Origin of the sequence: Streptomyces gottesmaniae, from assembly GCF_031845845.1 — a bacterium.
Lineage (GTDB): Bacteria > Actinomycetota > Actinomycetes > Streptomycetales > Streptomycetaceae > Streptomyces > Streptomyces akebiae.
Genome location: NZ_JAVRFJ010000017.1, coordinates 1 through 57,364 on the forward strand (window position 1 = coordinate 1; position 57,364 = coordinate 57,364).

Annotated in this window: 51 protein-coding genes and 4 pseudogenes (1 of these 55 cut by a window edge); 21 read left to right on the top strand and 34 right to left on the bottom strand. The window is 71.3% G+C overall.

Annotated features, from left to right (window positions below; translation table 11 throughout):
- Positions 1-49: 49 nt before the first annotated feature.
- From aroA to RM704_RS20125, 3 genes are all read left to right on the top strand, one after another.
- The gene (gene aroA, locus RM704_RS20115; protein WP_033531282.1) at positions 50-1,285 is read left to right on the top strand and encodes a 3-phosphoshikimate 1-carboxyvinyltransferase; all 1,236 of its coding nucleotides are present in this window, start codon (positions 50-52) and stop codon (positions 1,283-1,285) included.
- Positions 1,282-2,022 (top strand): Type 1 glutamine amidotransferase-like domain-containing protein, encoded by a 741-nt coding sequence (locus tag RM704_RS20120; protein ID WP_033531283.1) that lies wholly within the window; start codon positions 1,282-1,284, stop codon positions 2,020-2,022. Before aroA ends, RM704_RS20120 begins: the two co-directional genes overlap by 4 nt.
- Positions 2,023-2,098: 76 nt before the next feature.
- Complete coding sequence (locus tag RM704_RS20125; protein WP_033531284.1) at positions 2,099-2,704, top strand: sugar O-acetyltransferase; 606 nt, start codon at positions 2,099-2,101, stop codon at positions 2,702-2,704.
- A 25-nt stretch (positions 2,705-2,729) separates the two neighbouring features.
- Here the strand turns inward: RM704_RS20125 and RM704_RS20130 are convergent, their stop codons facing one another.
- The 7 genes from RM704_RS20130 to RM704_RS20160 form a co-directional block, all read right to left on the bottom strand.
- Positions 2,730-3,719 carry an MHYT domain-containing protein gene (locus RM704_RS20130; RefSeq protein WP_033531285.1) on the bottom strand — a complete coding sequence of 330 codons (990 nt, stop codon included), beginning with the start codon at positions 3,717-3,719 and terminating at the stop codon, positions 2,730-2,732.
- A gap of 232 nt (positions 3,720-3,951) precedes the next feature.
- On the bottom strand, positions 3,952-4,758 hold the full coding sequence (locus RM704_RS20135; RefSeq protein ID WP_033531286.1) for a sugar phosphate isomerase/epimerase family protein: 807 nt from the start codon (positions 4,756-4,758) through the stop codon (positions 3,952-3,954).
- Positions 4,759-4,950: 192 nt separating this feature from the next.
- A complete protein-coding gene (locus tag RM704_RS20140) occupies positions 4,951-6,477 on the bottom strand; it encodes an FAD-dependent oxidoreductase (protein ID WP_033531287.1) in 1,527 nt (508 codons plus the stop codon).
- A gap of 15 nt (positions 6,478-6,492) precedes the next feature.
- Positions 6,493-6,777, bottom strand: a complete 285-nt coding sequence (locus RM704_RS20145) for a CDGSH iron-sulfur domain-containing protein (protein WP_311590952.1) — start codon at positions 6,775-6,777, stop codon at positions 6,493-6,495.
- Positions 6,778-6,884: 107 nt separating this feature from the next.
- Entirely contained in the window at positions 6,885-7,880 is a 996-nt protein-coding gene (locus RM704_RS20150) for an iron-containing redox enzyme family protein (RefSeq protein WP_033531413.1), read from the bottom strand.
- Positions 7,881-8,052: 172 nt separating this feature from the next.
- Positions 8,053-8,265 (bottom strand): CsbD family protein, encoded by a 213-nt coding sequence (locus RM704_RS20155; RefSeq protein ID WP_033531288.1) that lies wholly within the window; start codon positions 8,263-8,265, stop codon positions 8,053-8,055.
- Positions 8,266-8,361: 96 nt separating this feature from the next.
- Positions 8,362-9,054 (bottom strand): hypothetical protein, encoded by a 693-nt coding sequence (locus RM704_RS20160; RefSeq protein WP_033531289.1) that lies wholly within the window; start codon positions 9,052-9,054, stop codon positions 8,362-8,364.
- A 354-nt stretch (positions 9,055-9,408) separates the two neighbouring features.
- On the opposite strand from RM704_RS20160, the gene RM704_RS20165 reads away from it, so the two are divergent.
- Both RM704_RS20165 and RM704_RS20170 read left to right on the top strand, forming a co-directional pair.
- Positions 9,409-10,845 carry a carboxylesterase family protein gene (locus tag RM704_RS20165; protein ID WP_033531290.1) on the top strand — a complete coding sequence of 479 codons (1,437 nt, stop codon included), beginning with the start codon at positions 9,409-9,411 and terminating at the stop codon, positions 10,843-10,845.
- A gap of 57 nt (positions 10,846-10,902) precedes the next feature.
- Complete coding sequence (locus RM704_RS20170; protein ID WP_033531291.1) at positions 10,903-11,928, top strand: alcohol dehydrogenase catalytic domain-containing protein; 1,026 nt, start codon at positions 10,903-10,905, stop codon at positions 11,926-11,928.
- 27 nt (positions 11,929-11,955) lie between these two features.
- On the opposite strand, the gene RM704_RS20175 is transcribed toward RM704_RS20170, so the two are convergent.
- Positions 11,956-12,801, bottom strand: a complete 846-nt coding sequence (locus tag RM704_RS20175; protein ID WP_311590954.1) for a helix-turn-helix domain-containing protein — start codon at positions 12,799-12,801, stop codon at positions 11,956-11,958.
- A 270-nt stretch (positions 12,802-13,071) separates the two neighbouring features.
- Here RM704_RS20175 and RM704_RS20180 point away from each other — a divergent pair, with 270 nt between their 5' ends.
- Together RM704_RS20180 and RM704_RS20185 are read left to right on the top strand one after the other, a co-directional pair.
- Positions 13,072-13,467 carry an MmcQ/YjbR family DNA-binding protein gene (locus RM704_RS20180; RefSeq protein WP_033531293.1) on the top strand — a complete coding sequence of 132 codons (396 nt, stop codon included), beginning with the start codon at positions 13,072-13,074 and terminating at the stop codon, positions 13,465-13,467.
- Complete coding sequence (locus tag RM704_RS20185; RefSeq protein WP_033531294.1) at positions 13,464-13,859, top strand: MmcQ/YjbR family DNA-binding protein; 396 nt, start codon at positions 13,464-13,466, stop codon at positions 13,857-13,859. Before RM704_RS20180 ends, RM704_RS20185 begins: the two co-directional genes overlap by 4 nt.
- A 622-nt stretch (positions 13,860-14,481) precedes the next feature.
- Here the strand turns inward: RM704_RS20185 and RM704_RS20190 are convergent.
- Positions 14,482-15,525 (bottom strand): LacI family DNA-binding transcriptional regulator, encoded by a 1,044-nt coding sequence (locus RM704_RS20190; protein WP_033531295.1) that lies wholly within the window; start codon positions 15,523-15,525, stop codon positions 14,482-14,484.
- Between the two features lie 237 nt (positions 15,526-15,762).
- On the opposite strand from RM704_RS20190, the gene RM704_RS20195 reads away from it, so the two are divergent.
- Genes RM704_RS20195 through RM704_RS20205 form a run of 3 tightly spaced genes read left to right on the top strand, consistent with a single transcriptional unit; the run spans position 15,763 to position 18,907 of the window.
- Positions 15,763-16,920, top strand: coding sequence for a Gfo/Idh/MocA family protein (locus tag RM704_RS20195; protein ID WP_033531296.1), 1,158 nt, complete (start codon positions 15,763-15,765; stop codon positions 16,918-16,920).
- The gene (locus tag RM704_RS20200; protein WP_033531297.1) at positions 16,917-18,071 is read left to right on the top strand and encodes a dihydrodipicolinate synthase family protein; all 1,155 of its coding nucleotides are present in this window, start codon (positions 16,917-16,919) and stop codon (positions 18,069-18,071) included. The genes RM704_RS20195 and RM704_RS20200 overlap by 4 nt, the downstream gene beginning before the upstream one ends.
- 38 nt (positions 18,072-18,109) lie before the next feature.
- Complete coding sequence (locus RM704_RS20205) at positions 18,110-18,907, top strand: sugar phosphate isomerase/epimerase family protein (protein WP_192829823.1); 798 nt, start codon at positions 18,110-18,112, stop codon at positions 18,905-18,907.
- A gap of 55 nt (positions 18,908-18,962) precedes the next feature.
- Here the strand turns inward: RM704_RS20205 and RM704_RS20210 are convergent, their stop codons facing one another.
- The 5 genes from RM704_RS20210 to RM704_RS20230 form a co-directional block, all read right to left on the bottom strand.
- Entirely contained in the window at positions 18,963-19,358 is a 396-nt protein-coding gene (locus tag RM704_RS20210; RefSeq protein WP_033531299.1) for a hypothetical protein, read from the bottom strand.
- Positions 19,355-19,630: a hypothetical protein gene (locus RM704_RS20215; protein ID WP_033531300.1), complete on the bottom strand. Its 276-nt coding sequence runs from the start codon at positions 19,628-19,630 to the stop codon at positions 19,355-19,357. The genes RM704_RS20210 and RM704_RS20215 overlap by 4 nt, the downstream gene beginning before the upstream one ends.
- A gap of 63 nt (positions 19,631-19,693) precedes the next feature.
- Entirely contained in the window at positions 19,694-20,059 is a 366-nt protein-coding gene (locus RM704_RS20220) for a hypothetical protein (protein ID WP_033531301.1), read from the bottom strand.
- A 12-nt stretch (positions 20,060-20,071) separates the two neighbouring features.
- Positions 20,072-20,452 carry a hypothetical protein gene (locus tag RM704_RS20225; protein WP_033531302.1) on the bottom strand — a complete coding sequence of 127 codons (381 nt, stop codon included), beginning with the start codon at positions 20,450-20,452 and terminating at the stop codon, positions 20,072-20,074.
- Between the two features lie 149 nt (positions 20,453-20,601).
- Entirely contained in the window at positions 20,602-21,582 is a 981-nt protein-coding gene (locus RM704_RS20230; RefSeq protein WP_033531303.1) for a helix-turn-helix domain-containing protein, read from the bottom strand.
- Between the two features lie 128 nt (positions 21,583-21,710).
- Here RM704_RS20230 and RM704_RS20235 point away from each other — a divergent pair, with 128 nt between their 5' ends.
- From RM704_RS20235 to RM704_RS20250, 4 genes and pseudogenes are all read left to right on the top strand, one after another.
- Complete coding sequence (locus RM704_RS20235) at positions 21,711-22,430, top strand: DUF6333 family protein (protein ID WP_311590957.1); 720 nt, start codon at positions 21,711-21,713, stop codon at positions 22,428-22,430.
- Between the two features lie 132 nt (positions 22,431-22,562).
- Positions 22,563-23,027, top strand: a pseudogene (locus tag RM704_RS20240) (dienelactone hydrolase family protein); the annotation flags it as partial.
- Between the two features lie 202 nt (positions 23,028-23,229).
- On the top strand, positions 23,230-23,520 hold the full coding sequence (locus RM704_RS20245; RefSeq protein WP_033531306.1) for a hypothetical protein: 291 nt from the start codon (positions 23,230-23,232) through the stop codon (positions 23,518-23,520).
- A gap of 259 nt (positions 23,521-23,779) precedes the next feature.
- Positions 23,780-26,269 (top strand): hypothetical protein, encoded by a 2,490-nt coding sequence (locus RM704_RS20250; protein ID WP_052146450.1) that lies wholly within the window; start codon positions 23,780-23,782, stop codon positions 26,267-26,269.
- Here the strand turns inward: RM704_RS20250 and RM704_RS20255 are convergent.
- Both RM704_RS20255 and RM704_RS20260 read right to left on the bottom strand, forming a co-directional pair.
- Positions 26,244-26,429, bottom strand: coding sequence for a DUF397 domain-containing protein (locus RM704_RS20255; protein ID WP_033531307.1), 186 nt, complete (start codon positions 26,427-26,429; stop codon positions 26,244-26,246). The genes RM704_RS20250 and RM704_RS20255 overlap by 26 nt on opposite strands.
- Positions 26,426-27,277 carry a helix-turn-helix domain-containing protein gene (locus RM704_RS20260; protein ID WP_033531308.1) on the bottom strand — a complete coding sequence of 284 codons (852 nt, stop codon included), beginning with the start codon at positions 27,275-27,277 and terminating at the stop codon, positions 26,426-26,428. Before RM704_RS20260 ends, RM704_RS20255 begins: the two co-directional genes overlap by 4 nt.
- 157 nt (positions 27,278-27,434) lie before the next feature.
- On the opposite strand from RM704_RS20260, the gene RM704_RS20265 reads away from it, so the two are divergent.
- Complete coding sequence (locus tag RM704_RS20265; protein WP_033531309.1) at positions 27,435-27,947, top strand: ATP-binding protein; 513 nt, start codon at positions 27,435-27,437, stop codon at positions 27,945-27,947.
- Here RM704_RS20265 and RM704_RS20270 read toward each other — a convergent pair.
- Both RM704_RS20270 and RM704_RS20275 read right to left on the bottom strand, forming a co-directional pair.
- Positions 27,900-28,478, bottom strand: coding sequence for a hypothetical protein (locus RM704_RS20270; RefSeq protein ID WP_033531310.1), 579 nt, complete (start codon positions 28,476-28,478; stop codon positions 27,900-27,902). The genes RM704_RS20265 and RM704_RS20270 overlap by 48 nt on opposite strands.
- 37 nt (positions 28,479-28,515) lie before the next feature.
- Positions 28,516-29,211 carry a hypothetical protein gene (locus tag RM704_RS20275; protein WP_033531311.1) on the bottom strand — a complete coding sequence of 232 codons (696 nt, stop codon included), beginning with the start codon at positions 29,209-29,211 and terminating at the stop codon, positions 28,516-28,518.
- A 149-nt stretch (positions 29,212-29,360) separates the two neighbouring features.
- Here RM704_RS20275 and RM704_RS20280 point away from each other — a divergent pair, with 149 nt between their 5' ends.
- On the top strand, positions 29,361-31,355 hold the full coding sequence (locus RM704_RS20280; protein WP_033531312.1) for a sensor histidine kinase: 1,995 nt from the start codon (positions 29,361-29,363) through the stop codon (positions 31,353-31,355).
- Positions 31,352-32,038: a response regulator gene (locus tag RM704_RS20285; protein ID WP_033531313.1), complete on the top strand. Its 687-nt coding sequence runs from the start codon at positions 31,352-31,354 to the stop codon at positions 32,036-32,038. The genes RM704_RS20280 and RM704_RS20285 overlap by 4 nt, the downstream gene beginning before the upstream one ends.
- A gap of 20 nt (positions 32,039-32,058) precedes the next feature.
- Here RM704_RS20285 and RM704_RS20290 read toward each other — a convergent pair whose 3' ends face one another.
- The 10 genes from RM704_RS20290 to RM704_RS20335 all read right to left on the bottom strand — a co-directional run bounded on the left by RM704_RS20290 (position 32,059) and on the right by RM704_RS20335 (position 46,259).
- On the bottom strand, positions 32,059-33,186 hold the full coding sequence (locus RM704_RS20290; RefSeq protein WP_033531314.1) for an ABC transporter ATP-binding protein: 1,128 nt from the start codon (positions 33,184-33,186) through the stop codon (positions 32,059-32,061).
- A complete protein-coding gene (locus RM704_RS20295; protein ID WP_033531315.1) occupies positions 33,179-34,951 on the bottom strand; it encodes an ABC transporter permease in 1,773 nt (590 codons plus the stop codon). The genes RM704_RS20290 and RM704_RS20295 overlap by 8 nt, the downstream gene beginning before the upstream one ends.
- A 44-nt stretch (positions 34,952-34,995) precedes the next feature.
- Positions 34,996-36,204 carry an ABC transporter substrate-binding protein gene (locus RM704_RS20300; RefSeq protein WP_033531316.1) on the bottom strand — a complete coding sequence of 403 codons (1,209 nt, stop codon included), beginning with the start codon at positions 36,202-36,204 and terminating at the stop codon, positions 34,996-34,998.
- A 128-nt stretch (positions 36,205-36,332) separates the two neighbouring features.
- Positions 36,333-37,814: a DUF6177 family protein gene (locus RM704_RS20305; protein ID WP_033531317.1), complete on the bottom strand. Its 1,482-nt coding sequence runs from the start codon at positions 37,812-37,814 to the stop codon at positions 36,333-36,335.
- Positions 37,811-41,845, bottom strand: a complete 4,035-nt coding sequence (locus RM704_RS20310; protein ID WP_033531318.1) for a type VII secretion protein EccC — start codon at positions 41,843-41,845, stop codon at positions 37,811-37,813. Before RM704_RS20310 ends, RM704_RS20305 begins: the two co-directional genes overlap by 4 nt.
- Positions 41,846-41,951: 106 nt before the next feature.
- On the bottom strand, positions 41,952-43,328 hold the full coding sequence (locus RM704_RS20315; protein WP_311590964.1) for a CpaE/TadZ family protein: 1,377 nt from the start codon (positions 43,326-43,328) through the stop codon (positions 41,952-41,954).
- A gap of 475 nt (positions 43,329-43,803) precedes the next feature.
- Positions 43,804-45,192: a type VII secretion integral membrane protein EccD gene (gene eccD / locus RM704_RS20320; RefSeq protein WP_052146451.1), complete on the bottom strand. Its 1,389-nt coding sequence runs from the start codon at positions 45,190-45,192 to the stop codon at positions 43,804-43,806.
- 16 nt (positions 45,193-45,208) lie between these two features.
- Positions 45,209-45,550, bottom strand: coding sequence for a hypothetical protein (locus RM704_RS20325; RefSeq protein ID WP_078937426.1), 342 nt, complete (start codon positions 45,548-45,550; stop codon positions 45,209-45,211).
- A gap of 41 nt (positions 45,551-45,591) precedes the next feature.
- Positions 45,592-45,903, bottom strand: a complete 312-nt coding sequence (locus RM704_RS20330; RefSeq protein WP_033531321.1) for a pore-forming ESAT-6 family protein — start codon at positions 45,901-45,903, stop codon at positions 45,592-45,594.
- 23 nt (positions 45,904-45,926) lie between these two features.
- Positions 45,927-46,259, bottom strand: coding sequence for a hypothetical protein (locus RM704_RS20335; RefSeq protein WP_033531322.1), 333 nt, complete (start codon positions 46,257-46,259; stop codon positions 45,927-45,929).
- 329 nt (positions 46,260-46,588) lie between these two features.
- Here RM704_RS20335 and RM704_RS45595 point away from each other — a divergent pair.
- Positions 46,589-46,806, top strand: a pseudogene (locus RM704_RS45595) (TetR-like C-terminal domain-containing protein); the annotation flags it as partial.
- Positions 46,807-46,996: 190 nt separating this feature from the next.
- Here RM704_RS45595 and rbsD read toward each other — a convergent pair.
- From rbsD to RM704_RS20365, 5 genes are read right to left on the bottom strand one after another with little or no spacing between them, the layout of a single operon-like run.
- Complete coding sequence (gene rbsD, locus RM704_RS20345; protein WP_033531323.1) at positions 46,997-47,386, bottom strand: D-ribose pyranase; 390 nt, start codon at positions 47,384-47,386, stop codon at positions 46,997-46,999.
- A complete protein-coding gene (locus tag RM704_RS20350) occupies positions 47,383-48,282 on the bottom strand; it encodes a ribokinase (RefSeq protein WP_033531324.1) in 900 nt (299 codons plus the stop codon). The genes rbsD and RM704_RS20350 overlap by 4 nt, the downstream gene beginning before the upstream one ends.
- A gap of 13 nt (positions 48,283-48,295) precedes the next feature.
- Positions 48,296-50,257, bottom strand: a complete 1,962-nt coding sequence (locus RM704_RS20355; RefSeq protein WP_033531325.1) for an ABC transporter permease/substrate-binding protein — start codon at positions 50,255-50,257, stop codon at positions 48,296-48,298.
- Positions 50,247-51,776, bottom strand: a complete 1,530-nt coding sequence (locus RM704_RS20360) for a sugar ABC transporter ATP-binding protein (RefSeq protein ID WP_033531326.1) — start codon at positions 51,774-51,776, stop codon at positions 50,247-50,249. Before RM704_RS20360 ends, RM704_RS20355 begins: the two co-directional genes overlap by 11 nt.
- Positions 51,773-52,789: a LacI family DNA-binding transcriptional regulator gene (locus RM704_RS20365; RefSeq protein ID WP_033531327.1), complete on the bottom strand. Its 1,017-nt coding sequence runs from the start codon at positions 52,787-52,789 to the stop codon at positions 51,773-51,775. The genes RM704_RS20360 and RM704_RS20365 overlap by 4 nt, the downstream gene beginning before the upstream one ends.
- A 147-nt stretch (positions 52,790-52,936) precedes the next feature.
- Here RM704_RS20365 and RM704_RS20370 point away from each other — a divergent pair.
- Together RM704_RS20370 and RM704_RS20375 are read left to right on the top strand one after the other, a co-directional pair.
- Positions 52,937-53,020 (top strand): annotated as a pseudogene (locus tag RM704_RS20370) (DNA-binding protein); the annotation flags it as partial.
- A 165-nt stretch (positions 53,021-53,185) separates the two neighbouring features.
- Positions 53,186-53,404: pseudogene (locus RM704_RS20375) on the top strand (SDR family oxidoreductase); the annotation flags it as partial.
- Positions 53,405-53,459: 55 nt separating this feature from the next.
- Here the strand turns inward: RM704_RS20375 and RM704_RS20380 are convergent.
- On the bottom strand, positions 53,460-54,524 hold the full coding sequence (locus tag RM704_RS20380) for a phage baseplate protein (RefSeq protein WP_033531329.1): 1,065 nt from the start codon (positions 54,522-54,524) through the stop codon (positions 53,460-53,462).
- A gap of 356 nt (positions 54,525-54,880) precedes the next feature.
- Between RM704_RS20380 and RM704_RS20385 the strand changes: the two genes are divergently transcribed.
- Positions 54,881-57,364, top strand: partial view of a polymorphic toxin-type HINT domain-containing protein gene (locus RM704_RS20385; RefSeq protein ID WP_078937428.1) — the beginning only. Its footprint extends 4,380 nt past the window's final position; only the first 2,484 of its 6,864 coding nucleotides appear in the window; its start codon is at positions 54,881-54,883; the stop codon falls past the right edge of the window.

Consider the following 57,364-nt stretch of genomic DNA (forward strand, 5'->3'; position numbering starts at 1 on the left):
CCCCGGACACATCCACACCCACCCCACCCCACGGTTCACCATGACCCGCATGCCCCCCGTCGACATCCCCGGTTCCAAATCCCTCACCGCCCGCGCCCTCTTCCTCGCGGCGGCCGCCGACGGCGTCACCACCCTCGTACGCCCCTTGAGGTCCGACGACACGGAGGGCTTCGCGGAGGGCCTGGTCCGCCTCGGTTACCGGGTCGGCCGCACCCCGGACACCTGGCAGGTCGACGGCCGCCCGCAGGGCCCCGCGCTCCCGGAGGCGGACGTGTACTGCAGGGACGGCGCCACCACCGCCCGTTTCCTGCCGACCCTCGCCGCCGCCGGCCACGGCACCTACCGGTTCGACGCCTCCGCCCAGATGCGCCGCCGCCCCCTGCTGCCGCTCACCCGCGCCCTGCGCGACCTCGGCGTGGACCTGCGGCACGAGGAGGCGGAGGGCCACCACCCGCTCACGGTCACGGCGAACGGCGTCGACGGCGGCGAGGTGGTGCTGGACGCCGGCCAGTCCTCCCAGTACCTGACCGCGCTGCTCCTGCTCGGCCCGCTTACCCGCACCGGCCTCCGCGTCACCGTCACCAACCTGGTCTCCGTGCCGTACGTGGAGATCACGATCGCGATGATGCGGGCGTTCGGCGTGGAGGTCGGCCGGGAGGAGGACACGTACGTCGTCCCGCCGGGCGGCTATCGGGCGACCACCTACCCGATCGAACCCGACGCCTCCACCGCCAGTTACTTCTTCGCGGCCGCCGCCCTCACCGGCGGCGAGGTGACCGTGCCGGGTCTCGGTGCGGGCGCGCTCCAGGGGGACCTGGGCTTCGTCGAGGTGCTGCGGCGGATGGGCGCGCGGGTGGAGGTGGGCGACGACCGTACGACGGTGACCGGCACCGGGCGACTCGACGGTGTCACCGTCAATATGCGGGACATCTCCGACACCATGCCGACCCTCGCCGCGATCGCCCCCTTCGCCTCGGGGCCGGTGCGGATCGAGGACGTGGCCAACACCCGGGTGAAGGAGTGCGACCGCCTGGAGGCCTGCGCGGAGAACCTCCGCCGCATGGGCGTGCACGTGACGACCGGCGCCGACTGGATCGAGATCCGCCCCGGCACCCCCCGGGGCACGGAGATCAGGACCCACGGCGACCACCGCATCGTCATGTCCTTCGCCGTGACCGGGCTGCGCACCCCGGGCATTACCTTCGACGACCCGGAGTGCGTACGCAAGACGTTCCCGGCCTTCCATGAGGCGTTCGAGGCGCTCCCGCTACGCTCCGGGGCATGACCGCCTCCGAGCCCACCATCGTCGCGACCTCGGGCGGCCACCGCATCGGTGACCGCACCCGGGTGACCTTCCATTCGCTCGTGCACCACGCCGTGGAACTGTCGGGAGTGAACGGGCGGCGGCCGAAGGTCATGTACGTCGGGACGGCGATCGGTGACTCCGAGCACATGACCGCGCGCATGAGTGAGGCCGCGCGGGTCGCGGGCTTCGACCTGACCCCGCTCGCGCTCTTCCCGATGCCCAACATCGAGGACATCGAGTCGGCCGTCCTCGCACAGGACGTCGTCTGGGTCATGGGCGGCTCGGTCGCCAACCTGCTGGCCGTCTGGCGCGTCCACGGCCTCGACCGGATACTCCGCCGGGCCTGGCGGTCCGGCGTCGTCCTGAGCGGTGTCAGCGCGGGCTCCATCTGCTGGTTCCAGGGCGGGACCACGGACTCCTTCGGCCCCCGACTCCGCCCGGTGACGGACGCGTTGGCGTACCTCCCGTACGGCAACGGCGTCCACTACGACAGCGACGCGGGCCGCCGCCCCCTCGTCCACAGCCTCGTCGCCGACGGCACGCTCCCGGAGACCCACTGCACGGACGACGGCGTCGGGCTCGTCTACCGGGGCACGCGCCTGGTGGAGGCGGTCGCCGAACTCCCGGGCAAGGGGGCGTACATGGTCCGGCGCGAGGGCGACACGGCGGTGGAGGAACGAGTGACACCCCGTCTCCTGCCCGAGCCACGTCGGTAACAGCCCTACGCATCACTGGCAGCACTACGCGTCACTTGCAGGACTACCAGGACTACGAGGAAGGGAGACTCCCGCGGTGTCGGGTTCTCGTGAGGAAGACGTTCTGGCGCGGATCGCCGAGGGGCTCGTCTACACCGAGTCCGAAGCGGCCTTTCTGGCGCCCCGGCGGCGTACGGACCAGATCTTCGAGTACAACCGGACTCCACCGGGCGAGGCGGAGAGGCGTCGCGCGCTGCTCGTCGAGATCTTCGCGTCGATCGGTGAACGCACGGTGCTGCTGCCGCCGTTCCACGCGGGCTTCGGCAGCAACGTCCACATCGGTGACGACTTCTTCGGGAACGTGAACCTGACGTTCGTCGACGACGTGGACATCCACATAGGCAACGATGTCATGATCGCTCCCAGCGTGACGCTGACCACGACGGGGCACCCGGTGCACCCCTCGCGCCGCAAGGACTTCGGGCGGTTCTCCGAGCCGATCGTGATCGAGGACAAGGTGTGGATCGGCAGCAACGTGGTGGTCCTGCCCGGCGTGCGGATCGGCTACGGCTCGGTCATCGGCGCCGGCAGCGTCGTCAGCCGCGACATTCCGCCGATGACCGTCGCGCTCGGCACACCGTGCCGGGTGGTCCGCGCCATCACGGACGAGGACCTCACCACCCGCGCCGCTCCCGGGCGTTAGGGCTCTTCCGGTCGGCCGGCCCGCCTCACCACTCCTGGACGCGCCGCCCCGCGCCCTGCGGCTGCTCCCGGGGGCGGCGGGCCTGCGGTTCGAAGAGGGACGCGGGGGAGGAGTCGTCGGGGTGCTGGAGCGGCACGTCGGGGCGGTCGGCCCCCCAGGGCCGGCGGGGTTCCGGCCGTTCCCGGGCCTGATTCCATTCCCGATCCCGATCCCGATCCCGATCCCGTTCCCGGTCCTGCTGTCGGTCCTGCTGTCGGCCGGCCGTGCGGTCCCATTCGCCCTCGCCCAGGACGAGCATCGGGTCGAACATCACGACGACGCCCGCGAGGAGCAGGAAGATGACCGGGCCGATCAGCATGGGCAGGAGGATCGTCGTGGGTGATTCGCCGGTGAACGTGCCGCCGGTCGTGCCGTGGAGGTGGACCCCCACCGCGGCCATCCCGGTGTAGTGCATGCCGGACACGGCGACCCCCATCACCAGGCTGGCCCCGAGACTGGTCAGGAAGCCCCGGATCGACACGGCCGCCCAGAGCGCGGCGGTCGCGGCGACGATGGCGATGCCGACGGAGAGGGCGACGACGAGGATGTCGTACTGGATGTAGCCGTTCAACTGGATGGCGGCCATGCCCAGATAGTGCATGGCGGCCACGCCGAGGCCCGTGACGGATCCCGCCGCGCAGAGGGTGGACGTGCTGACGCCGCGGTAGCCCACGGCGAACACCCCGATGCCGACGACGGTGACGGCGACGGCGAGGCTCAGCACCGTCAGCCCGACGTCGTAGCGGATCGGACTCTCCTTCACCCGGAAGCCGACCATCGCGATGAAGTGCATCGTCCAGATGCCGCAGCCGATGCTCGCGGCCCCCAGGGCCAGCCAACCGGGCTTCCAGGACCGCTCGTTGTAGACCGACCTGACCACGCAGCGCAGGCCGAGCGCGGCGCCCAGGCAGGCCATGACGTAGGCGGCCACCGGCGTGACCGCACCGTAACTGAAACCGTCGACCGTGCCTTGCATATGCCAAATCCCCCCGATACATGGCTAGTTGCGCATGGCTGGTTGAGGGAGGCAAGTCTGCTGCAAGCGCGTACTGCAGCGCTCCGTTTTCCAAGAGTTACTGTCGGTACCTGTTCACGGGGCGATCGGCTTTGGGCGGCTCGATACTGATTCGTGGTCAAAAGCCATGACGCACAAGGCCTGAGCTTGATTTCTCAAGCTCAGGCCATTGTTTTACTGCGAGTGGTCGTTGTTACGCCGCGTCGTTGAGGAGCCGCCCGAGGTGCTCCCGTCCGGCCGCCAGCAGCTCCCCAAGCGGCGTGGCCTTCTCGTACCACCGCTTCTCGTACTCCCAGCACAGCCACCCGTCCCAGTCCTTGCGGGAGAGGAGTTCGACGCACTCGCCGAGCGGGAGGACCCCCGCGCCGAGCGCGAGCGGGGTGGTGTCCTCGGCGGAGGCGATGTCCTTGACCTGGACGTAGCCGAGGAAGGGGGAGAGGGCGGCGTAGGACTCGGCGGGCTGTTCGCCGCCGAGCCAGGTGTGCATCACGTCCCAGAGCGCTCCGACGCTGCCGTGGCCGACCGGACCGAGCACCCGGATCGCGTCGGCGCCCGTGCGGTGCGAGTCGTGCGTCTCCAGCAGGACGCGTACGCCCCGGTCGGCCGCGTCCTCCGCCGCCGTGCCCAGCCGCCGGGCCGCGATCGCGTCGGCCTCCTCGGCGCTCTGGCCGCCGGCCGGGTCGGCGCCGGGGAAGACCCGGACGAAGGGGGCGCCCAGGTCCCGGGCCAGGTCGAGGAGGGCGCGGATCTCGTCCAGCACGGGACCGTCCTCACCCGGCGCGGCGACCCGCGCGTACCCGGCGACCCCCAGGATCTCCACGCCGGCCCCCTTGAACTCGGCCGCGACCTCGGCCCGTTCGTCGGCCCCGATGCCGGGATGCACCGGCTCCTCGGGGTGGGCGCGCAGTTCGACGCCGTGGTAGCCGTGCGTCGCGGCGAGTCGTACGACATCGGCGATGGGGAGACCGGGGACACCGAGGGTGGAGAACGCGAGTTTCATGCCTTCGGACCGTACACGTTGGCCGGGGCGGTGTGGGACCCCGCCTGGGCGGTGTGGGACCCCGCCGGGGCGGGCCGAGCCGTCGACCGCGGGGTCCGCCCCGTCCACGGCCCCGACCGCCGGACCTGGCCGGTCAGGTTCCCAGGTGCCCCGCCGCCCCAGGTGTCCCGCCGCCCCGGAGGCCCCGTCACCTCAGATGTCCCGCCGCTCCAGCGGCTTCGTCGCCGGGCCCTGGACGATGCGGCCCTCGGTGTCGAAGCGGGAGCCGTGGCAGGGGCACTCCCAGGTGCGTTCGGCGCGGTTGAAGCCGACCAGGCAGCCCATGTGGGTGCAGCGGGCGGAGACGGCGTGGAGGGAGCCGGCCTCGTCGCGGTGGACCGCGCACGGATGGCCGCCGAGCCGGACGACCGCGCCGTCCCCGGGGGCGATGGCCTCCACGGAGCCGCCCCCGGCCGCGCCGATCCGGTCGCCGACGAAGTGCCGGGCCACCTGCGCCTGGTGCTTGAGGAAACTCGGTGCCTCCCGCATCGCGCTGAGCACCCGGCGCGGGTCGTACAGGTCGCTCCACGGCGACTTGTGCCCGGTGATCTGCTCGGCCAGCAACCGCCCGGCCATGATGCCGCCGCTCATGCCCCAGCCGCCGAACCCCGTCGCCACCCAGGTGTGCCGGCTGCCCGCGTGGAAGGGCCCGACGAGGGGGACGGAGTCGGTGGAGTCGTTGTCCTGGGTGGCCCAGCGGTGGGTGAAGTCGAGAGGGCCGAAGCGTTCGGTGGCCCAGTCCGCCAGCAGACCGAACCGTTCGTCGACCTCGGCGGTGCCCGGGGAGAAGTGCTCCCCGGTGACGATCAGCAGCCGCCGCCCCTCGTCGTACGGGGCGGTCCGCACCGAACGGGTCCGCTGCTCCTGCGTGATGTACATGCCGTGCGGGTCGGCGTCGGCCGGGATCGGCGCGGCGAGGACGAGTTCGCGGCGCGCGGACAGCCGGGTGAAGAGCAGCGCCCGGTCGAACACGGGGTAGTGCGTGGCGACCACGACGTCCTCGGCGGTCACGGTGGCCCCCGTGTCGGTCGTCAGCCGGCACGGCGCCCCCTCCTTGAGCCGCACCACCCGCGTCCCCTCGTGCACCGCCGCGCCCAGCCGCACCAGATCGTCGACCAGGGCGAGCAGATACCGACGGGGGTGGAACTGTGCCTGCTCCGCCACCCGTACCGCCCCCGCGACCGGGAACGGCAGCCCCGTCTCCGTCACGAACTCGGCGGGCAGCCCGGCCTCGCGCGCCGCCTCCGCCTCGGCCCGCAGCTCCGCCACCCCGCCCTCGTCCTCGGCGTAGGTGAAGGACGCCGCGTCCTCCCAGTCGCAGGCGATCCCCAGCTCCTCCACCACCTCGGCGGCATGCCGGATCGCCTCGGTCTGCGACCGCGCGTACAGCGCGGCGGCCTCGGTGCCCCGGGTCCGGCGCAGCCGGTCGTAGATCAGCGTGTGCAAGGCGGTCACCTTGGCGGTCGTGTGCCCGGTGACGCCGGCGGCGACCCGGTCCGCCTCCAGCAGGGCAACCCGCCGCCCCCGCCGCGCCAGCTCCCACGCCGTACTGATCCCCGCGATCCCCGCCCCCACCACCGCCACGTCGACGACCAGCTCCCCGTCCAGTGCCGGGTACGCGCCCTCCTGCGGCGCGCTCTCGATCCAGTACGACTTCTGCTCCGGCTGCTTCTGCTGCATGACTCACGGGTCCCTTCAGGCGGACGGCGGCTGGGTGCGGCGGGGTTCCTCGGCCGGGGCCGTGGCGGGGGTCTCGGGCCCGGTGGTGGGCCCGCGGTCACCGGCGGTGGCCCGGCGCCGGTGGCTGGTGTCGCACCACGGGGGGATGCGGCTGCGGCGGCAGGTGCACAGGGCCACGCAGAAGCGGTCCGACGACACGGTCGTACCGTCCTCCAAGGTGACCTCGACCGGTCCCTCGACCAGCAGGGGGCCGGGGCGTTGCAGTGTGACGCGGCGGCGTTCGGCAGGATCGTTCGGCACCTGTGATCACCAGCTCTTCCCTCTCGTCGACGGCCTCGCGGACCGGCAGGCCGCCCTTCCTCGGACCCCCTCGGACTCCCCCTCGGACCCCCTCCTCCAACTCCTTCTCAGACCGGCGTACGGAGCGACGACCGGCCCGCTCGCCACGCGCCGAGGAGGCGGTCGGCGAGGGCGTCCTCCAGGTGGTTGGTGGCGTCGACGCCGAAGGCGACGTCGGCGTCCAGCTGTGGTTCCTCCTCCAGCAGCCCGGCGACGACCTCCCGTCGTACGACCTGCTCGTGCACGGCGTCGGCCTCCACGTGCTCGTCGTAGAAGTGCTCGGCGGCCGGGCCGGCGCCGGTCCGCCGCATGGCGCGGGCGAGCCGGCGGGAGCCGGGGGAGGAGGTGATCTCGACCGTCGCGAAGTGCCCGACCAGGGCGCCGCGCAAGGACCGGTGCAGGCCGAAGAGGGACATCAGGTTCACCAGGGCGATCGCCTCGGCACCGGCGGCGTCCACGTACCGGCCGTACGTCGGGTCGAGCCCCAGGTCCGTCATGAGGTCGGCGAAGAGACGCGCGTGCACCCGTTCGGCGCGGCCCCCGCCGAACTCGTCGAACTCGACGGCGGCCATGCCCGCCTTGGCCCGCCCCCACAGACGGGGCAGCACCCAGGCGTGCGGGTCGGCCTCCTTCAGGTGGTAGAGGGAACGCTGCGCCGCGTACTCGCGCACCTGCCACAGCTCGCCCTCGTCCTGGAGGAAGTCGCCGACTCCGCCCCCGTCGCCGTCCGGCGGCTCCACCAGCAGCTCGTCCAAGGCCTCCCGGGCACTCACGTGCCGGGTCGCCCGGTCGCGCAGGCTTTCGAGGAACTGCCACTCCAGGGCCGCCCGGCAGCGCAGCAGCTCGGGATCCCATTCGAGGTCGGCGTCGACGTCGGCGAAGCCCCGGTAGTGCAGTTCGTAGCAGAGGTAGAGGGCGAGCTGGAGGTCGTCGCCGAAGGGGTCGGCCCCGGCGATCTCCCGGCTCCCGGGCGGCGGCCCCGCCCCCCGCAGAAACCGCGTGACGGCATCCGAAACCGTCCCCCTGCTCTCCGGCAACACCGGCCCTGCCACCTGGGTCTCCATGCGCGCCGAGTACCCGTGAACCATGAGCTACTCACCGTCCGACAAGCGAAGGGGGCTCCCCGTCACAGGGGAGCCCCCTTCCACTCCGCTACCGCGAGACGACGGGCGGCGGACCGCCGGGCACCGCCCAGTGGCGGCGGCCCCGGCCGTCAGCCGCGCTCGTGCGTCGGCGTCACATGCCGGGGCGTCGCGCCGACCGCTGCGGCTCCCGGGTGGTGCGCTCCTGCGTGCGGTCCTGCGCCTTGCCCTTCATCTTCTTGGCCTCGCCGCGCGCCTGCTGCATCTTGCCCTCGGCCTGCTGGCTGCGGTCGCCGGTGACCTTCCCGGTCATCTCCTTGGCCTTGCCCTTGATCTTGTCCATGTTGCCCTTGTCCTTGGCAGCCATGGTTTCCTCCTTGGTGGGGGGTGACTTTCACGCCCAACGTACGGCGGACCGGTGACCCTCGCGCGTCGAAGCGTCACGCTCCGTGAAAGCCCGTGCTCAGCCGAACGAGATCCGCTCGACCTCCGTCAGCTGGGCGGCACCGATGCGGCCGTCCTCCAGGGACAGGAGCCAGGGCAGCAGCTCCGGCGTGGCGTGCACCTCGCCGTAGAAGCCGAGGCTGAGCTCGGCGAGCCCGTCCTCGACGAGCCACCGGTCGAGCGCGTCGCCGAGGTGCAGGTCCGCCGCCTCGGTACGGGTCCCGGCCCAGACGGCGAGCCACGGCGCGAGGGTTCCCGTCGAGGCGGAGAGCGTCTCCAGCACGTCCGTGACGTGTCCGACGCTCGGACGGGAGTGCAGGACCGCCCGCCACCAGGTGTGCCAGACCTCCTCCAGCGCCCTCCGCTCCGCCACGGGCCAGTCGCGCCACCGGGCGGCGAGCAGCCGGGAGGCGACCAGGCCGTGGTCGAGTCCGTCGGCGACGAGGAGGCGGACGGTACGGGGCGTCAACCGGCGGTACAGGCCGGGGAAGTCGTCCCAATGGTCGGGCCCCTGGTGGGCGACGGAGTACATCAGCTCGTCCGGCACCTCGCCCACGGGACCGGCCAGGACCTCGAGTTCGGCCTCGGTGTAGCAGTGGGTGCAACCGCCCACGGGGGCCGAGGACTTGGCGAGCGGGGCGAAGGTCGCGTCCAGGGCGTCGAGCGCGTCCTGGAGCCGCCGGTGCGGGAGGTCGGTCGGGAGGTGGGCCAATGACGTACCTGACGGGACTCCGTCCGGCCGCGCCGGAGAAGAGAGCGACGCTACCAGCGCCGGGCGACCACCGAACACCCCGTGCCACCACCGAAGCCCCCGTGCCACCACCGAAGCCCCCGTGCCACCACCGAAGCCCCCGTGCCACCACCGAACACCCCGTGCCACACCACCGAAGCCCATCTGGCCGCGGAGCCGTGCCTGAGAAGTGTCACCTGGTGACCACCGGGTGACCGCTGTCCGCCCGGCGATTCACCGGAGTGCGGGGAATGCTTGGAGAGCGTCACCGCGAGCGATCAGCCGCCGCCGCGCCGCGCGAACCACCCCGAACCGCACCGGAGGGAATCTCACGCCATGACCGCGACAGCGCCCAAGGCTCCGACCGCACCAGGGGTGCGCTCCTGGTGGGGAATCCCGTTCGCCACCGCCGAGCGCTACCGTCGCCCCGTGGTCGCGGACTTCGATCCGGACCGCCCCTACGACCGCAAGGGCGTCGTCTCCGTCCAGCCCGACAGCGGCGACTGGCTCGGAGCGGACAGCGGGATGGGCGAGGACTGCCTGAACCTGAACGTGTGGGCCCCCGAGCAACCGGCCGGAAAGACGCTGCCGGTGGCCGTGTACATCCATGGCGGCGGATTCGAGTACGGCGCGAACACGCAGACCACCTCGAACGCCGCCGGTCTGGCCGCGTCGGGGCGTGTGGTGAGCGTGTCGGTCAACTACCGGCTCGGCGCACTGGGCGCGCTCTCGCTGTCGCAGTACGGCGGGCGGCTCGCCGAGGCGAGCAACCTGGGTCTGCAGGACGTCATCGCCGCCCTCACCTGGATCAAGCGGAACATCGCCTCCTTCGGTGGCGATCCCGACCACGTCACCGTCTTCGGCCACAGCGCCGGCGCCTACCTGACCCTCGGGCTGCTCGGGGCCTCCTCCGCGGACGGTCTGTACCGGCGGCTGGCCGGGTTCTCCGGCGCGCCCTCGCGTCTCGTCCCGGCCTGGTGGGCCGAGGAGCTCGCGGAGCGGTTCGTCACCGAACTCGGTGTCGCGGGCAACCCCGACAAGCTGATCGATCTCGACGCGGCCTCCTTGGTGGCCGCCCTGCACAAGGTCTGTCCGACGGATATCGGAGTCCGCGGCGGGAGGGACAACCAGAGCCTCGGCGTCGTCATGGACTCCGAACAGCCCGGCGCGGTGCTGCACGCCCACCCCCTGGACGTCCTGGCCTCGGGCTCGCACCGGGACACCGACGTCCTCCTGAGCACGGCCAGCGACGAGATGGGCTGGTGGGTGGCGAACGACCTCGACCGGTTCGACCCGCACACCGTCGACCGCGTCACGGACGAATTCGCGGGGTGGCGCATACCCCGCTCCCGCGCCAGGAAGATCGTCGACACCTACGACCAGGGCGGCCGCACCCCCGTCGAGGTCCGCGCCGCGGCCCTGACGGACTACATCTTCACGCTCCCCGCAGCCCGCGGCGCTCTGGCCCACGCCGCCGCGGGCGGCAACGCCCATCTCCTGGCGATCGGGCCCGCCGAGGGTGCGCCCGCCGTGCACGGCACCGAGATGTACGCCCTGGTCGGCCAGGAACAGCCGGGCCGCAGCCCCGAGCAGGCCGGTCGTGACACGCGTGTCCGCGACATCGTGCTCGACTTCGTCACCGGCGAGCAGGGCCGCCTGTGGCCCGCGGTCACCGACCGGCCCACCTCGGGGAGCGTCGGCAACCCTCCCTACGAACCCAGCGCTCACTACCAGGCGGTCCTCGACCTGTTCGAGAACATCGCCCGCCCCTGATCTTCACCGGGCGATCGGGAACAGCGCACCAGGGGCGAGCAGAGTAAGGAACGCGACATGAGCCAACCGACAGCAGCGGGCGGTGACACCGCACCGGGGACGATGCGGGCCGTCGTCGTCACCCGGCCCGGCGGCCTGGACGCACTGGAGATCAGGGATGTGCCGGTGCCGGTACGCAAGCCCGGCTGGGTGCGGATCAGGGTGAAGGCGTTCGGCGTCAACGAGTCAGAGGTCACCACCCGCAAAGGGGAGTCGGACGCGGAGGTCACCTACCCGCGGGTGCCCGGCATCGAGGGCGTCGGCGTGGTCGATGAGGCCGACGAGAACAGCGAGCTGCGGCCGGGACAGCAGGTGGCCACGATGATGGGCGGCATGGGCCGCTCGTACGACGGCGCGTACGCCCAGTACGTGACCGTCCCCGCGGCGCAGGTCATCCCCTTCGAGACGGGCCTGCCGTGGGAGGTCGTCGGTGCGCTGCCCGAGATGTTCCAGACCGCCTACGGATCGCTGACCACCGGCCTGGACCTGAAGGCCGGGCAGACGCTGCTGATCCGCGGCGGCACCTCCACGGTCGGGCTGAGCGCGGCCACGATCGCGAAGGGCATCGGAGCCACCGTGCTGTCCACCACCCGCAGCCCGGAGAGGGCCGGGGATCTGCGGGCGGCGGGCGTCGACCATCCCCTCGTCGACAGCGGCACGATCGCCAATGAGGTGCGCGAGCTGATGCCGGAGGGCGTCGACGCCGTACTGGAGCTGGTGGGCTGCTCGGTCCTCGCCGACACCCTCCGCACCGTCCGCCGGCACGGCACGGTCTGCTTCACCGGAGCCCTGGCGGGCCAGTGGACGATCCCCGATTTCAGCCCGTTCATGATCCCGGGCGGGGTGCGGCTGACGTCCTACGGGGGTCAGGCCGCCGACCTTCCGGCCGACGTCTTCGCCCGCCAGCTCCAGGCCATCGCCGCAGGGCGCCTCAACGTCCCGGTCGCGAAGGTCCACCACGGCCTGGAACAGGTCCGTGACGCCCAGGCCGATGTCGAGTCCGGCACCACGCCGGGCAAGCACGTCGTCGTCCTCGACGACTGAGACCCGGCCGGAAACCACCGAGATTCGTCAACCTGGGAGGGGAGGCGGGACGGTTGCGGCCTCGCCGGCCGCGAAGGCGGCCGGGGTGAGGCCGGTCCGGTCACGGAAGAAGCGGCCGAAGTTCGCGGGATCGGTGAAGCCGAGGTGGGCGGCCACGGCCCGGGCGTCCCATCGGGCACCTCCCAGCAGGCGCCGGGCTTCCAGGAGGCGCCGCTCGTCGATGAGTTCGCGTACTCCCTTGCCGGTGGCGTCCCGGGCGGCGCGGCTGAGGGTGCGGACCGAGCAGCCGAGCAGGTCGGCGTAGTCCGCGGCTTGGTGCAGTTCGCGAAAGTGCAGCTCCAAGGCGTCCAGGAAGCGTCCGTACCTGTCGGCGCGGCCCGTGCCGGCCGTGGCCGTGCCGATGGGGGCGATGTCCGGGGAGTCGGCCAGGCGCAGCAGCAGCGATTCGAGCAGGCTGCGCCGCAGGGCGTGGTGGACGGCGAGGGGGCGGCGCCCCAGTGCGCGGTGTTCGTCCAGGAGCTGGAGTGCCGTCTGCTGGAGCCAGACGGTGTCGTCGGGGTGCGGGCTGAGCACGGCAGGGGCGTCGTGCGCGGTGAGCGGGGCCAGGAGACGGGCGAGGTCGGGCCGCAGCACGTCCGGTTCGAACAGGATGAACGGGCCGCGGGCCGCGCCGGGCGGATGCCAGCACTGCGCGTGCCCGGGACGCACCCACAGCCACTGGCCGGGGGTGACGGTCCGCGTGACGTGGTCGACGTCGTGCCGCAGTTCACCCTCGGTGACCGCGATGAGGTAGTGGAAGGTGGCACGGCCCGGACGGGGCGGGTTCCACGGCCAGTCGTCGTGCTGGGCGAAGAAATCCTCGACGGTACTCACCTCAAGGCCGTAGGGAGTACCGACCGGGGGCTGGAAACCGTAGAGCGGGACCGCGGGTGGTCCGGCCGGGGTTCCGTTCGGGCCGGGGTGTCGCTTGTCGACCATCACGTGTCCGCAGCCTACAGCCCTTCTGGCCGGCTTCGACGGAAGGATGGGACGTACCGCCGCGACCGTGCGCCCACGCGACCGCACGCCCTCCGCGTCCTTCGATGGTCCTTCGATGGCCCTTTGATGCCACAGTCCGTCACCACCTGAGGAAGGCAACGCCCCATGAACGGATCGGCCCTGCACACGACCGCCGCCGACTGCGCGGAGGAACTCCCCGGAGCCCGGCTGGAGCATCCCTTCGGCCCCGCCTGGGAGGTCTACAAGGTGGGCGGCAAGGTGTTCATGCTGATGACCGAGGTCCCGGGACGCCCCGTGGTGATCCTCAAGGCGGACCCCGACGAGGCCCACGCCCTGCGGGAGCAGTACAGCCACATCACCCCCGGCTACCACATGAACAAGAAGCACTGGATCACCCTGGAGAGCGGAGAAGGCGTCGACGAGGAGCTCGTCAGGGAGCTCGTCACCGACTCCTACCGGCTCGTCGTCGCCCATCTGCCCAAGGCCGAGCGGCCTGTCGACCCGCACACCTACGGCACCGGCACGCGGGCACCCCGGTGACCGCGGCCGGTGACCGGCTCCAGGACACCGCCCGCCGGGCGGCCCTGGCTCTGCCCGACGTCAGCCACGGATACCCCTTCAGCTCGGGACTCGACGTGTACAAGGTCGCGGGCAAGGTGTTCCTGATCGTCACCGACGACCCGGACGAACAGATCATCACGGTCAAGTGCGAGCCCGAGCACGCGCGCGCACTGGAGCGCGGCCACGCCTCGATCACCCCGGGCCGCTACCTCGACAAACGCCACTGGATCTCACTGGGACCGGGCCCCGGTGTCACCGAGCGGCTGATCACCGACGCGGTCGAGGATTCCTACGACCTGGTCGCCGAGCGGCCACCGCGACGCGACCGCCCCGCCGTCCGACGATCGCCGCACCCTTCCGCGAACGGCTGAGTCCCACCGTCCTGTGGGACCACCACCCGTCGTCGGGAAGCGGGAGTTGGCTTTCAGAACGGCGAGTTCACCGACTCAACCACCCGCAGCGTCCACCCGCCCACAGCGTCCAGCACATCGAGGAGAACGTAGGCGCCGCCCACCCCGAGGACCACGCGCCCGCCCGGGACCCGAGCCACCCGGGACCCGAGCCACCCGGGACCCGAGCCGCCCTTCCTGAGGACACCGCCGGGGCCCTCACCCCGAGGGCGGTCCAGCACTGCCCGACGCAGGCGCCTCGGCCCGGGCAGAGAGGCCGGGCTCGGGATGGGCGACGAGCGCCAGGCGCCGGGCGATACAAAACCCCTGCCGACAACTCGACTCCCCCCGGAACCCCGAAGCGCACCGAACTCGCGACCGGGCCGCCCCCGGAGCCACCCGCCAGGCCCTCACCGCCAGGCTCTCACCGTCAGGTCCCTACCCGGGTGCCCTCACCCGAGAGCCCCCACCGCCAGCCACCGCCGACAAAAGACAGACCCCCGCCAGCCCTCCGCCCGACCCCGACAGTCAGACCCCCGACAGTCAGACCCCCGACAGCCAGACCCCCGACCTCAGCCCCCATCCCAGAGACCGACCTCAACCCTCACCCCTCCCGCGGCACCCCACTGGACCCCCGCACCATCAACTCCCCCCGCACGGTGGCGATCCCGCCCGGCGGCGGCTCCTCGCGCCCCATGGCGATCCGGCCGGCCCGGGCCCCCGCGTCCGACAGTGGCAACCGCACCGTCGTCAACGCCGGCACCGCGTCGATGCTGAAGGGCAGGTCGTCGAACCCGGCCACGGACACGTCGTCCGGGATGCGCAGCCCGGAGTCCCGGAGGGCCGCGCAAGCCCCCAGCGCCACCGTGTCGTTGGCGGCGACCACGGCCGTCAGGGAGGGATCCCGGCGCAACAGCTCCAGCGTCGCCTCGTACCCGGAGAGCCGGTCGTAGCGGCCGTAGACGGTCCATCTGGGGTCGTCCTCGATGCCGGCCGCCGCCAGCGCCGCGCGATGCCCCTCCAGCCGGTGGCGGGTCGTCGTCCGCTCCTCCGGCCCGGCGATGTACCCGAGGCGCCGGTGGCCCAGCCCGATCAGATGCTCGGTGAGCAGCTGACCGCCGCCCCGGTTGTCGAACGTGATCGCGATGGCCTCCGGCGTGGGCGGTCTCCCGCACAGCACCACACGCGTCCCGGCCTCCGCCAGCTTCCGCAGCTTGTTGCCGACGGCGGCCAGGTGTGCCGGGTCCTCGATGGCCCCACCGGTCAGCACCACGGCGGCGGCCCGCTGCCGCTGCAACAGCGTGAGGTACGTCAGCTCGCGCTCCGGGGAGCCGCCGGTGTTGCACACCACGCCCAGCCGCTCCCCGCCCGCGCGCCCGCCCGGCCCGCCGATCTCGGACTGGATGGCCGCGGCCATGATCCCGAAGAAGGGGTCGGCGATGTCGTTCACCAGGATGCCGACCAGGTCGGAGGTGGCGGCGGCGAGCGCGCTCGCGGGGCCGTTGAGGACGTAGTCCAGCTCGTCGACGGCCTTCAGTACCCGCTCGCGCGTGGACGCCGCCACCGGATAGTTCCCGTTGAGCACCCGGGAGACGGTCGCCGGCGACACCTGCGCACGGGCCGCCACGTCCGCCAGGGTCACAGTCATCGTTTTCTCGTCCTCCGGGTGCGCGTCTCGTTCGGGCTGTCGGGGAACCATACGACCGCGATCGCCGTTCGCCCCCTCGAACAACTCGACCCCCTCGCGGTCTTGTCCAGACCGCTGCTCAGAGGCTAGCTTCTCATTGGATAGAAAGCGCTTGCTGTGACGCTCACCCTTTCGTCGGGCGTACGCGGCGCCCGACGCGTACGCACAAACGAACGCACACCAACGAAAGGACCGGCCGTGACACGCAGAACCGTACGGATCGCCATGAACGGCGTGACGGGACGCATGGGCTACCGCCAGCACCTCGTCCGCTCGATCCTCGCCATCCGCGAGCAGGGCGGTCTCGACCTCGGCGACGGCACCGTGCTGTGGCCGGAGCCGATCCTCGTCGGCCGCCGCGAGCACGCGCTCAAGGCGCTCGCCGAGCAGCACGGTCTGGACCCGGCGAACGTCTCCACCGACGTCGACGCGGTCCTCGCGGACCCGACCGTCGAGATCTACTTCGACGCCCAGGTCACCTCGGCCCGCGAAGAGGCGATCAAGAAGGCGATCGCGGCGGGCAAGCACATCTACACCGAGAAGCCGACCGCCACCGGCCTCGACGGCGCCCTGGAGCTGGCCCGGCTCGCGAACGCCGCCGGCATCAAGCACGGCGTCGTCCAGGACAAGCTGTTCCTCCCGGGCCTGCTGAAGCTGAAGCGCCTCATCGACGGCGGCTTCTTCGGCCGCATCCTCTCCATCCGGGGCGAGTTCGGCTACTGGGTCTTCGAGGGCGACTGGCAGGAGGCCCAGCGCCCCTCCTGGAACTACCGCGCGGAGGACGGCGGCGGCATCGTCGTCGACATGTTCCCGCACTGGGAGTACGTGCTGCACGAGCTGTTCGGCCGTGTGAAGTCCGTCCAGGCGCTCACCGCCACGCACATCCCGCAGCGCTGGGACGAGCAGGACAAGCCCTACGACGCCACCGCCGACGACGCCGCGTACGGCATCTTCGAGCTGGACGGCGGCGCGATCGCCCAGATCAACTCCTCCTGGGCCGTCCGCGTCAACCGCGACGAGCTGGTGGAGTTCCAGGTCGACGGCACGGAGGGTTCGGCGGTCGCGGGCCTGCGCAACTGCCGGGTCCAGCACCGCTCCGCCACCCCCAAGCCGGTGTGGAACCCCGACATCCCCGCCACCTACTCCTTCCGCGACCAGTGGCAGGAGGTGCCCGACAACGCCGAGTTCGACAACGGCTTCAAGGCGCAGTGGGAGCTGTTCTTCAAGCACGTCTACGCCGACGCGCCCTACCACTGGGACCTGCTGGCCGGCGCCCGTGGCGTCCAGCTCGCCGAACTGGGCCTGAAGTCCTCCGCCGAGGGCGTCCGTCTCGACGTACCGGAGATCCAGCTGTGACGATCCAACTCCCGGACGGGAACGGCGGTTTCAAGGCCTACACCCCCCGTACCGAACCCCTGGCGGTGTCCCCGGGCACCCCCCTCACCTCCCGTACGGTCTTCTCGGCGGCGCACGTCGTCGCGGACCCCTTCGCGGACGTGTCCCCGGACTCGCCCGCCGCCGTCGACTGGGACGCCACCCTCGCCTTCCGCCGTCACCTGTGGTCGCACGGCCTGGGTGTCGCGGAGGCGATGGACACCGCGCAGCGCGGCATGGGCCTCGACTGGGCGGGCGCGGCGGAGCTGATCCGCCGCAGCGCCGCCGAGGCGAAGGCGGTCGGCGGCCGGATCGCCTGCGGCGTCGGCACCGACCAGCTCACGGGCCCCGTCTCCCTGCCGGAGATCCGTAAGGCGTACGAGGAGCAGCTGGCGCTCGTCGAGGAGTCGGGCGCCCAGGCGATCCTGATGGCCTCGCGCGCGCTGGCCGCCGCCGCGCAGGCCCCCGAGGACTACCTCGAGGTCTACGGCCACCTGCTCCGGCAGGCCGCCGAGCCGGTCGTCCTGCACTGGCTGGGCCCCATGTTCGACCCGGCGCTGGAGGGCTACTGGGGCTCGTCGGACCTCGACGCGGCCACGGAGACCTTCCTCGCGGTCATCGCGGCGCACCCCGACAAGGTCGACGGCATCAAGGTCTCGCTGCTGGACGCGCAGCGCGAGGTCGACATCCGTCGCCGGCTCCCGCAGGGTGTCCGCTGCTACACGGGCGACGACTTCAACTACCCCGAGCTGATCGCGGGCGACGAGAAGGGCTTCAGCCACGCGCTGCTCGGCATCTTCGACCCGCTGGGCCCGCTGGCGGCCGAGGCGGTGCGTGTCCTGGACACGGGTGACGTGAAGGGCTTCCGGGAGCTCCTGGACCCGACCGTCGAGCTGTCCCGCCACCTCTTCCAGACCCCGACCCGCTTCTACAAGACGGGCGTGGTCTTCCTGGCGTGGCTGGCCGGACACCAGTCCCACTTCACGATGGTCGGCGGCCTCCAGTCGGCCCGCTCCCTCCCGCACTTCGCCCGTGCCTACGAACTCGCCGACGGCCTGGGCCTGTTCCCGGACCCGGCGCTCGCGGAGGCCCGGATGAGGAACCTGCTCTCCCTGTACGGAGTGGACCAGTGAGCACCGGAACCGGACTTGAGCGCTTCAGCATCAACCAGATGACGGTCAAGCAGCTGTCGATGCCCGAACTGGTCGACGGCTGCACCGAGTTGGGCATCCCGGGCGTGGGCCTGTGGCGCGAGCCGGTGGCCGAGTACGGCCTGGAGGCGACGGCCAAGCTGGTCCGCGACGCGGGCCTCGCGGTCACCACCCTCTGCCGGGGCGGCTTCTTCACGGCGATCGACCCGGCCGAGCGGGCGGCGGCCCTGGCCGACAACCGCAAGGCGATCGACGAGGCGGCGACGCTCGGCACGGACACGCTGGTCCTGGTCTCGGGCGGCCTCCCGGCCGGTTCGAAGGACCTGCACGGAGCGCGCGAGCGCATCGCGGACGCGCTGGCGGACCTGGGCCCGTACGCGGCGTCGAACGGCGTCCGTCTCGCGATCGAGCCCCTGCACCCCATGTTCGCCTCGGACCGCTGCGTGGTGTCGACGCTGTCGCAGGCGCTGGACATCGCGGAACGCTTCCCGGCGGAGCAGGTGGGCGTGACCGTGGACACGTACCACATCTGGTGGGACGACACGGCCCCGGCGGCGATCGCCCGCGCGGGTGCCTCCGGCCGCATCCACACCTTCCAACTCGCCGACTGGATCACCCCGTTGCCCCAGGGCGTGCTGACGGGCCGGGGCCAGATCGGTGACGGCGCGATCGACATGCGCGAGTGGAAGTCCTACGTCGAGGCGGCCGGCTACACGGGCCCCATCGAGGTCGAACTCTTCAACGACGACCTGTGGGCGGGCGACGGCCGCGAACTGCTCGCGCAGACGGCTCGGCGCTTCGTGGAGCACGCGGCGTGACCTCCGGGTGTCGGGCTGGGGGGAACGACACCCGGCCCGCCACCCCGGGTCAGAGTCAGACTTCTCTGACCTCGACCAGCTTGCCGCAGAGCGGCTTGAGATCGTCGAGGTCGGAGGTCAGGACGGTCACGGGGGGCTGTGCCGCGCGGGCGGTGGCGGCGACGATCGCGTCCAGGGCGTACTTGTGCCCGCCGCTCCTGCCGCTGTCCTTCATCCGCGCGACGGCCTCTCTGGCGGTCTCCTTGGTGACCGGCTCCACTACGAGCCTGGAGAGAGCCCAGGAGAGGCGGGCGCCGTGTGCGCCTTGTGGGTCGGCCTCGACGATGGTCGCCGCGCTGGTGACCACCCGGACGTCCCGCTTACGGGCGGCGGCGAGCCGAGCGGTCATCGTCCGGTCGGCCCGCAGGTACAGGGAGAGGGCCTCACTGTCGAGAACCCAGGTCCCGCTCACGCCACCGCCCGGTCGCCCCGGCCTTCGCCGAACATCTCGCGCTCGGCCGCGTCGATCTCCTCCTGGGTGAGGGGGCCGTGCATGTCCTCGTTCGCGGCGATGAGTTCGTCGAGCTGGTCCCGCTCGATCTGCCGCTGAATCGCGGCCTCCACGTAGGCGGAGATGCCGCGCTTGCCGACGCGGGAGCGGAGGGCCGCGATGGTGCCCTCGTGGACGGAGACCGAGACGGACTTGGTCGGGCCCTCGCCGGGCCCGTAGGTGTGGTCACTCACACGCCCAATCTAGCAAAACTTTTATTAGAACGTGCTGCCGTCAAAAGGGGAGGTCACGAGGGCTTACCGGAGGGGGATCACGACGGCCATGCTCGCCACGATGCCGAGGAGCATGACCGTGTAGTGCCTGGCCTTCAGCTTCTCGATGGGGCGGCCCAGTCGGACCAGCTCCTCCTGGCGTCTGAACCATCCGGCGAAGCTGACGCGCATGAGGGCGAAGTAGATCGCGACGCCGATGAACAACAGCAGGGCGGTGCGGGGATCCCCGTCCTCGTCCTCGGGCAGCCCCCGCAGGGCCGCGTAGGCGGCCACGGCCAGGACGAGCAGGACCGTCTCCCACTTGCCCCTCCGCGTGCCGGGGAACAGCGACGCGAACACCACCGCCAGGGCGACGCCGGCCACGGCGGCGGCGATCCGCAGCGTCCCCATCGTCCACACCTCCTACAGAAATCCGGCCATGAGCGCCACGACCGCGGTGAAGGCGAGGAAGAAGACGACGGTCTGCCTGGTGGTCAGTCTCTCCCACGGCCGGCCCGAACGCGCCCGCTCCTGCTGCCGCCTGATGTGACCGGCGAAGACGACACGCATGAGCGCCAGGCAGAGCGCGACGGCCGTGAACAGCATCAGGGAGACGGGATCCCCGTCGGCCTCCTCGGCCGGAACCGTCAGTCCCACGAAGACGGCCGCCGCCAGGACGGGCAGGACGGCCTTCCACCAGTCCTTCCTCGCGGGTATCAGCGACGCCAACGCCGTGGCCAACGCGACCCCGGCCACGGCGGCGGCGATCCACCACTCGGTGCGCGAGAAGTGGGAGGTGAGCATGGGCGTCCTTCGGGTCAGGGGGGCGGGTCGATCACGACGTGTGACTCGCTTTCCTGGTCAGGGGTTGCGCGAGAACCGCCCGGTCAGCATGCGTGACCAGCCTTGAGGCTGTCGTTGGCTGCCCGTCCACAGGCGTCTTGCCGTCGCGTCTACCGCACCTCCCGCGCCCGGTACTCCGTCGGCGACACCCCGTACGCCCCCCGGAACGCCCGTGTGAAGTCGGAGGCGCGCACCAGGCCCCAGCGGGTGGCGATGGTGTGGACGGGGGTGGTGGCGAGGCCGGGGTCGGCCAGGTCGCGGCGGGCGCCTTCGAGACGCTGGCTGCGGATCCAGGCCGCCACCGTCTCCCCGGGGACGTCCTCCTGGAACAGCCGGTGCAGATAGCTCAGCGAGATGTGGTGCGCCGCGGCTATCACCGGCGGTGTCAGTTCAGGGTCGTGCAGGTTCTGCCGGATGAACGCCCGTATCCGCGTCGTCAGCGCCCGCTCCCGCGTCTCCGGCGGCAACGCGTCCTCCGCCTCCAGCACCCGCGCGAACCAGGCGGACAGCAGGTCCACCAGGACGGTGCCCAGGCGTGGCGCGTCGGACGGCTGGAGGGAGTCGGCCTGCTGCTCCAGACCGGTGAGGAACCCGGTCAGCAGCGCGCCCACCCCGTCCGTCGCCGCCAGCCGCCGCCCCAGCAACGGCCGGACCCGCGCGGTCGGCAGCGGCAGCAGCGCCTTGGGGAAGTCCAGGCCGACACCCCAGATCACCTGACGCCCCGGACCGGCCGGCGCGTGCACCTCGTACGGCCGCGACGAGTCGCTCAGCCACAGGTCGCTCGGGCCGTACGCCTCTGTCCGCCCCACATGCTCGAACCCCAGCCCGCCGCCGAGCACCAGCGACAGGTGGTACATCTCCGGGTCGGACCTCCGCACCAGCTTCTCGGTACGCCGGAACCCGGTCGCCAGATGCGCCGTCGGCCACACCAGCACCGGGCCCAGCTCCATCAGCCGCTGCCGCGCCCAGAAGTCGTCGGCGAACTCGCAGCGCATCTCGCTGGGCGCGATCGCCCGGTGCATCAACTCCCGCCAGTAGTCGAACCGGTGCTCCGCGGGCAGGTCATCGCTCCGGAACACGGTTCCGATCACGCGGGTCCCCCCTGGGTCAGCTCGCCCGTCCACTCGGTGAGCTTGTCGGTGCTCATTCACCGCATCCTGGCACAGCACCCCCGAAGCACTCCCGAAGCACCCCCACCACACCCTCTACGGTGGCCCGCATGACCGACGACAGCTTCTGGACCCTCCCGCCCGACCGTGTGGTGCGCGGCTCCATGGGCCACTGCAACCTCACCGTCCTCCTCCCGCCGTTCGACGTCGACGCGGGCGCGCTTCCCGCCAACGACCCCGCTCGGGCGGCTGAGTTCGCCGCGTCCTTCGGCACCGTCGACGAGATCCTGGAGGACCTCGGCCCCCGGTCCGTCCTGGACGTGCCCTACCCGTACGTGCGGACCGACCTGGACGTCGTACAGGCCGCCGTGTGGGGCCACGTCCTCGGCTTCAGCGATCCGGCGCTGGCCGACGCCGGCGACGACAACCCGCTGCTGTCCGAGGCGCGTTCGCTGCGTGAGTGGTACCCGGACGCACGCATCGTCGGCCGTGTCGACTTCCATGGCGGGGCTTCCCACACCGAGGACCTCGTCTGGCTGCCCGACGGAACCATGTTCCACGCCGCGGGCTGGGCCGGGGACGAGCCGTTCGAGGTGACCGGCGATCCGGCCGCCGTCGCCTCCGCCCTCGGCATCCCCGCCGAGAAGCTGGCGGACCTCGGCCTCGACGAGGAGGACCCGGCCGACATCCCCTGGGCCGACCTCGCCGCCCTGGCCCTGGCCGAGTCCGACCCCTGGGGGCGCCGACAGCTCCACACCACGGCCTTCCGCGTACGGCACACCGAGTTCGCCACGTCGACGATGGAGGAGCTGTACTTCGTCGAAGGCTGACGGGGCGCCCACACAGTGCGCGACCGCGCTCCCGGTGCGGCCGACCGCGGATGTCAGTGGGGCGTCCTAGGGTGGCGGATCATTCGCCACTCACGGGGCAACACGAGGCAACACGAGGCAAGGGGTCGGGGCATGACAGAGGTCGTACTGTTCCATCACTCCCAGGGGCTGACCTCCGGAGTCGTCGCCTTCGCCGACGAACTCCGCGCGGCGGGCCACACCGTGCACACACCCGACCTCTTCGAGGGGCGCACGTTCGGCTCCGTCGAGGAGGGCATGGGTTACGTGCGGCAGGTCGGGTTCGGCGAGATCACCGAGCGCGGTGTCCGCGCGGCAGAACCGCTGCCGCGGGACGCCGTGTACGCGGGGTTCTCGCTCGGCGTGGTGCCCGCGCAGAAACTGGCGCAGACGCGGGCGGGCGCGCGGGGCGCGCTCCTGTTCGACGCCTGCATCCCCGTCTCGGAGTTCGGCGCCGCGTGGCCCGACGGGGTGCCGGTGCAGGTGCACGCCAAGGAGGCCGACCCGTTCTTCGCCGAGGACATCGACGCCGCCCGCGACCTCGTCTCAGCTCGCGCCGACGCGGAGCTGTTCCTCTACCGTTCCTGGGCAGTGAGCGGGAGTGAGTCCGCGCACTGGCACGCCCCGAACGGTCTTGGGCGCACTGGTCCCCGGCGTACTCAGCCCCGGGGCGGCGACACACATCGCGTGCATGGTCCGGTCCCGGGAGGCCAGTTCCCTGTACGACCTGGCCATGTGGCTACGGCCAGAGGCGACGGGGAGGCCCTGAACCATCTCGCTGGTGGAGCAGGGGCCCCGCACGCTGGCACCGCACCCGGCGTCCCAGATCGCGCTGATGACGCTACCCCGACCGGCCCACACCACCACAAGCCCGCGAGCCGACCATCACACGATCGAGCTAAACCGGCTTTATCCGCGATCCCTGGCGAGCAGTTCCAACCCCGGCGACCAGCACCTGTTCGCGGACGCCTCGCTGCCCTTCCACGACCCTGCCGCCGCCGCGCTCCTGACCCGCCGGGCGATCGAGTTCCTCGGCTCGCTCCAGACGTCCAACGGCCGCCGGGTCGTGTGAGAGTCCTGTGAGGCCCCTGTGGCGCCCGGCGCAGCCGCTCGCCGGGCGGAGGGAACGTCCCTGACGAGGCGCGCTTTGGCCGACGGAGCCAGTGGGCGACATCAACTGCCCACTTCTTGCTCACAATTGATGCTCCGTTGACAACACCACCAACGCCGTTCAACGCCAACAATCCCCTGATTACGCCGACTTACAGCTCTATGGTGAGCCGCGGCGCGTACACGTCACGGGGGCCTCGCGCGCCACCCACACCCCCTCAGTGCCCCCCACAACGAGGGAAGACGTCATCTTTAATCGAGCTCTCCAGATACCCAGACGGTGGCGGCTCACAGCACGCTTCACGGCCGCCGCGGGGCTGGCCGCCGCCGTCACCCTGACCGGCCTGCCCGGCATACCCGTCGACGACACCGCCGCCGCCGGACCGGCCGTCTCCGCCAAACTCAAGCCCGGCTACGACAAGCGCCGCTGCGACGTCCGCAACGGCCTGCCGCCCGCCACCAGGACCCCGGCGAACTCCGGGCTCCCCAACAGCCCGCTCGGCAACTTCCACAAGGCCGACAACCTGCCGACGAACTTCGAGTTCGACCTCCCCGGCCAGGCGTACGACGGGCTCACGACGCCCACGCCGGAGGAGGAGGCGAAGGCCCGTTCCCAGGTCCCGGGCGACACGGAGAAGAACTACAAGGCCTGGCGGAAGATCGCCGACGCCTCCGGCAAGCCCGCCGACCGCGCCATGGAGATCTACGCCCGGTGGCTGAACACCGGCAAGAAGAAGCCGTTCAAGCAGTGGTTCGACAAGATCTACATCCGTAACCAGACCAACCTGCGCAAGGGCGCCGGCTTCGAGGCGAAACTCGTCCGGGACTACAAGCTCATCGGCCCCGACTGGCTCTGCGAGGTCTACGTCGAGCTGTTCGACGCCGAGGGCAACAAGGTCGGCGAACGCCGCTACGACGCCTACAACAGGCGCACCAAGGAGTTCAACGAGTTCAAGTCGGACTCCAAGCCGAGGGCCGACCAGCTCGCCAAGGACCGGGTCGTCGCCCGCTCGCTGAAGGACCACACCTTCCGCTACACCGGCGCGAAGAAGTTCACCGCCGGCCAGCAGGCGTCGATCGACGACTTCAACCGCGAACTCGAACGCGAGCGCGGCAAGCCCAACCAGGTGCGCGGCAACCAGCGCCTCTACAACCCGGTCGCCAGGACCACCCCCATCAAGGGTTACTCCGACCACCAGCGCTGGTTCGCCCCCGGCTGCCAGACAGGCGGCGGCGCACAGACCATGGCCGCCTCCGCCAACAGCTGCGGCACCCGGGGCCCGGCCAACCAGCGCGCCCTCGGCTCCGGCCGCACCCTGGAGGAGGCCAAGCAGATCCAGGCCGAGGCCCGTCGCCTCGACACCCGGGGCACCCTCCCCAGGGGAGGCCCCGGCGGCATCGACTTCACCAGCCTCGAACTGCGCTACGTCGGCGGCCTCGGCAAGGGCAAGGGCATGCAGTACAGCATGCGCGCCGACCAGATGCCCGACCCGGACACCAACCCCGGCTGGGGCGGCGAGGCGAAGATGCAGCTCGCCTCCGACGCGATGTTCACCTGGCTCGCGCTGACGCCGGACAAGTTCTGGGTCAACCTCAACCCGGACGAGCCCGACCGCGTCATGGACTCCAAGTTCGCCTCCACCGACGCCGGTCGCATCCTGCTCGAAGCCGACCTTCAGATGAAGCACGACTTCTACAAGGCCATGGACCCCAAGACCGATCTCGGCAGGCGGTACTGGGCGGCCCTGCCCAAACAGAACGGCAACCCGTGCATGCCGGGCCTGCGGAACTGGATCGAGCCCAAGCCCGCGCAGGTGCGCGAGCAGGACGGCGGCATCTACATCCTCGACGCCCCGCTGGCCCTGAAGTCGACCGCGCAGGAGACCGTCACCGAGGGGCCCGGCGAGCCGATCTGCGACCCGAACGACGCCGAGATCGCGGCCGCCCAGGCGGTCATCGACTCGATGATCGTCCCCGAGGTCGAGAAGCAGATCAACACGGCCCCGCACTACGCCGACCTGCGCCGCGTCTACACCTCGCGGGTCGCCGCCGAGTACATCCGCCAGCAGGACGCGAAGAACCCGACCGACTTCCGGTCGATCATCAACAGCGACGACGTCGAGGCGTGGCCGCTGCGCGCCCCGAACCAGAACTGGGACAAGGACGAGCTGTTCCGCAAGTACCGGAAGATCTACACCGAGGGCGAGTTCACGTACGACGTGGACACCGCGCAGGGCGTCCGGGTCTACATCGTCGGCGGTGTGGACTTCTCCAAGCAGCCCAAGCGGAACATCACCCGCACGCAGTTCAACGTCGAGAACCGGGACCTCGACAACACCACCGTCAACTCCCGGAAGTCCGACGACACGTCCTACCGGGACACCGACACGCTCTATCTCGGCGGCGGCAAGGTGACCGGCTCCGGCGGCGGTGACACACCGAAGCCGCCGCCGACGCAGGACCCCGACCCGACACCGAGCGACGATCCCACCGACGACCCGGGCAAGCCGGACCCGACGCCGTCACAGGACCCGACCCCGGGCGCCCCTGGCGACCAGCCGAAGCCGCCGGGCGGCGACCTCGCGGACACCGGCTCGAACACCCCGGTGGGCCTCTTCGCCGCGCTCGCGGCAGCGCTGGCCGCTGTGGGAGGCGGGCTGGTGTGGTGGATGCGCCGGCGCGGGATCAGCCTCGGGAGGCGTACGGGATGAAGTCGGCCCAGGCGCCGGAGGAGAGGATGAGCTGAGGCCCGTCCGCGTTCTTCGAATCGCGGACGTGGATGGCAGTGGGGGCGGCGGCTACTTCGACACAGTCGCCGTCCCCGCCGCTGCTGTGGCTCGACTTGAACCAGGCAAGGTCGTTGGTGCTCATAGGTCCCCTCGCATCTGCCGCAACAGGCCCAGGGAGTCTTCGGAGGTAAGAGCCTGTGCACGCATCCTGGCATACCGCTTGTGCAGGACGCTGACCTCTTTCGCGTCGGATACGAGCAGGCCGCCTCGCTGCCCTTCGCAGTAGCCGTACCAGCGGTTTTCGGCGGTCTCCAGCAGTTGCATGGGGCCGTCGAGCCCCGCGTGAGTCTCGCGCACTTGCGGCATGACTTGAATCTCGATGTTCCGCAGCTCGGCGATCTCCAAGACGTGATCGATGAGTTGCCGCGTCGTCTCGACGCCTCCCGTTCGCCGGACGAACAACCCCTCCTCCAGGATGAAGCTGAACTCGGTGTTCGGCCGCTCCCGCAACAGCCGCTGTCGCTCCGCGCGAGCCACCCACTGCGCCTCGACCTGTTCGTCGCCCAGGGGTGGCAGTTGGTGGTTGAACAGCGTCCGCGCGTAGGCCTCCGTCTGCAACAGCCCCGGGATCAACCGGCACTCATACGTGTACAGGGTGATCGCCGTCGCCTCCAGCCCCGCCCACTTCCTGAACCAAGCCGCCAACCCCGGCTGTCGCCCCAGATGCTGAGCCGCGCGGATCAGCGCCCCCGTGTTCCCCAGCGCCCGATCCACCCCCTCCACGAACGCCGCGTCCGGCATCCGCCGCCCCAGCTCCACCGAAGCCACCATGTGCTTGGAGTAACCGATGACCTCGGCCAACTCCTCCCGGCTCAACCCCGCGTGCTCGCGCAGCGCCTGGACCATCGCCCCGAACGTCCGCAGACTGTCGGACGATTCCGGCTCGCCGCCCCCGCCGATCCCCACCACGCCGCCGCTGTCGGCCACCACCGGCCACCTCCCGCGCACCCGCCCACCGAACCACACCGTTCAACGCCCATGGTTACGCCACGTCACCAGTACCGTCCAGTGCGTCACCGCGTACGCTCACGCAGCGTACGCGGCGCGGTGCTGGCGAACGGGCCTTTCCGCAGGCCACATTGGCGACATGACCGCACCGCCCGCCGCGCGACACACGCTCACGGCCCCGACGTTCGCACGACGCTTCAGCTCGACCCCGCTGGGCGCCCGCTCGGCGAGACACCTGGCCCTGAAACAGCTGCACGCCTGGGGCATCCGCTACGGCTCGGAGGAGTCGGAGCGGGCGGCGGTGGTCGTGGCGGAGCTGGCGGCCAACGCGGTGACGCACGGCCGCGTCCCGGGCCGGGACTTCGAACTGCGCCTCTCGCTGCCCACCGGCTCCCTCCGCATCGAGATCACCGACACCCGAGCCGAACGCCTGCCGCCACGCCCCGGCACTGTACGGCAGGCCCGCCCGCTCGCGGAGGAGGGGCGCGGCCTGCTGCTCGTCGACGCGCTGGCCGACCGCTGGGAGGTCCAGGACCGCAGACCGCCCGGCAAGACGATCCTGGCCGAGATCGACCTGCCGCGCTGGCTGTCGCTGGTCAGGCGGCTAGGAGTTACAGCTCCCGGGCAGGTAGCTGTAGCCGTCGAGGAATAGGAGAGGTCCCAGGACGGGGTCCTGAACCACTTCCCAGGACGATACGAAAGGTGACTCCCCCGGCACGTGGAAGGTCATGGTCTGGGCGTCGCTGACGACAACACCCGAGAACCCCGCGCTGCCCCTGCTCGCCATGAACTCACCGGTACTGGCGAACTCATACGTCCAGTGCCCTTCGGCGTTGCTGCCGCCGCACCAGACACCGACGACGCTCTCGGGCACCGACGCCTCGACCGGCTCGATGAGCTCCGTGGGTTCCTCAGTGGGCTCTTCGGTCGGCTCTTCGGTCGGTTCCTCCGTACGTTCATCGGTCGGTTCCTCCGTCGGTTCCTCCGTGAACCCCTCTGTCGGATCCTCTGTCGGTTCCTCCGTGGGCTCGTCCGTCGGTTCCTCCGTGTAGTCGTAGGTCGAAGTGTCTCCGGAGTCGTTCGGCGAGGAGTCCGGCCCGCAGGCGCTCGTGGTCAGCAGCGCGGCTATGAGAAGCGCCGCACACACGGCGCCGCGGCGGGCGGCAAGGGAGAGGGGCAGCATGAAGGTCTCCTGAAGTACGAGGTCGTACGGGGTCGTGTCAGCGGACGATCGCGCTGCGCCCCCATGCCAGTCCGAGGAAGGTGACCAGCATCCATACGGGGCCGACGACGCCCTGGAAGCCGGGAAGGCCGGTGATGCCCGCGAACAGGACGACCGCCAGTACGGGCACGACGCTGAACCAGCCGATCCACCGTGAGATCGTGCGTTCGCGCAACGCCATCCAGGCCACCGCACCGGCCGCGACCACGACACCGAGCCAGCCGATGTACCCGCCGAAGTCGTTGAGCATGAAGTAGACGAACAGCCCGTCGTCGCCGAAGGACCGCTCGTTCAGACCGTCCGGCAGATAGATCGCCAGGGCGCCCTTCCATCCGTAGCCGTAGGTCAGTCCCGCGGCCGAGGCCGTCAGGGCGCCGCTGACCACGTACGCGGCGGTGCTGGAAGGCACCCGCGGCTCGACCTGACGCCGCCAGGCCGCCGCCAGTACGAGGAGCAGGGAGACCGTCAGGAACCCGGCGACGAGCCCGAGATGCGCCACGGAGCGGCTCACGTCGTCCAGGACCGAGGCCTCGACGGGGGTCCGTTCGACCGTGCCGGCCCGGACGTCCGCCAGGACCGTGGCGACTCCTCCGAACAGGCCCGCTCCGACCCCGTACAGGGGCCACTTGGCCCTCCCGTTGCCGTCCTCTCGCGCCATGCGCCCCGGGCGGGCATCCGGATCGATGGTGGTCATACGCGTCAACTCCCTGTGTGGGCCGGTCCGTTACCGATCCGACTGTCGCGGGGGACGGGTCCCGCCGCCCAGGGACCCGGGTCCCGTACGACCGGGACGGTTTGCCGGATCACGCCCGGTAAAGGCCCTCATTACGGGAACATGTGGGTGTGAGCCGAAGGGACCGGGTACTGCGTCACACCGCGTACGGCATCGCGGGGCTGGGCACGGCGGGCTGCGTGGCGACAGTGCCTGTGCACGGCTGGCTGGCTGAACGGATCGTCGTCACACCCCTGTACTGGTCCGACCTCGTGCTCGGCACGGTCTGGCCGCTGGTGGGCGCCGTCGTCGCCAGGGGCCGGCCGCGCAATCCCGTCTGCTGGCTGATGCTGCTGCCCGCGATGATCGGGCCGTACCACCTGCTGGCCTACTACGCCGGTTACAGCCGTCTGGTCGCCGCCGATCCCCTTCCCGGCTGGGAGGTGGGGGCCTGGGTCGGCTGCTGGGGCTTCGTCGGCTACTGGTTCGCCACACCCCTGGTGCCCTTGCTCTTCCCGTACGGCCGCCTGGAAACGGCGCCGCGACGGGCGTGCGCCTGGGCCGTCGTCACGGTCGCCGGGATCGGGACGCTGGCCACGATGCTCCGGCCCAGTGGCACCGACCCCGTCCCCGGTGTCCCCAATCCTCTCGGGATCGCGGGCTGGGAGTGGCTCCACGTCGTGATGTTCACCTGCGCCGCGGCCACCATGCTCGGCGGTACCCTCGCGGCCGCCGTTCTCCTCGTCCTGCGTACCCGAGCGGCGACCGGCGCCGAACGGGCCCAACTGCAGTGGCTGATGCTGGGCGGGCTGCTGATGGTGTTCTCCTTCTTCTCCCTCCTCCTGGACGATGTCGAGCAACCGGCTCTGGTCGGGGACCTCGTCATGCTGGTCGGGCTGCTCGGCCCGCCCGCGAGCGTGGCGGTCGCCATGCTGCGGCACGGACTGTTCGATGTGGAGCTCGTCCTCGGCCGCGCCATCGTCTTCACCCTCCTCAGCGCGCTCGTCCTGGGGGTGTACGCCGGGGTCGTCGCCGGTGCGCGACTGATCGCGCCCGGGTCCCTGACGGGGACCTGCCTGATCGCCTTCACCGCGCTGATCGCGGCCAACGGTCGCGGCACCGTCCAGGCGGCCGTGGACCGGACGCTGTTCGGGCACCGCCACGATCCGTACGCCGTCGTCGCCCACGTCGGCCGCCGGGTCGCTCCGGCCGGCGAGCCCGTGGAAGCCATGCAGCATCTCGTCGACGCCCTGCGGTCCGCGCTGCGGCTGCCCTACACGGCCTTCGAGAGCCCCGCCGTGGCGACGGCCTCCGGCAGCCCGGTGGCCGGCGCGGGCTGGCGGTCCTTTCCCTGCCGGGCTCTGGGTCGCGAGCTCGGTGTACTGCGCGTAGGGCGGCGAAGCGTCAACGACCCCTGGACGGCGAAGGAGCAGGCCGCGGTCGAAGAGGTCGCGGACCGCGCCGGAACACTCGCCTATGCCGCCGGTCTCGTCGAGGACATCGCCCGCAGCCGGTCACGCATCCTGTCGGTGCGCGAGGAGGAGAGGCGGCGGCTGCGCGCGGACCTCCACGACGGCATCGGCCCCTCCCTGGCGGGCACCGCCCTCCAGCTCGACGCCCTCGCCCGGCGCATCGACGACCCTCATCTCGCCGAATGCGTCAGGACGCTTCGGGACAGGCTTCGCTCCACCGTCACCGATCTGCGCACCGTGGTCCAAGGGCTCCGGCCCGCGGTCCTCGACCAGCTCGGGTTGCCCGGCGCCCTGCGGGAACTGCTGGCCGGATACGACACACCGGCCTGCCACAGCAGCATCGACGGCGCCTGCCACAGTCTGCCGGCCGCCGTCGAGGTCGCCGCCTACGCCATCGCCGCCGAGGCGGTCGCCAACGCCGTCAGGCACAGCGCCGCCGGCCGCCTCGAACTGACTGCCCGTATGGAGGACACCGTCTTGATCCTGTCGATCCGCGACAACGGGCGCGGTATTCCGCCCAAGCACAGGGCGGGTGTCGGACTCCACAGCATGAGGGAGCGCGCGGCCGAGGTCGGAGGCCGCCTCGAGGTGACGACCGCGCCCGGGGAAGGCACCCTCGTACGGGCCGGCCTCCCGGTGGGGGAGCAGAGGTGAGCCACTCCGCCCCCACCCCCGTCCCCGTCCCGGTCACGGTCCTCGTCGTCGACGACCATCCCGTCTTCCGGGCCGGAATGGCCACCGTCCTCGCCGATCTCCCGGATGTGACGGTCGTCGGTGAGGCGTCCGACGGCGCGGAAGCCGTCACCGCCGCCGACCGGCTGCGGCCGACGATCGTGCTCATGGACCTGCGTATGCCGAACGTCAACGGACTGGAGGCCACGGCCCGGATCACCACGGCCCATCCGGGGATCGCCGTGCTCATCCTGACCATGGACGAGGACGAGGACTCGGTCTTCGCCGCCCTGCGCGTCGGCGCACGGGGCTACCTGCTCAAGGAGTCGAACGGCGCCGACGTCCACCGCGCCCTGCTCGGTGTCGCCCGCGGCGAAGCGGTCTTCGGCCCGCGGATCGCCCAGCGCGTCCTGACCCACTTCGCCACCCCACCGGCCGCCCGGTCCGCCCTCCCCTTTCCTCACCTCACCGACCGCGAGCGCGAGACCCTCGACCTGATCTCCCGCGGCCTGGACAACGCGTCCATCGCCCGCCGCCTCTCCCTGTCCGAGAAGACCATCCGCAACCGGGTCAGCGACGTCCTGGCGAAACTGCACGCCCGGTCCCGCACGGAGGCGGCGGCTCTCGCGCGGGACGCGGGCCTGGGACACCCTCACCACTCGTAGGCTCCCCCCCGGAGGGTCGGCTACGACGTCACCGTCAGCAAGTCCCGCTGGTCCTCCGGCAGTTCGACCTTGTCCGCGTAGAGCAGCGCGTGCCCCGGGTCGAAGACCAGGGCCACCTCGCCCGCCAGGCCGCCGTTGGCGCTCAGGACCTGGACCACCTGGTCGCCGAGGCGGACGTCGTACTCGTAGCGGGAGCCGACGTAGGAGCTGGTGATGACCTGGGTGTCGAGGCGGTTGACGCCCGCCGGCGTGTCCGTCGACGCCACGACCTCCAGGCGCTCGGGGCGGACCGCGACCGTGACCGAGTCGCCCGTCGGGACGCGCCGGTCGCTGTCGACGCGTACGACCTCCCCGCTGGCGTCGAGGAGCACGGTGTGCCGGGTGCCGTCCACGCTCACCACCTTTCCGGTGAGGAAGTTGCAGCGGCCGACGAACGCGGCGACGGCGGGCGCGGCCGGCTTCTCGTAGATCTCGTGCGGCGTGCCGATCTGGATCATGTTGCCGCCCTCCATGACGGCGATCCGGTCGCTGAGCGCGAGTGCCTCGTCCTGGTCGTGGGTGACGTAGACGGTGGTGATGCCCAGCTCCTCCTGGAGCCGCTTCAGCCAGGCGCGGGCCTGCTCGCGGAGCTTGGCGTCCAGGTTGGAGAGGGGCTCGTCGAGGAGCAGGACCGTGGGGGAGTAGACCAACGCCCGTGCCAGGGCGACGCGCTGCTGCTGGCCGCCCGAGAGCTGGTGCGGGTAGCGGCCGCTCAGCGCGGCCAGGCCCACCTTGTCCAGGGCGTCGTGGATCAGCTTCTTCTGCTTGTCCTTGGGAACCTTGCGGATGTTGAGGGGGAGCGCCAGGTTCTTCGCGATGGTCATGTGCGGCCACAGCGCGTACGACTGGAAGACCATGCCGAGGTTGCGCTCCTCCGGAGGGAGGAAGACCCCCGCCCCGGCGTCCACGAACGTCCGTCCGCCCACCGCGATCGAGCCCTCCGTCGGCTGCTCCAGACCCGCGATGCAGTTCAGCGTCGTCGACTTGCCGCAGCCGCTCGCGCCGAGCAGCGTGAAGAACTCGCCGTCCTTGATGGTGAAGGTGACGTCCCGCAGGACGGAGTTGTCGCCGAACGTCTTGGCGAGGTTCTTGACGGTCACCTCAGGCATGGTGCTTTCCCTTCATGAGCAGTCCAGCGAGTGCGACGAAGACCGCGGTGATGCCGATCTGGAGGGTGGCCAGCGCGGCGACGGATCCGGCCCTGCCCTGCGTCCAGAGACTGAGCATGGTGGTGCCGAGGATGTTGTTGTCGGCCGAGGAGAGGAAGACGGCCGGGGAGTACTCCTTGAGCATGATCACGAAGGTGAGGACGAGCGCTCCGGCGAACGCCGGCGTGATCAAGGCCCGCAGGACGCGGAAGAACGTCATCAGCCAGTCGGCGCCGGAGACCCGGGCCGCGTTGTCCAGCTCACCGCCGATCTGCATGATCGCCGGGGCGACCGAGCCGAACGCGCTGGGCAGGGCCCGCATGCCGAAGGCGATGATGACGGCGTAGATCGTGCCCTGGAGCACCGAGCCCATCCCGAACGGGGCGAGCGCGAAGGCCCAGAAGAAGCCGATACCGATGATGATGCCGGGCAGGGACTGCGGGATGAGCGCCAGATACTCCACCGCCCGGCCGAAGCGGAACGTGGACCGCCGGGCCACCATCACCGCGAACACGGCGAGGGCGGACACCACCACCGAGCCCACACCGGCCACGATCATGCTGTTGTACAGCGACTGCACGTAGTTGTCGGAGTCGAAGACGATCTCGTAGTTCTTCGTCGTGACCGTCCTGAACGGCGACTGAAGCGGCGTGAACACGAGCGTGAAGGACCGCATCACCAGGCCGGCGATCGGGACGAGGGCGCCCACGATCACGTAGAACCAGATGCACGCGATGCTGACCCACTTCAGCCAGCCCAGGTCGAGCTTGCGCGGCCGGGTGACCTTGCCGCGTACGGACACGAACCGCGCCGCGTCCTTCAGCAGCTTCGCCTGGACGGCAACCAGGCTCAGCGTGACCACGAGGATGACCGTGGAGGCCGCGCCCAGCATCGTGTAGTCGGGGTCCACCGACTGAAGTCCGTTGTGGTAGAGGAAAGTTGAGAAGACGTCGATGCTGACCGGCTGGCCGTACAGCAGCGGCACGCTCAGCGTCTCGATGGAGACGGAGAAGACGAGGATCGCCGAGTACACGATCGGCGGGCGCAGCAGCGGCACGACCACCTGGGCGAGGATCCGGAAGGGGCCGGCCCCGCAGACCTGCGCGGCGGACTCCAGCGAGGCGTCCGACTGCCGCAGCGCGTTGGCGCAGAAGACGTACGCGATCGGGGCGAGCGCCACGGCCTCGGTGAGCGCCATGCCGGGGATCGAGTACAGGTTCCACGGCACCGAGCCGAAGAGCTGCTGCACCTTGACGCTGACGAACCCGGCCGGACCGTACATGATGATCCAGCCGAAGCCCAGGATCAGCGACGAGATGAAGAACGGCCACTGCATGGCGAGGGCGATCAGCCGCCCGCCCGGCAGCTTCGTGCGGACCACCACGATCGCCATCGGGATGGCGATCGCCAGGCTGAGGATCGTCGTCAGCGAGGCGAACAGCAGGGTGTTCAGGGCTACTTCACCGAAGCCCGCCTTGGTGAAGAGGTCGGTGTAGCCGCGGAGGGTGAACGCCCCGCCCGCCTCGTAGAGCGGGCGGTTGCGGATGCTCTGGTAGAGCGTCGGGACGATCGGGGCCAGCACCAGCACGGCGAGGAACGCCAGGACCCCGTACTGGACGACCGTGTCCCGTCCGATGCCGAGGGGGCGGCGGTAGCGCGGTGGTCGGAACGTCTCCGCGGGTGACTCGTCCGCCGGTGTGCGCGGCGGCTGGGTGAGGGTTGACATCTGTTCTGACTCCGATCGTCCCTGGACGGTGCCTGCTCGCGTGCCTACTTGCGCAGTCCGTCGAAGCGCTCCAGCCAGGCCTCGGAGTCGTCCTTGGAGACCGCCTCGTACTCGACGTGGATGATGTTCTCCTCGCCGACGGCGTCCACGACCTCCTGGTAGGTGTGCAGGCCCTCGCCCTTCACGCCGTCGCGGTACGAGGCCAGACCGCCCTCGGCGACCGCGCGCTGCCCCTCCTCGGAGAGGGCGAAGTCCATGAAGAGCTTCGAGGTCGCCGGGTGCGGCGCCTCGGCGGCGATGCCCATGCCGCGCGGCAGGACGACCGTGCCGTCCTTCGGGAAGACGATCTTCACAAGACCCGCGCTGTCTTCCACCACGGGGTACGCGGGGGAGGCGCTGATCAGGAAGCCGGCCGTGTACTCACCGGCGACGATCTTCTCCAGCTGGGTACCGGAGGAGGTCTCCGGGCGGGTCAGCGGAAGGATCTTCTCCAGGTCCTTCCACGCCTCCGGGTTGCCCTCGGTGAGCGCCCGCGTGACGGTGAAGCCGAACGAGCCCTCCGGGTCGCGGACCGTCACCTTGTTCTTGTACTTGGCCTCGTCCCCCGTCACGATCTTCGCGAAGTCCGTCAGTGTGGTCGGCGGGGTCTCCATCAGCGACGTGTTGTAGGCGATCGTCATCGGGTCCTGCGACAGCGAGTACACGCTCGGCAGCAGCTCGGCGCTCTCGCCCAGCTCCTTCAGCTCCGGCGACTTGTACTCCAGGACCGTGTCCTCGCGGGCCGAGAAGTCCGACCACGCGGTCGCCGCGCTGGAGATCAGCACATCCGCCGGGGAGGAACCGGCGGCGTTCTCCGACAGGGTCTTCTGGAACAGCTCGTCGCTGTCCAGCTCGTTGACGGAGACGGTCTTGATGAAGTCGTACTTCTTCTTGAAGTCCCGGACGATCGGCGCCATGTTCTCGTCGCCGAGGTTGGAGTAGACGGTGAGCTTGCCGCCCTCCTTCCGCGCCGCCTCGATCAGGTCCGCGTAGTCGGCCGGGTAGTAGTCCGGCACCTGGCCCGCCGAGATCTTGTTCTCCGCCACCTTCGGCGCGTCGGTGTCACCACCGCCGCAGGCGGCCAGGGTGCCGAGCGCGAGGGTCGCGGCGAACGCCGCCGTGAGGGGACGGCGGACGGGACGCCGGTACGCGGATGCCGCTCCGATGACGGGGCCGACGGTGTACCCGGCGCCGATGTGGCTGGATCTGGCCATGGTTCTCCTCCTGGCGCGTGCCTGCTGGCAGCTGTTGCCGGGAGGTTAGGGACCCAGGTCAGGCCGGTAAATCCTTCACCCGTCAGAGCTCGTACTGCTCGTATTGGTCGTTGTGTTAGTGACGCGAGTCACCCCTGTCGAGCTGGGGTGGATGGCCGGGAATGATCGCCCTTGAGATGCGCCGTGAGCTGCTGGAGTCGTCCCCAGGCCTCGGGGTCCGTGCCGTCCCCGAGGGGGTAGTGCAGCGCGGGGCGGGGCGTCGGGCCGAGGTGCTTCGGGCGGACCTCGACCGGAGGCCGGCGCGCGCGGTCCAGGCCGATGGTGTGCACGTCGTCCGGGCCGAGCGTGAAGGCCACGGGCAGCGGCGGCCCCTCCAGCCGGGGCGCGGTCGTCAGGTCGGCGCGGGCCGCGCGCACCGAGGTCAGCATGGTCCGCAGGCCGTGCTCCCGGACCAGGGTGTCGGCCAGCGCCTCGATCCGGTCCAGCGGCGGGTGCTCGTCGGCCGCGTAGCCGATCGTGAGGACCGTGTCCTCCTCCACGCCCTTCGTCGTCCGGGTCACCCGGACCGTCGCCATCGCCGGCCGGTCCGGTGTGCCGACCACGAGCAGCTGGGTGGGCTCGGGCGCCCGTTCCCGGGCCAGATCGGTCAACTGCCGTGGCGACCACGGGAGGTTGACCGGCTCGGCCGTGCCCCAGCCCGCGGGCGCCGTGCCCGTCAGCGCCTTCCAGGCCGCCTCCGTGCCGCCGCCCAGCAGCAGGTGCTCGTCGGCCCGGTGCACCGTACGGAGAGCGACGATCAACTGCCGGCCGGGCACCTCGCCGGCCTCGCCCTCCGACGTGCCCTCCGACGTGCCCTCCGGTGCCGCGTCCGACGTGCCGGCCGCCGGGCGCGTGAACGCGGGGGCCACCGCCGCCGTCCCGTCCTCCGCGAACGCGGGCGAGAACGCGCCGTCCCGCCAGCGCAGCACCGCCCCCGACAACCCGTCGTAGTACCCGCACTCCGGGTCCTGGACGACCCAGCGGTTGGGGACGCGCGCCAGCGTCGTACGGGCGGCCGGGGTCAGGCGCACGCCGCGCGGCGTGACGATCTGCAGGGACCGCCGCGACACCACCGCCGTCCGCATGATCTCCGCCAGCCAGCTCGTCAGCGCCACCACCGGCCGGTCGATGAGGACGACGGCCGCGTTCTCCGTCACCACGTCCACGGCGGGCTGTCCCGACCCCGCCGAGGGCACGGCGGACACGTCGACCACCGTGGTGCTCGCCGCCCCGGGAGGCCAGGTCGAGCCGCCCAGCAGGGCGTTGAGCCGCCCGCACACCACCCCCGCGAGCCGCTCCGCCTCCGGGACGGCCGTGGACGCCCGCGCCTCCGTCCACCAGTACGGGGTCGCCGCGCTCTGCCCGAGCAGCCGCTCCGCCTCACCGGGCACCTGCACCAGCACCGGCGACTCCACGGACACCAGCGGGCGGCCACCGGGGCCGTGCAACTGGACGACCGCGCCCTCGGCCGCCGCCGACAGGTCCAGGTCGGAGCCGCCGGCGTACAGACTCGTCATGAGCGCCCACACGTCGGGCATCCTCGGGGTGAGGGCGATGACGTCCTTGGTCACGGGCGGTCGCCCTCCTCGCTGTCGAGTGCGGTGCTGTCGAGTGCGGTCTGGATCAGCTGGTGGGGCCGGCCCCGGCGGGCCAGCGTGCCCCGCCCGGTCGGCTGCGCCGAGGCGTACAGGCTGGGGAAGAGCTGGCCCTCGCTCCGCTCGCCGGTCATCAGCAGCGCGGCCGTGCCGGTCTCGCGGAGGGTCTGCAGCAGCGGCTCGTACATCGCCCGGGAGGCGCCCGCCACCCGGCGGGTGATCACGAAGTGCAGGCCGATGTCCTGCGCCGACGACACGTACGGCAGGAACGGGGCCAGCGGCTGCTGCCCGGCGGTGGTGAGGATGTCGTAGTCGTCGACCAGGATCACGATCCGCGGGCCCTTGAACGCGGGCTCGTCCGTCAGCGCGTCCGGATCGGCGCTCTCCGGCATCCGCTTCTCCAGCTCGCTCGCGATCCCGCTGGACAGCCCCGCCGCGAGCTTCGCGTTGTGCGCGTACCCGCCCCGGTACGGCTCCGGGATCACGCCCCGCAGCCCACGCCTCGGGTCGAACACCCCGAAGACCAGCTCCTCGTCCGAGTACCGCTCCACGAGGCGCGCCGCGACCAGCTTCAGCAGGTTCGTCTTGCCGCACTCGTTGTCGCCCAGGACCAGCAGATGCTGGTCCGAGCCGAACAGGTCCAGCAGGGCGGGCGCGAGGGCGTCCTGGTCCACCCCGATCGGCACCCGGTGCGGCTCGGCCATCACCGACGGCAGCCGGTCCGCCGCCAGCCGGGTCGGCAACACTCTGACGGGCGCGGCCAGTTCACCGTGCCAGGTGGAGCGGATCGTGCGGGCCGCGTCCTCCAGCGCCGGACCGAGATCACCCGTCGAGGGCCGTCCGTCGAGCCGGGGGAGGGCCGCCTGCGCGAACAGCTTGCCGTCGGTCAGGACGCGCCCGGGGGTGTCCGGCGACAGCGTCTCGGAGAGCTTGCGGTCCACGCTCGAATCGCTCGGGTCGTTGAGCCGCAGCTCCACCCGCGTCCCGAACATCGACTGCGTCGCGATCCGTACGTCGTTCCAGCGCAGCATGCCCCCGACGACATGGATGCCGTAGCCGCCGCCGCGCTTGAGCAGTTCCACGACCGTGTCGTCCAGCTCGGCGAACTCGTCGCGCAGCGCGCCGAATCCGTCGATGAGGAGGACGATGTCCGTCGACCCCAGCTCCCGCAGCCTGCCCTGCCGACGCAGCTGCCGCAGCTGGTCGACGGAGTCGATCCCGTGCTCGCGGAACAGTTCCTCCCGCTCGATCAGCATCGTCCGCACCTCGGCGACCGTCCGCGCTGCCCGCTCCCGGTCGGCCCGCCCCGCGATCCCGCCGACGTGCGGCAGCCCGGTGAGCGCGGACAGCCCGCCACCCACCAGGTCCAGTCCGTAGATGCCGACCTCGGCGGGCGTGTGGGTCGTGGCCAGCGACAGCGCGAGCGTCCGCAGCAGCGTCGTCTTGCCGGACTGGGGGCCGCCGATCACCGCCGCGTGACCGCCCGCGACCGTCAGGTCGAGCACCCAGTGCCCCTGCCACTGCTTCGCCGGATCGTCCAGCACCCCGAGCGGCACCCGCAACGGGCCGGTGGTGGGGGCCAGCCGCAGCCCCCGCTCGTCCACCCGCACGGGTCCGGCCGCCGCGTCCAGCGTGATCGCGTCCGGCAGCGGTGGCAGCCAGATCCGCCGCACCGGCCGTGCGGCGGCGGCCAGTTGGTCCACCATCACCGACATCACCGTGGGCCCGGTCTCCCGCTTCGTCGCCTTCGGCTCGTCGACGACCTCACTGGTGGCGGGCGTGCTGTCGAGCGTGTTGTACATCGGATACGGCCAGGCCAGCGGGGTGTCGTCCGCCTGCGCCACCAGTGCCGGACCCCGGTACGCGCCCGACACGTACCCCGCCTTGAACCGTTCGTACGTCGAGGTGTCCACCTTCAGATAACCGAAGCCCGGCAGCGGCGGCAGATGGAAGGCGTCGGTGGTGTCGAGGACGGTCCGCGACTCGTCGGCGGAGAAGGTGCGCAGCCCCAGCCGGTACGACAGATAGGTGTCGAGCCCTTTCAGCTTGCCGCCCTCGATGCGCTGGCTGGAGAGCAGGAGGTGGACGCCGATGGAGCGGCCGATCCGCCCGATGGAGAGGAACAGGTCGATGAAGTCCGGCTTGGCGGTGAGGAGTTCACCGAACTCGTCGATCACCACGAAGAGGTGCGGGAGCGGTTCCAGGTCGGGCCGCCGGGTGGCGCGCAGCGCGGCGTAGTGCCCGATGTCGGCCACGTTCCCCGCGTCCTTCAGCACCTGCTGCCGCCGCTTGACCTCGCCCGCCAGGCTGGAGTGCACGCGCTCGACGAGCCCCGCCTGGTTCTCCAGGTTGGTGATCACCCCGGCCACGTGCGGGAGTTCGGTGAACGGGGCGAAGGTCGCGCCGCCCTTGTAGTCGACCAGGACGAGGGCCAGATCCTCGGGGGAGTGGGTCGCGGCCAGCGCCAGCACGAGGGTGCGCAGCAGTTCGCTCTTGCCCGAGCCGGTCGCGCCGACGCACAGTCCGTGCGGGCCCATGCCCAGCTCCGAGGACTCCTTGAGGTCCAGCAGCACCGGCTCATGACGGTCCGTCACTCCGATGGGCACCCGCAGGAACTCCCGCTCACCGCGCGGCGCCCACAGGTCGTGCAGGTTCAGCACGGCCGGGTCGTCGACACCGAGCAGGCCCGGGAAGTCGACAGGGCCGGTGACCGGGGTGCCCTCGGCGGCCGACTCGGCGGACAGCCTGAGCGGCGCGAGCAGCCGGGCGAGGCCCTCGGCACCGGCGGCGGTGACCTGGTCGCAGGTGCCGTGCGCGGGCGGGACGGCGGTGGGCGCCGTGATCGCCGAGGGGTCCGGATCGCGCAGGTCCTCCACCACGACCCGGTCGCCCCGCACGGTGATCCGCACCGACACGTGATCGGGCTCGTGCACCTGCTCCGCGAGCAGGTGCAGCACGGTGACACCCATGTCGGCGAGCCCCACCGCCGCGTCGGGGCGCGGCAGTTCGGCGGCCGTCTCCCCGTACTCGTCGCTGACGACGAGCATGCGGGACGCCAGCCTGAGCGCCTTGCGGTCGGCGAGCCCCCGGCGCACCTCCGCCGCGTACGACGCGCGCCGGCCCAGCTCGTGCCGGAAGTGGCGGGCCAGCTGCGGCAGGCTCGGCGCGATCCGGCGGGCCGCCACCGGACCGTCGTGCTCCTGCGAGTCCAGCACATGGGGCAGCCACTTGGCCCACTCCCAGTCCGCCAGCCGTTCGCCCGGCACGCCGAGCGCCACGGCCACGTCGTCGGGCGCGTGCGAGACGGCGACCTGGACGAGGAGCGCGCGCGCCACCCGCAGCACGCCCTCCCGGTCACCGACCACGCTGACGTTGCCCGCGCGGTCCAACGGCACGGTGATCGGGCAGTCGTTGGCGACCGAGTAGCGGGCCAGCAGCGCCCGCGCCTCGTTCAGCATGAACGGGTCCGGCGGGGTCAGCACCCCGCCCTGGTTCTGCCCGATGGCCAGATCCGCCACGGGTACGTCACCGGTGCCGACGCGCACCCGCAGGAAGTCCGCGTCCTGCCGCCGCCGCTCCCAGAGCCGGGCGGGGTCGCGCACCAGGTCGTACAGCGCCTCCGGAGGCGGATTCAGCACCCGCGCGAGCGCCCGCCGCTCCCGTTCCCGCTCCCCGAACTCCTCGCGCAGCTCCTCCAGATACTCCAGATACCGCTCCCGCTGCGTGCGCCGGGTGCGCTGGGCCTTGCCGCGCTGGGAGAGGAAGAGGGCGACCGCGCCGAGCAGCGCGAACACCAGCACGATCGCGCCGAGCGCCGCGAACTGGCTGTTGCGGATCACGGTCATCATCACGACCGAGCCCATGACCCCCGCCATCGGCAGCAGCGCCGTGGCAGCCGTCCCCGCCTTGCCCTCCGGGAGGTTCGGCGGCGGCTCGATGGTCCGGGCCCCGGCGGCGCCGAGCGGCCGGGTGCTCCGAGCGGGCCGGTGAATCAACTCCTGGGTCACGAACGGACCCCTTCTTCTCCATGCCGGTGGTCGGTGCGTCGGTGGTGGCTGTGGCTGCTGTGGCTGCTGTGGCCGTGGCGGTGGCTCTGCCTGTGGCGGTGGTCGCTCATCGCATCCTCACCGCGCGGGTCATCGCCTCCGCCGCCAGCGTGATCGCCGCCGCGCGGGTCTCCTGGCCCAGCAGGGCGGTGCGGATCGGGCCGCCCTGGGCGAGATGGCGGTCGTAGGGGACGGTGACGACATGGACGCCGGACTCCTTGAGATGGGCGACGGCCGTGGCGCGGTCCAGCGTGACGTCGGGGGAGTTGGCGGTCAGCGCGACGACGGTCGAGGAGAGCGCGGAGTGCGGCAACTGGCCCAGCCAGTCCAGGACCTGGCGGGTGCCGTTGACGCCCTCGGCGGTCATCGGCGCCACGACCACCCGCGCGTGGGCGGTGTCCATCGCCGTACGGGCCACCTCGCCCGGCAGGGTCTCGCAGTCCACCACGGTCACCGCGAAGTAGCGGCGCAGCGCGAGGGTCACCGTGCGGTACGTACGGATGTCCAGCGGGGCACCGACGCGGCCCTGGCTGGCGGGCAGCAGCCAGCCGCCGTCGGACACGGGCACGAGGTAGCCGGTGACATCGGTGAGCTGCATGGCCGGGTTGAGGATCCGCGCGAGGTCGGCCGCCGCCCAGCGCACCGAGTCGGCGCCCATCCGCACCGGCAGCGTGCCCAGCGCCGCGTCGGCCTCCAGCGTCAGCACCGGGTCGTGCCGGTAGTGGTTGAACGTCCGTCCCAGCAGCGCGGCCATCGTCGACTTCCCGACCCCGCCCCGGATCGACGTCACCGCGATGACCCGCCCGGTCGTCACCGGCTGCTGCAACTCTCGTGCGATCCGCGTCTCCTCGGCCACGTCCTGCGCGGCCGACCCCGCCAGCTTCCGGATCGACCGCCCCGTCCGCCGAGCGACGGACTCCCCGTGCTGGGGCCGCCCGAGCGCATGGGCCAGCCGAGGATCGACGGTGGGCACGGACTCAGGGGCGTGCAGAGGCGTCTGGGGGGTGTGGGGGCCTCGGGGGGCGGGGGCGGTGGAGGAGGCGCCGGGGGCCGGGGAGGGGGCGGGCGCCGGGGAGGTCCCGGGCGCCGGGTGGGGCTCGCCGCCGGGGTGTGCGGCCTCGACCGGTCCGGAGGCGAAGGGGAACTCTCCGCCGGGGTGTCCGTGCCCGGCCGGGACACCGGAGTGGCCCGTCCCGACGACGCCACCGGGCAGCCCGGGCCGAGCCGCGTCACCGGCCGCTCCCGGCTGAGCCGCGCCGACGGCCCACCCCGACTCACCGGCCGGACCGGCCGACGGCGCGGCCGCCTGGGGGAGCCCCGTCCGAGGAACCACAGCGGGGGCGTGCGGCACGACCGGCCCTACGCCGGGCTGCGCGCCGGGCATCGGTTCCACCGGCGGATGCGCACCGGGCAGCGGCTGCACGGGAGGTCGTGCGCCGGGCATGGGCTGTACCGGCGGCTGTGCGGAGGATGTTGCCTGTACCGGCGGCTGCGCACCGGGCATCGGCTGTCCAGGAGGCTGCGCGAAGGGTGCTTCCGGCACCGCCGACCGCGCGCCGGGCACCGGCTGCACCGCCGGCTGCGCGAAAGCCGCTGCTTGCACCGGCAGGTGTACGGGCGGAGCCCCCGGCGCCGGTGACTGCCCGGCGGGGGCGTCCTGGGCCGGTGCGCCCTGGACCGGTGCGCCTTGGGCATGTGCGGCCGGTGCCGAGCCCGCGAACGGACCGTCCCCAGCCCCCTGTTCCGAGGCATCCGTGGGTACCGACCGCACCAACCTCAAGGTCGGCTCGGCCCGGCGGGCCGGTGGCTGTGGTGGGCCGGGGGTCGCCTCGTCGCTGCCGGTGGCCGCGTCCTGCCCCAGCTCGCGCAGCACATCCCGCTGCCAGTCCCCTGCCTGCGCCATGTGCGGCCCCCAGCTCCTAAGCGAACGTGTCGAGCAGTCGTCCGTACACGCCGAACACCCCGATGAGCAGCGGGAACAGGGTGATGACGCCGATCGATTCGAGGGTGTCGCCGAAGCGCCGGAGTCGTACGCGCACATGCTCGGCCGGCTGCACGGCGAGCACCAGCAGCGGCAGGGCGGCGAGCAGGACGAGGGCGGCGAGCGGACCGGCCGCCCCGCCGGAGTGGTCCAGCCACGCCGACACCAGCCGCACGGCGAGCACGGCTGCCGCACCGAGCAGCACCACGACCTCGGCGACCAGCGGGAACGCCCGCGCGCGCAGCGCGAGGACGACCATGGTGACGACGGCCAGCAGCACGGTCCACTTGGTGGGGGCCCGGAGGGCGAACACCCCGGCCGCGGTCGCCGACACGGCCATCGTGACCGTCGCCAGCGCCAGGCCCCGGTGGGTCGCGGTGAGCGCCGCCGACACCTGGAAACGGCTCACGGAGGCACCCCCGGAACGCCGGTCGTCGAGCCCGGAGAGCCCCGACGCCATCAGCGCCAGCCGGGGCAGCAGCCCGAGCACGACCACGGAGACCACCGCCAGCACGGCCCCCACCTCGGCCTGCTCCGGCGCCGACAGCGACACCGTGCCCGACACCGCCGCGGCGACTCCCAGCCAGCACACCGAGACTCCGGCCAGCGCCCCCGCCCCGACCAGCCCACCCCGCCCGAGCGGCGTGAACAGTCCGAGCAGGACGAGCGTGCAGACCCCGGCCGCGGCCATGGCCGCGACCTGCGGCATCCCGGCCCACCGCTGAGCCTCCGCCGACGTCGACGCGCCCAGCAGCCCCAGCGCACCGGCCGTCGAGATCAGCGTCGTGGCCAGTCCCCGCTTCCCGGCCCGCCCCAGCAGCGCACCCGTGAGCGCCGCCACCAGCGCGACTCCGAGGAGCGCTCCGGCGACGACCCCGGGCTGGTAGGCGTCCCGTGCGAACACTCCGGCGGCCACGGCCCAGCCGGCCGTGGCGAGCCCGGCGGTGACCCGGCGCGCGGCCGGCCCCCAGCGCAGGCCACGGGCGTCGAGGTCCTCGGCCGCCTCGTCCGTGACGTCGTGCACGACGGGTGCCGACGGCGCGTCCTCGGCCCGGACGAGCCGCAGCACGGCGCCGTCCGGTATCCCGGCCGTCTCCAGGGTGCTGTCGTGGGCCAGCGCGGAACCGTCCGCCGTGACGAGATGCCGCAACTCGGGCTGCCCGCCCACCTGGTCGTCGAGCAGCCGCATGATCTCCGGCAGCAGCAGTCCGACCGGTTCCCGCGACGGCAGCACGAGGTCCACCCGCCGCCGCTCACCCACCAGCGTGACCCGGCTGAGCGCCGTCCGCGCACCACCCGTGGCCTGCCCCAACGTCCCCGTAGACATCACGCTTTCGAACCTATCACCGGGGAGAAGTGCTGGTCGGGGCTGTGGAAACCGGTGGGGACGCCGGTGTGGAAGCAGCTGGGGAGACGCTTGTGGAAACCGAGGGGGACGGCGTGACCGACGGCTGCACCGAACTCCCGTACGGGCTCTTCCCGATGATGCGGTTCGACACGAACGACCACCCCACACATCCCGCGCACAACACCGCCGCGATGACGATCCCGGCGAAGACCTTCCCGATCCGTTCGTCCACCGAGCGCCGCTGCCGCTGCGCCCCGAACAGCAGGGCGTCCCGCAGCCGTCGACGCCGCACCGACACCGACTCCAGCAACTGGCTGTCGTAATCCTGCGCTGCCACGGCTACGGAACCCCGTTCGCTTCTCTCTCAGAGCCGTCCCGTCAGCCGATCTGGTCGACCGCCGCGCGGGCCCTCGCCAGCGTGGACTGGGCCGTGCCGTCGTTCTGTTCGAGCGTGGTACGGACCAGACGGATGATTTCGCGGACCTCGCCTGCCGCCTTCTTCCAGCGCTCTTCCTTGCCGTGGTAGTCGTCCGAGACACCGTCCGCCTGGAACTCGGTCATCGCGGCCTTGACGGCGGCGTCGCGGTCGCCGAGCACCCGCTCCAACTGCGCCACGATCGTGCCGAGCGCGGTCTGCACCTCGCCGGAGGCCCCGGTGTCGTACGAACGGCGGTCCTGATTCTGAGCCATGAGTACTTCCCCCTCGTTCCTGCTTATCGGGCGCCGAAGCGGGCCGCGTCGAAGTTGGCCAGGCCCATGTTCTGGTTGGCGTTGTCCTGGGACTCCACGTCACCGGTGCCGAACGCGTTGTCCATGCCCGACTGACCGCCCAGGATCGCGGCGAGCGAGCCGTTCAGATCGGCGGTGATCTCGTCCGCGCGGTTCTTGAACGAGTCGAACGCCGCCTTGCCCGCGCCGTTGAACTTGCCCTCCAGCGGCTCCGCCGCGCTGATCAGCTGCTGGATCAGCGTCCCGAGGTCGTCGCTCGAACCGAGCGTGCTCTTGCCGAGCTCCGCAAGGGTCGTCGCCCCCATGTCGAACTTCACGTCGTGTCCACCCCCGTGTGTCTGGGTCACCTACGTCTCGAACATGCTCTCCCACAACGCGTTGCACCCGCAACGCGCTTGCCGGGCCGGTGACACCATCGGAACACAACGCGAACACCCTCGTGGTGCCTCACCGTTTCCCGGCGCGCGCCTCGGCCTCGGTCCTGAGAGCGCGCAGCCACGTTCGAGGCCCCTGGCCCAGCGCCGCCGTCGCGGTGGGCACGTGCAGGTCCCGCCTCCACCTGGGCGCCGGTCCAGGTCTCCTCGGTCCGCACACGGACCCCGCCGCCCCCGGTCTCCTCGAAGCGCCACAGAGGAACGCCCTCGTGGCCACGCCGGCGCACGCCCTGCGTGCCTGGGCCCCTGGCCGACCCCCACCGCTACTTCCTGGTCCGCGGCACACCCATCCCCGGCTGTCACGCGCCGGTGGACCCGCCTCCATGGCGTGCTGTCCCTCGAACTCGCGGGCCACGTCGCGGGGATGGACTTCGACCCCGCCTCCTTCTACGCGGACGAGATCGCATCCCCGGATCCGAAAAATTCCTGAACCGCCGTGCAACCCTCCCCCCACCTCGCGGGTCGTACGTGGCATCAGGACTTCTCGGAGGGGGATCCGGGGGGATCGCGGGGGTCTTGATACGGAGGGGAAAGCCGAGGGGCCCGGTCCAGTGGACCGGGCCCCTCGAAACACGTCGGCGCTGATCAGCGCACCCCAGAGCCGTTCGACGCACTCTGGATCAGAAGAACACCCCACACCGCAGCAGCACGTTCGCGTACGGCCGTGCCTCCCCGGTCCGTACGACCAGCCGCGCGCCCGCCGACAGCTCCTTCAGCTTCTCGTGGGAGACCAGTTCCAGCTCGGGGAAGCGGTCCTGCAGCAGCGCCGTCGCCTCCAGATTGGCCTCACGCACCTCGTACGCGGCCGTCGCCCCCTCGACCACGATCTCGTCGAGCAGCCCGTCCAGCACCTCCGCGAAGGACGGAACCCCCGCCCGGAACGCCAGGTCGACCACCCGCGGCCCCTGGGGCACCGGCATCCCCGCGTCGCACACCAGCACCCCGTGCCCGTGCCCCAGCTCGGCGATGGCGCCCGCCAGATGACGGTTGAGTATCCCGGCCCGCTTCACAACGCCGCGACCTCCTCGGCGGTCGGGAACGACACCTGAGCCCCGGCCCGGGTCACCGCGGCCGCCCCCACCCGGGCCGCGTACGCGGCGGCCTCGGCGGGCTCGGCGCCCGCGCCCAGTTGCCACGCCAGCGCCGCCGTGAACGCGTCCCCGGCCCCCGTGGTGTCCACGGCGTCCACCTTCACGGCCGCCACCCGCGCACTGCCCTCGGCGGTGGCGACCAACGCGCCCTCCGCGCCCAGCGTCACGACCACCGAACGCGGCCCGAGCGCCAGCAGCGCCCGCGCCCAGTCCTCCGGCGAGCCCGCCAGCTCACCCCCGACGATGACCTGCGCCTCGTGCTCGTTGACGATCAGCGGATCACAGGCGGCCAGCACCTCCGCCGGCAACTCCCGCGGCGGCGACGGGTTCAGCACGAAACGGGTGCCCTCCGGGAGCCGCCGCACGACCTCCACCACCGTCTCCAACGGGATCTCCAACTGCGCGGAGACGACCCGGGACGCGCGCAGCAGGGCCTCCGCCGCCCGTACGTCCCTGGGGGTCAGCTTCCCGTTGGCGCCGGGCGACACCACGATGCTGTTGTCGCCCGACGGGTCCACCGTGATCAGCGCGACCCCGGTGGGCGCCCCGCCGACCAGCACCCCGGCCGTGTCGACCCCGGCCGCGCGCTGCGAGTCGAGCAGCAGCCGCCCGTTGCCGTCGTCGCCGACCCGCGCCAGCAGCGCCGTGCGCGCCCCGAGCCGGGCCGCCGCCACCGCCTGGTTGGCGCCCTTGCCGCCCGGATGCACCGCCAGGTCGGAGCCGAGCACGGTCTCCCCGGCCCCCGGCCGCCGCTCGACACCGATCACCAGGTCGGCGTTGGCCGATCCCACGACCAGGAGGTCGTAGTCGTACATGCGTGCTCCTTCGTCAGCCGCTGAACTCGGCCACGTTCTGGGACGTGACCACCTTCACCGGCACCATCACCGACTTCTCGACCTTCTCGCCCTTGGCGGCCTCGACCGCGTTGCGCACCGCGATCCTGCCGAGTTCGGCGGGCTGCTGCGCCACCGACGCGTACAGCGTGCCCGCCTCGACGGCCTTCAGCCCGTCGGCGGTGCCGTCGAACCCGATGACCTGGACGGACTTGCCCGCCTTGGAGCCCAGCGCCTTGATCGCGCCGAGCGCCATCTCGTCGTTCTCCGCGAACACACCGTCGACGTCGGGGTTGGCCTGGAGGAGGTTGGTCATCACGTCGAGACCCTTGGCGCGGTCCCAGTCGGCGGGCTGCTTGGCGAGGACCTTGATGCCCGGGTAGGCCTTCAGCCCCTCGGCGAAGCCGGCGCCGCGCTCCCGGCTCGCGGAGGTGCCCGCCTGGCCCTGGAGGATGACGATCTCGCCCTTGCCGCCGAGCTTCTCGGCGAGCGACTTGGCGGCCAGCTCGCCGCCGCTGACGTTGTCGGAGGCGACGAGCGCGGCCGTGTCCGCGCCGTTGACCGCCCGGTCGACGGCCACCAGTGGGATGTCCGCCTTGTTGACGGCCTTCGCCGCCGGGGTCACCGCGTCGGAGTCCACCGGGTTGACGATGACCGTGCCGAGGCCCTCGCTGGTGAAGTTCTGCAACTGGTTGGCCTGCTGCGAGGCGTCGTTCTGCGCGTCGGTGACCGACAGGTCCACGCCCAGCTTCTTCGCCTCGTCCTGGGCACCCGCCCGGATCTGCACGAAGAAGGGGTTGTTGAGCGTCGACAGCGACAGCCCGATCTTCTCGCTCTTCGCCGCCGACGAGCCGCTGTGCAGGAACGAGGTCGCGCCCACGACGGCCGCCGCCACCACGGCCGCCAGCATGTACGTCACCGCCTGCTTCCTGCGGTCCCCGGAGCCACCGGCACCGGCCGCGACCGGCGTCGCCCCCGCCTTCCGGCGCACCGTGTCCAGCAGCACCGCCAGCGCGATCACGACACCGATGACGACCTGCTGCCAGAACGCCGACACCGACAGGAGGTTGAGCCCGTTGCGCAGCACCGCCAGGATCAGCGCGCCGATCAGCGTGCCCGACGCCTTGCCCGTACCGCCGGCCAGCGAGGCCCCGCCGATGACGACCGCCGCGATCGCGTCCAGCTCGTAGCCCTGCGCGGCCTGCGGCTGCGCGGAGGAGAGCCGCGAGGCGAGCACGATGCCCGCGGCGGCGGCGAACAGCCCGGACAGGGCGTAGATCACGAGCTTCTGCCGCTTCACCCGCAGGCCGGAGAGGCGGGCCGCCTCCTCGTTGCCGCCGATCGCATACATGGCACGCCCGATGTACGTACGCCCGAGGACCACGGCCGTCACACCGCCGAGGACCAGCATCACCAGGACCGGCACCGGCAGCCAGCCGCCGAGGTTGTCACCGAGGTGCGACACCGACTCGGGGAACGCGATCGGGCTGCCCTGCGAGATCACCAGCGACAGACCGCGCCCCACCGACAGCATGGCGAGGGTCGCGATGAACGGCGGCAGCTTCCCGTACGAGATGAGGAAGCCGTTGACGAGACCGCACGCGACACCGGTGGCGATCGCGAGGAGCACGGCTATCCAGACCGGCACTCCCTCCGAAGTGGCGCTCCAGGCGAGCACGGTGGCCGACAGCGCCGCCACCGACCCCACCGACAGGTCGATGCCCGCCGAGACGATCACGAAGGTCACACCGAACGCGAGGATCGCGGTGACGGCGGCCTGGACACCGATGTTGAGCAGGTTGTCGGCCGTCAGGAAGTCGCCGGACAGCACCGACATCCCGACGACGAGGACGATGAGCGCGGTCAGCGCGCCGTTGTCGAGCAGCAGACGGCGAAGCCCCGAGGCTCCCGAGGCGCCACTCGCGCCCGTCGAACTCTTGAGCGTGTCAGTGGCCATCGGGGGCCTCCGTTCCAGTCGCAAGGGTGTGGGGATGGGACACGGCGAGCGCCATCACCGCGTCCTGGGTGGCCTCGGCGGCGGGCAGTTCCCCCGCGATCCGCCCCTGGGCCATGACCAGCACCCGGTCGCTCATACCGAGCACCTCGGGCAGGTCACTGGAGATCATCAGCACGGCGGCACCGGCGGCCGTCAGCTCGTTGATCAGTTCGTAGATCTCGACCTTCGCGCCGACGTCGATCCCGCGCGTCGGCTCGTCGAGGATCAGCACCCTGGTCTTCGCCAGCAGCCACTTGCCGATGACGACCTTCTGCTGGTTGCCGCCGGACAGGGTGCGGACGTGCTGGTGCAGCCCCGCCATCCGCACCCCGAGCTGCTCGGCGACCCTGGCCGCGTTCACCCGCTGCCCCTTGAGGTCGACGAATCCGCCCCTGGTCGCGCCCCGCAGGGTCACCAGGCCGAGGTTCTCCTCCACGGACGCGTCCAGCACCAGCCCCTGGCCCTTGCGGTCCTCGGGCACGAGCCCGATACCGGCGGCCATGGCCGCGTTGACGTCGTCCTTGGGCACCGCGGAGCCGCCGACGCGCACGGCACCCTCGTCGTACGGATCGGCGCCGAACACGGCCCGCACGACCTCCGTACGCCCGGCCCCCACGAGCCCCGCGATCCCGACGACCTCACCGGCCCGCACCTCGAAGCTCACGTCATGGAAGACGCCGTCCCGCGTGAGCCCCTCGACGACGAGCAACGCCTCGCCCGAGTCCACCCGCTCCCTCGGGTACTGCTGCTCGATCGACCGCCCGACCATGAGCCGTACGAGCTCGTCCTCGGGCGTGGAGGCGGGCACCTGGCCGACGCTCCTCCCGTCCCGGATGACGGTCACCCGATCCCCCAGGGCGGCGATCTCCTCCAGGTGGTGCGTGATGAAGACGACGCCCACCCCGTCCTCGCGCAGCCGCCGCACGATCGCGAAGAGCTTCTCGACCTCCTCGGTCGTCAGCACGGCGGTCGGCTCGTCCATGATCAGCACGCGCGCGTCGAGACTCAGCGCCTTGGCGATCTCGACCATCTGGAGCCGCGCGATACCGAGTTCACGCACCAGCGCGCGGGGAGACACCCGCACGCCCACCCGCTCCAGCAGCCCGGCGGCCTCGGCCTCCATCCGCTTCCGGTCGATCATCCCGAAGCGGCGCGGCTGCCGCCCCAGGAAGATGTTCTCGGCGACGGTCAGATCCGGGACCAGGTTGAACTCCTGGTAGATGGTGGCGATCCCGAGCCGCTCGGAGTCCTGCGCGCCATGGATGCGCACCTCCTCGCCACCGGCCAGGATCCGCCCCGCGTCGGGCGTGTAGGCGCCGGAGAGCATCTTGATGAGCGTGCTCTTGCCCGCGCCGTTCTCACCGAGCAGGACGTGCACCTCGCCCCGGCGCAGATCGAAGTCGACGCCGTCCAGCGCCACCACACCGGGAAAGGTCTTCCGTATGCCTTCGATGCGCAGCAACTCGTCCGGGTCGCTCACGACGTGCTCCTGTTCGTTACGGGGGACTCGCCGCACGAGAGGCGTACGACGAGACGGGCGGGGAGGGTGACGGACCGCGGGGGCCGCCCCTCGATCCGGTCGACCAGGGCGCGTACGGCGGCCCGCCCCAGCTCGCCCGTCGGCTGGGCCACCGCCGTGATCGGCGGATCGGTGTGCACGAACCACGGGATGTCGTCGAACGCGGCCAGCGCGATGTCGTCCGGAACCCGCAGGCCACGCGCGCGTACCGCGTCCAGCGCGCCGAGCGCCATCAGGTTGTCCGCCGCGAACACGACCTCGGGCGGCTCGGGCAGATCGAGGAACCCCTCGGTGACCCGCTGCCCGCTCTCGGCCTGGAAGTCGCCCTGCCCGATGTAGTCGTCGGGCAGCGGCAGTCCGTGCTCGCCCAGGGCCTCCCCGAAGGCCTCGACCCGCTCCCGCCCGGTGGTGGTGGCCGCCGGCCCCGCGATGATCGCGAGCCGCCGGTGCCCGAGCCCGTACAGATGGGCGACGAGATCCCGGACGGCACCTCGCCCGTCCGACCTGACGACCGGCACGTCCACGCCCGGGATCCACCGGTCCACGAACACCATCGGTGTCCCCGCGCGCACGGCGTCGAGCATCAGCGGCGAGCCACCGTCGGTCGGGGACACGAGCAGCCCGTCGATCCGCCGGTCGAGCAGGTTCCGTACGTGGTGATCCTGCAGCTCGGGCCGCTCGTCGGCGTTCCCGATGATCACGCTGTACCCGAGCGCGCGGGCCGCCTCCTCCACGGAGCGGGCCAGCTCCGTGAAGTACGGGTTCATCACGTCGCTGATGACCAGGCCGAGGGTGTGGGTCTGGTCGGTGCGCAGGGAGCGGGCGACGGCGTTCGGGCGGTAGCCCAGCGTCTCGACGGCGGCCAGCACCCGCGCGCGTGCGTCCGCGCTGACCGACGGATGGTCGTTCAGGACCCGCGACACCGTGGCGACGGACACCCCCGCCTCGGCAGCGACGTCCTTGATGCTCGCCATCGCCGCTCCACCTCCTCGTGGAATCGATTACATCGGCGTACAGGAAGGATTGGAATCGATTACATGGCTATGGGGCAAGGGTGCGGCCGTGGCCGAAATTCAATCGTGACCGAGGGGGTGTGGCCGGGGCGCGGGCGGCGCGACCAGCCCGCCCCGGTCACCGTCCTGACCTCGGACCCCGAGGACCTCCTCATGCTGTGCGGCCCCGGCGTCCGCGTGATCAAGGTGTGACACCGCGAAGCCCGGCCTTCACCCGTCCCCGACTTGGCCCCCCCGGCACAGATCCACCTGGTCCGGCTCCGGTTTCCTCGCCGGGACGACGGTGCATGGTTCCGTAGTCGGGTCGCCGAAGGAATCGCGTTGCCGTGCGCGCATCGCAGCCCGAACGATTGGCCTGTGACGACCACTGAAGAGCAGCCCCCATGTGATGCCGTCCGACCGGTCGCGTTGGTGATCGGGGTCGGCCGGCCCGTCGGCATCGGCGCGGGCATCGCTCACCGGCTTGCCGAGGCGGGCTGGAACGTCGCCTTCACGTACTGGACGCCGTACGACGCTCGCATGGCCTGGGGCGCCGAGGCCGGTGCCGCGGACACCATCGCCAAGGCGTTGGCCGACGAACTCCTCCCCATCGAGCAGGACTTCACTCAGCAGAGGTAGGCCGAAAAGGCGGTCAGACCAGGAGGTCCTTGTAGTAGAAGCTGGCCTTCTTGTCCGTCAGGGCCTTGGATTCCTGGGAGCCGAAGCCGAGGTGCAGGCGTGCGGCGGCGGGGTTGGAGGTGTCGGGGATCTGGATGGCCAGTCCTTCCGGCTCCCGGTAGTAGAGGCTCTCGCCCGCCTTGCTGAGGCTGCGTTGGACCACGGTCCCGGTGTTCCAGTCGATCGAGGTGACGTAGGTGTTGCTCTCACTGGTCCGGTTGTCGGCCGAGTCGTACGTGTACGCGGTCCCGTCGATCGTGTACAGGTACTGGCCGAGCGTCGTGTAGCCCTGGAAGGTAGGGCCGGTGAGGACGGACGGCTGGGTGATGGAGGCCAACGTGGTGAACGTGCCGGCCCGGAAGGTCGCCAGGTCGTAGAGGCTGATCTTCCAGGTTCCGCTGATGCGATGACGGACCGCCAGTCGGCTGTTGGCGGGGTCGACGGCGATGGTGTTGTGGTCGGAGCCCGGTACCGGGTCGTACTTGGTCACGAGGTGGGAGTCCGGTGTGAGCACGGCTCCGTTGGCGAACTTGAAGCGCGCGATCTTCGTGCCGTAGCCGACGTTCTGGCTGTCGGGCACGGAGTCGGTCTCCGTCCACAGGTAGGCGCTGTTGCCGGAGGGTTCGGCGGCTATGGAGACCCCGTGGCCGAAGCCCTTCAGGTACATGCGGCCGATGATGTAGCCCTGCCAGTCGAGCCGGGTGATGCACAGGTCACCGTTGGTGCCGCGTTCCGTGCCCGTGTACGTCCGGGTCTCGCCCGGAAGTTGGCGTCCGGCATCCACCAACTGTGCCGTATACAGGTGCTTGTTGGTGTTGTCGAAGGAGAAGGACTGCAGGATCCGGGTCTCCTGCAGCAGGATCTCGCGGAACCACTCGTCGGAGTCGTCGGTCAGGTCGAAGCGCTTGGAGGTGGCCACGGCGGCCGCGGCGGTGCCGGCGCTCGAGAGGACGGCGGAACCCAGCAGGGTTGCGCCGGTGAGGCCCGCGGCGCGCTTGAGTAGCTGTCGTCGGTTCGGTCTGCCCCTGTCGGCGTTCATTCGCTGGAAGCCTCCCCCTCGTTGTGTGCAAACAGCGGCTGGATTCAACCATCTCGCCAACGGCTGCACCAGACCCGTATACGCAGGTCAGGAGCCGAATCGTGATTTCGTTCGCTCTTGTGAGACAGGTCACACCCGTAAAGGGACTGTGAAGCAAGGGTTCGTGGAGATCATCCGATTATGTGGGGCTACCTCAGTTGATGAGTGACCATTTAGCGTCCATCGATGACCTGGTCACACCGCCTGCGGTGAACGCTGTGTTCGCCCTGGCGGCAGGTTCTGTTCGTTGACGTGCCGGGGGCGTCCCGGCCGGGTTGGCTGGGGGATGGTCCGTGCGACTGACGCGCAGACGTGGCATGCGGGGTTCGTGGGGCGTGGTCGCGGCTTTGACCGCATCGCTTCTCGTGGCGCCGACGGTGGAGAGCGCGGCCTCCGCCGCCGAGGCCTCGAAGGTCTCCCGCAAGGAGCCGGTGAACGTCCCGGCCCAGGCCGCCGGAGCCGTGCCGCGCGACCGCGCGGAAGCCACCCCGACCAAGCCGGCCCGCACCGTCTGGCCCAAGGCGGCCCAGGGACGGGTGTCGTTGGCAGGGCTGAAGACGGGCAAGAAGGTCCCGGTCGCCCCCGACGGCGCGGGTAGGGCGGCGGTCTCCGTGGGCCCGGCTCCGGCGACCGCGAAGTTCCGCGCCCAGTCCTCGAAGACGTCCGTCCCCGCCAAGGTGGACGTGAAGGTGCTGGACCACGGGCGGTTGTCGCCGGTGGGCGGTGTCGGGCTCGGTGTGGAGGTCACCCGGCGGGACGGCACGGCCACCGCCGGGCCGGTGCAGGTCACGTTCGACTACTCCGGTTTCAAGTACGCCTATGGCGGCAACTTCGCCTCCCGGCTGCGGCTGGTGTCCCTGCCCGCGTGCGCGCTGACCACCCCGAAGGCGAAGGGCTGCTCGCCCGGCAAGACCAAGTCGGTGCCCGTCTCCAACGACGCGGCCAAGGGCGTGATCACCGCGACGGTGCAGGCCGACGGAGACCCGACGGCCGAGCGTTACCCTCTCGACACCGCAGGCTCGGGCCTGTCCCGGTCGGCCCTGGCGACCACCGCCTCCTCGGCGACCGTGTACGCCCTGACCTCCGGCTCGTCGTCCGAGGCCGGTGACTACCGTGCCTCCTCGCTGAAGCCGTCCGGGTCATGGAACGTCTCCACCGGCTCCGGTGCCTTCACCTACAACCTGCCCGTCCAGATCCCCGGGCCGCCCACGGGCAGCGCGCCCGCGCTGTCCCTGTCGTACAACTCCCAGTCCGTCGACAGCATGACCTCCGCCCAGAACAACCAGGCCAACTGGGCCGGCCTGGGCTGGGAGCTGAGCGGTACAGGCTTTATCGAGCGGCGCTACCGCGGATGCCAGAACGACGGCACCGGCAGTGGCTGGGTCGGTGACCTGTGCTGGGACTCGCCGAACTCGGAGAACGAGCCCGACGGGGCGATGTACGTCATCAGCTTCAACGGCGTCAGCTCGATCCTCGTGCAGGACGGCAACGGCACCGGCTCCTACCACGTCAAGGACGACCCGGGCTGGCGGGTGCAGCACCTGACCGGCGGCCACGGCTCCGACGACGAGTACTGGGTCATCTCCACCCAGGACGGCAAGCGCTACTACTTCGGCTGGGGCCGCTCCGAGCGCACGAACGCCGCCACCGACTCCGTGCTGACCGTGCCGGTCTTCGGCAACGACCCGGGCGAGCCCGGTTACAACGGCGGCACCGGGGTCAGCAAGCAGGCCTACCGCTGGCAGCTCGACCGTGTCGTCGACGCCGGCGAGGTGGAGACGGCCTACTTCTACGACAAGGAGCAGAACCACTACCGCTCGGTGCTGCTCGGCGACCAGGCCCGCGCCTACGACTCGGGTGCCTACCCGGTGCGCATCGAGTACGGGTGGGCCTCGCAGATTTCCGGCGCGCAGTTGCCGGCCAAGGTGGACCTGCGTTACGTGGGCCGCTGCGTGGAGCGCATGGCGGACAAGGATCCACTGGCCAGTGAGCCCGCCGACTGCCCCGCCATCTCCACCAATCCGGACTCCTATCCGGATGTACCCACGGACCTGATGTGCGACGGCACGGCCGCCGACAACGGCTGCCGGACCATCACGGGTGAGACGTACTCGCCCACCTTCTTCGCCACGAAGATGCTGTGGGACATCAAGACCTTCGTGCGGGACAACGACGCCTCGCCGTGGGACCCGGCGATGCAGTACCAGATGAAGTACGGACTGCCCAACCCGGAGGGCACCGTCGACAACACCCTGTGGCTGGACTACATCCAGCGCAAGGGCTACGGCGACGGCGACGACATCACCCTGCCCACCATCAACATCAACGGCGAGTGGCGGGACAACCAGCTCGGCGGCGGCGTCCTCAACTTCCGCCGCGTCACGCAAATCCACGGCGACCTCGGCTCGTTCGTCAACGTCACCTACCGCGACTACGACGTCCAGGACGCCTGCGACCTCAGCAACCCGCCCAGCGAATCGAACAACACCCAGGCCTGCTTCAAGCAGAAGTGGGTGCCCGAAGGTGCCACGGAGGAACGATCCGGCTGGTTCAAGAAGTACGTCGTCGCCAAGGTCAGCGTCGATCCGGGACCGGGTTCGGGCGCGGGCAACGACGGCGACCCGGTGATGACCACCACCTACGACTACGTGGGCAAGCCGGCCTGGGCGTTCCCCAACGACCCGCTCACCAAGGACGAGGACGAGTCCTGGACGGAGTGGCGCGGTTACCAGCAGGTCGAGGTCCACACCGGAACCAAGTCCAACGCCGCCTCCACCTACCACTGGCTCTACCGCGGCATG

Excerpts from the sequence above, each read along its gene's own strand:
- aroA (WP_033531282.1), top strand. The coding sequence starts at position 50 with ATGCCCCCCGTCGACATCCCCGGTTCCAAATCCCTCACCGCCCGCGCC.
- RM704_RS20265 (WP_033531309.1), top strand. The coding sequence starts at position 27,435 with ATGACCGCACCGCCCGCCGCGCGACACACGCTCACGGCCCCGACGTTC.
- RM704_RS20220 (WP_033531301.1), bottom strand. The coding sequence starts at position 20,059 with ATGGGGACGCTGCGGATCGCCGCCGCCGTGGCCGGCGTCGCCCTGGCG.
- RM704_RS20150 (WP_033531413.1), bottom strand. The coding sequence starts at position 7,880 with ATGGAGACCCAGGTGGCAGGGCCGGTGTTGCCGGAGAGCAGGGGGACG.
- RM704_RS20350 (WP_033531324.1), bottom strand. The coding sequence starts at position 48,282 with ATGTACGACTACGACCTCCTGGTCGTGGGATCGGCCAACGCCGACCTG.
- RM704_RS20270 (WP_033531310.1), bottom strand. The coding sequence starts at position 28,478 with ATGCTGCCCCTCTCCCTTGCCGCCCGCCGCGGCGCCGTGTGTGCGGCG.
- RM704_RS20380 (WP_033531329.1), bottom strand. The coding sequence starts at position 54,524 with ATGAACGCCGACAGGGGCAGACCGAACCGACGACAGCTACTCAAGCGC.
- RM704_RS20355 (WP_033531325.1), bottom strand. The coding sequence starts at position 50,257 with ATGGCCACTGACACGCTCAAGAGTTCGACGGGCGCGAGTGGCGCCTCG.
- RM704_RS20120 (WP_033531283.1), top strand. The coding sequence starts at position 1,282 with ATGACCGCCTCCGAGCCCACCATCGTCGCGACCTCGGGCGGCCACCGC.
- RM704_RS20330 (WP_033531321.1), bottom strand. The coding sequence starts at position 45,903 with ATGGCTCAGAATCAGGACCGCCGTTCGTACGACACCGGGGCCTCCGGC.
- RM704_RS20190 (WP_033531295.1), bottom strand. The coding sequence starts at position 15,525 with ATGACTGTGACCCTGGCGGACGTGGCGGCCCGTGCGCAGGTGTCGCCG.
- RM704_RS20255 (WP_033531307.1), bottom strand. The coding sequence starts at position 26,429 with ATGAGCACCAACGACCTTGCCTGGTTCAAGTCGAGCCACAGCAGCGGC.
- RM704_RS20300 (WP_033531316.1), bottom strand. The coding sequence starts at position 36,204 with ATGGCCAGATCCAGCCACATCGGCGCCGGGTACACCGTCGGCCCCGTC.
- RM704_RS20290 (WP_033531314.1), bottom strand. The coding sequence starts at position 33,186 with ATGCCTGAGGTGACCGTCAAGAACCTCGCCAAGACGTTCGGCGACAAC.
- eccD (WP_052146451.1), bottom strand. The coding sequence starts at position 45,192 with ATGTCTACGGGGACGTTGGGGCAGGCCACGGGTGGTGCGCGGACGGCG.
- RM704_RS20170 (WP_033531291.1), top strand. The coding sequence starts at position 10,903 with ATGAGCCAACCGACAGCAGCGGGCGGTGACACCGCACCGGGGACGATG.
- RM704_RS20140 (WP_033531287.1), bottom strand. The coding sequence starts at position 6,477 with ATGCAGCAGAAGCAGCCGGAGCAGAAGTCGTACTGGATCGAGAGCGCG.
- RM704_RS20205 (WP_192829823.1), top strand. The coding sequence starts at position 18,110 with ATGACGGTCAAGCAGCTGTCGATGCCCGAACTGGTCGACGGCTGCACC.
- RM704_RS20365 (WP_033531327.1), bottom strand. The coding sequence starts at position 52,789 with ATGGCGAGCATCAAGGACGTCGCTGCCGAGGCGGGGGTGTCCGTCGCC.
- RM704_RS20155 (WP_033531288.1), bottom strand. The coding sequence starts at position 8,265 with ATGGCTGCCAAGGACAAGGGCAACATGGACAAGATCAAGGGCAAGGCC.
- RM704_RS20225 (WP_033531302.1), bottom strand. The coding sequence starts at position 20,452 with ATGCTCACCTCCCACTTCTCGCGCACCGAGTGGTGGATCGCCGCCGCC.
- RM704_RS20135 (WP_033531286.1), bottom strand. The coding sequence starts at position 4,758 with ATGAAACTCGCGTTCTCCACCCTCGGTGTCCCCGGTCTCCCCATCGCC.
- RM704_RS20235 (WP_311590957.1), top strand. The coding sequence starts at position 21,711 with ATGACCGACGACAGCTTCTGGACCCTCCCGCCCGACCGTGTGGTGCGC.
- RM704_RS20180 (WP_033531293.1), top strand. The coding sequence starts at position 13,072 with ATGAACGGATCGGCCCTGCACACGACCGCCGCCGACTGCGCGGAGGAA.
- RM704_RS20275 (WP_033531311.1), bottom strand. The coding sequence starts at position 29,211 with ATGACCACCATCGATCCGGATGCCCGCCCGGGGCGCATGGCGCGAGAG.
- RM704_RS20295 (WP_033531315.1), bottom strand. The coding sequence starts at position 34,951 with ATGTCAACCCTCACCCAGCCGCCGCGCACACCGGCGGACGAGTCACCC.
- RM704_RS20165 (WP_033531290.1), top strand. The coding sequence starts at position 9,409 with ATGACCGCGACAGCGCCCAAGGCTCCGACCGCACCAGGGGTGCGCTCC.
- RM704_RS20130 (WP_033531285.1), bottom strand. The coding sequence starts at position 3,719 with ATGCAAGGCACGGTCGACGGTTTCAGTTACGGTGCGGTCACGCCGGTG.
- RM704_RS20315 (WP_311590964.1), bottom strand. The coding sequence starts at position 43,328 with ATGCCCGGCGCACGACCTCCCGTGCAGCCGCTGCCCGGTGCGCATCCG.